56 protein-coding genes (1 of these 56 running past the window's edge) are annotated in these 57671 nt (G+C 68.7%); 34 read left to right on the top strand and 22 right to left on the bottom strand.

Annotated elements, in window-relative coordinates; translation table 11 throughout:
* From A9310_RS11945 to A9310_RS11925, 5 genes are all read right to left on the bottom strand, one after another.
* On the bottom strand, positions 1-999 hold the 5' portion of the coding sequence (locus A9310_RS11945; protein ID WP_065630795.1) for an FAD-dependent oxidoreductase. Its footprint begins 576 nt before the window's first position; only the first 999 of its 1575 coding nucleotides appear in the window; it begins with the start codon at positions 997-999; its stop codon lies beyond the left edge, outside the window.
* A complete protein-coding gene (locus A9310_RS11940) occupies positions 996-1841 on the bottom strand; it encodes an FAD:protein FMN transferase (RefSeq protein ID WP_083207353.1) in 846 nt (281 codons plus the stop codon). Before A9310_RS11940 ends, A9310_RS11945 begins: the two co-directional genes overlap by 4 nt.
* A 38-nt stretch (positions 1842-1879) precedes the next feature.
* Positions 1880-2446 (bottom strand): FMN-binding protein, encoded by a 567-nt coding sequence (locus A9310_RS11935; RefSeq protein WP_065630794.1) that lies wholly within the window; start codon positions 2444-2446, stop codon positions 1880-1882.
* A 65-nt stretch (positions 2447-2511) separates the two neighbouring features.
* Positions 2512-4263 (bottom strand): substrate-binding domain-containing protein, encoded by a 1752-nt coding sequence (locus tag A9310_RS11930; protein ID WP_065630793.1) that lies wholly within the window; start codon positions 4261-4263, stop codon positions 2512-2514.
* A gap of 113 nt (positions 4264-4376) precedes the next feature.
* Positions 4377-4814, bottom strand: coding sequence for an SRPBCC family protein (locus tag A9310_RS11925; RefSeq protein ID WP_065630820.1), 438 nt, complete (start codon positions 4812-4814; stop codon positions 4377-4379).
* On the opposite strand from A9310_RS11925, the gene A9310_RS11920 reads away from it, so the two are divergent.
* Positions 4792-5412 carry a DNA-3-methyladenine glycosylase gene (locus A9310_RS11920; protein ID WP_065630821.1) on the top strand — a complete coding sequence of 207 codons (621 nt, stop codon included), beginning with the start codon at positions 4792-4794 and terminating at the stop codon, positions 5410-5412. The genes A9310_RS11925 and A9310_RS11920 overlap by 23 nt on opposite strands.
* A 12-nt stretch (positions 5413-5424) precedes the next feature.
* Here A9310_RS11920 and A9310_RS11915 read toward each other — a convergent pair whose 3' ends face one another.
* From A9310_RS11915 to A9310_RS11905, 3 genes are read right to left on the bottom strand one after another with little or no spacing between them, the layout of a single operon-like run.
* Entirely contained in the window at positions 5425-5721 is a 297-nt protein-coding gene (locus A9310_RS11915; RefSeq protein WP_065630792.1) for an antitoxin, read from the bottom strand.
* A 53-nt stretch (positions 5722-5774) separates the two neighbouring features.
* Complete coding sequence (locus A9310_RS11910; RefSeq protein ID WP_065630791.1) at positions 5775-8288, bottom strand: HAD-IC family P-type ATPase; 2514 nt, start codon at positions 8286-8288, stop codon at positions 5775-5777.
* Positions 8285-9469 (bottom strand): MBL fold metallo-hydrolase, encoded by a 1185-nt coding sequence (locus tag A9310_RS11905; protein ID WP_065630790.1) that lies wholly within the window; start codon positions 9467-9469, stop codon positions 8285-8287. The genes A9310_RS11910 and A9310_RS11905 overlap by 4 nt, the downstream gene beginning before the upstream one ends.
* 195 nt (positions 9470-9664) lie before the next feature.
* On the opposite strand from A9310_RS11905, the gene A9310_RS11900 reads away from it, so the two are divergent.
* Genes A9310_RS11900 through A9310_RS11890 form a run of 3 tightly spaced genes read left to right on the top strand, consistent with a single transcriptional unit; the run spans position 9665 to position 12877 of the window.
* Positions 9665-10288, top strand: coding sequence for a TetR/AcrR family transcriptional regulator (locus A9310_RS11900; protein ID WP_065630789.1), 624 nt, complete (start codon positions 9665-9667; stop codon positions 10286-10288).
* Complete coding sequence (locus A9310_RS11895) at positions 10272-11558, top strand: alanine racemase (protein ID WP_083207352.1); 1287 nt, start codon at positions 10272-10274, stop codon at positions 11556-11558. The genes A9310_RS11900 and A9310_RS11895 overlap by 17 nt, the downstream gene beginning before the upstream one ends.
* A complete protein-coding gene (locus A9310_RS11890) occupies positions 11546-12877 on the top strand; it encodes a D-arabinono-1,4-lactone oxidase (protein WP_065630788.1) in 1332 nt (443 codons plus the stop codon). Before A9310_RS11895 ends, A9310_RS11890 begins: the two co-directional genes overlap by 13 nt.
* Before the next feature lie 9 nt (positions 12878-12886).
* On the opposite strand, the gene A9310_RS11885 is transcribed toward A9310_RS11890, so the two are convergent.
* Positions 12887-14269, bottom strand: coding sequence for an L-serine ammonia-lyase (locus A9310_RS11885; RefSeq protein ID WP_065630787.1), 1383 nt, complete (start codon positions 14267-14269; stop codon positions 12887-12889).
* A gap of 301 nt (positions 14270-14570) precedes the next feature.
* Between A9310_RS11885 and A9310_RS11880 the strand changes: the two genes are divergently transcribed.
* The 10 genes from A9310_RS11880 to A9310_RS11835 all read left to right on the top strand — a co-directional run bounded on the left by A9310_RS11880 (position 14571) and on the right by A9310_RS11835 (position 27434).
* Positions 14571-15887, top strand: a complete 1317-nt coding sequence (locus tag A9310_RS11880) for an aromatic ring-hydroxylating dioxygenase subunit alpha (protein WP_065630786.1) — start codon at positions 14571-14573, stop codon at positions 15885-15887.
* Positions 15888-15895: 8 nt separating this feature from the next.
* Entirely contained in the window at positions 15896-16969 is a 1074-nt protein-coding gene (locus A9310_RS11875) for a hybrid-cluster NAD(P)-dependent oxidoreductase (protein WP_065630785.1), read from the top strand.
* A 13-nt stretch (positions 16970-16982) separates the two neighbouring features.
* On the top strand, positions 16983-18242 hold the full coding sequence (locus tag A9310_RS11870; protein ID WP_065630784.1) for a sarcosine oxidase subunit beta family protein: 1260 nt from the start codon (positions 16983-16985) through the stop codon (positions 18240-18242).
* A 25-nt stretch (positions 18243-18267) separates the two neighbouring features.
* A complete protein-coding gene (locus A9310_RS11865; protein WP_065630783.1) occupies positions 18268-18576 on the top strand; it encodes a sarcosine oxidase subunit delta in 309 nt (102 codons plus the stop codon).
* A complete protein-coding gene (locus A9310_RS11860) occupies positions 18573-21410 on the top strand; it encodes a 2Fe-2S iron-sulfur cluster-binding protein (RefSeq protein WP_065630782.1) in 2838 nt (945 codons plus the stop codon). Before A9310_RS11865 ends, A9310_RS11860 begins: the two co-directional genes overlap by 4 nt.
* Positions 21403-22002 carry a sarcosine oxidase subunit gamma gene (locus tag A9310_RS11855; RefSeq protein ID WP_065630781.1) on the top strand — a complete coding sequence of 200 codons (600 nt, stop codon included), beginning with the start codon at positions 21403-21405 and terminating at the stop codon, positions 22000-22002. Before A9310_RS11860 ends, A9310_RS11855 begins: the two co-directional genes overlap by 8 nt.
* Before the next feature lie 9 nt (positions 22003-22011).
* Positions 22012-22860: a formyltetrahydrofolate deformylase gene (gene purU / locus A9310_RS11850; RefSeq protein ID WP_065630780.1), complete on the top strand. Its 849-nt coding sequence runs from the start codon at positions 22012-22014 to the stop codon at positions 22858-22860.
* 41 nt (positions 22861-22901) lie between these two features.
* A complete protein-coding gene (locus A9310_RS11845) occupies positions 22902-25358 on the top strand; it encodes an FAD-dependent oxidoreductase (protein ID WP_065630779.1) in 2457 nt (818 codons plus the stop codon).
* Positions 25359-25465: 107 nt separating this feature from the next.
* Positions 25466-26281, top strand: a complete 816-nt coding sequence (locus A9310_RS11840) for an IclR family transcriptional regulator (protein WP_065630818.1) — start codon at positions 25466-25468, stop codon at positions 26279-26281.
* Positions 26282-26339: 58 nt separating this feature from the next.
* Positions 26340-27434: an XdhC family protein gene (locus A9310_RS11835; RefSeq protein ID WP_065630778.1), complete on the top strand. Its 1095-nt coding sequence runs from the start codon at positions 26340-26342 to the stop codon at positions 27432-27434.
* Between the two features lie 18 nt (positions 27435-27452).
* Here the strand turns inward: A9310_RS11835 and A9310_RS11830 are convergent, their stop codons facing one another.
* Positions 27453-28184: an enoyl-CoA hydratase gene (locus A9310_RS11830; protein ID WP_065630777.1), complete on the bottom strand. Its 732-nt coding sequence runs from the start codon at positions 28182-28184 to the stop codon at positions 27453-27455.
* 53 nt (positions 28185-28237) lie between these two features.
* Between A9310_RS11830 and A9310_RS11825 the strand changes: the two genes are divergently transcribed.
* From A9310_RS11825 to A9310_RS11800, 6 genes are all read left to right on the top strand, one after another.
* A complete protein-coding gene (locus A9310_RS11825; protein ID WP_065630776.1) occupies positions 28238-29407 on the top strand; it encodes an NAD(P)-binding domain-containing protein in 1170 nt (389 codons plus the stop codon).
* Positions 29408-29453: 46 nt separating this feature from the next.
* The gene (locus tag A9310_RS11820) at positions 29454-29777 is read left to right on the top strand and encodes a helix-turn-helix transcriptional regulator (protein WP_065630775.1); all 324 of its coding nucleotides are present in this window, start codon (positions 29454-29456) and stop codon (positions 29775-29777) included.
* On the top strand, positions 29774-30388 hold the full coding sequence (locus A9310_RS11815) for a hypothetical protein (RefSeq protein ID WP_065630774.1): 615 nt from the start codon (positions 29774-29776) through the stop codon (positions 30386-30388). The genes A9310_RS11820 and A9310_RS11815 overlap by 4 nt, the downstream gene beginning before the upstream one ends.
* Entirely contained in the window at positions 30385-31281 is an 897-nt protein-coding gene (locus A9310_RS11810) for an ABC transporter ATP-binding protein (RefSeq protein WP_065630773.1), read from the top strand. The genes A9310_RS11815 and A9310_RS11810 overlap by 4 nt, the downstream gene beginning before the upstream one ends.
* Complete coding sequence (locus A9310_RS11805; RefSeq protein ID WP_065630772.1) at positions 31278-32507, top strand: ABC transporter permease; 1230 nt, start codon at positions 31278-31280, stop codon at positions 32505-32507. Before A9310_RS11810 ends, A9310_RS11805 begins: the two co-directional genes overlap by 4 nt.
* A gap of 442 nt (positions 32508-32949) precedes the next feature.
* Positions 32950-34635, top strand: coding sequence for an HNH endonuclease signature motif containing protein (locus A9310_RS11800; RefSeq protein WP_065630817.1), 1686 nt, complete (start codon positions 32950-32952; stop codon positions 34633-34635).
* 22 nt (positions 34636-34657) lie between these two features.
* Here the strand turns inward: A9310_RS11800 and A9310_RS11795 are convergent, their stop codons facing one another.
* The 4 genes from A9310_RS11795 to A9310_RS11780 all read right to left on the bottom strand — a co-directional run bounded on the left by A9310_RS11795 (position 34658) and on the right by A9310_RS11780 (position 38766).
* Positions 34658-35992 carry a deoxyribodipyrimidine photo-lyase gene (locus A9310_RS11795; protein WP_065630816.1) on the bottom strand — a complete coding sequence of 445 codons (1335 nt, stop codon included), beginning with the start codon at positions 35990-35992 and terminating at the stop codon, positions 34658-34660.
* A 14-nt stretch (positions 35993-36006) separates the two neighbouring features.
* Positions 36007-36375, bottom strand: coding sequence for an FKBP-type peptidyl-prolyl cis-trans isomerase (locus A9310_RS11790; RefSeq protein ID WP_058251588.1), 369 nt, complete (start codon positions 36373-36375; stop codon positions 36007-36009).
* A 56-nt stretch (positions 36376-36431) separates the two neighbouring features.
* Entirely contained in the window at positions 36432-37754 is a 1323-nt protein-coding gene (locus A9310_RS11785; RefSeq protein WP_078113443.1) for a citrate synthase, read from the bottom strand.
* Positions 37755-37815: 61 nt separating this feature from the next.
* Positions 37816-38766 carry a carbohydrate kinase gene (locus tag A9310_RS11780; protein WP_065630771.1) on the bottom strand — a complete coding sequence of 317 codons (951 nt, stop codon included), beginning with the start codon at positions 38764-38766 and terminating at the stop codon, positions 37816-37818.
* A gap of 127 nt (positions 38767-38893) precedes the next feature.
* Between A9310_RS11780 and A9310_RS11775 the strand changes: the two genes are divergently transcribed.
* The 6 genes from A9310_RS11775 (at position 38894) to A9310_RS11750 (ending at position 42636) form a co-directional block, all read left to right on the top strand.
* Entirely contained in the window at positions 38894-39559 is a 666-nt protein-coding gene (locus tag A9310_RS11775) for an allophanate hydrolase subunit 1 (protein ID WP_065630770.1), read from the top strand.
* Complete coding sequence (locus A9310_RS11770) at positions 39556-40428, top strand: biotin-dependent carboxyltransferase family protein (protein ID WP_065630769.1); 873 nt, start codon at positions 39556-39558, stop codon at positions 40426-40428. The genes A9310_RS11775 and A9310_RS11770 overlap by 4 nt, the downstream gene beginning before the upstream one ends.
* A gap of 100 nt (positions 40429-40528) precedes the next feature.
* Positions 40529-40924, top strand: coding sequence for a phage holin family protein (locus tag A9310_RS11765; protein WP_035718303.1), 396 nt, complete (start codon positions 40529-40531; stop codon positions 40922-40924).
* Positions 40925-41182, top strand: a complete 258-nt coding sequence (locus A9310_RS11760) for a DUF3618 domain-containing protein (RefSeq protein WP_065630768.1) — start codon at positions 40925-40927, stop codon at positions 41180-41182.
* A gap of 65 nt (positions 41183-41247) precedes the next feature.
* A complete protein-coding gene (locus A9310_RS11755) occupies positions 41248-41517 on the top strand; it encodes a DUF4235 domain-containing protein (RefSeq protein WP_058251595.1) in 270 nt (89 codons plus the stop codon).
* 54 nt (positions 41518-41571) lie between these two features.
* Positions 41572-42636 (top strand): oxygenase MpaB family protein, encoded by a 1065-nt coding sequence (locus A9310_RS11750; RefSeq protein WP_065630767.1) that lies wholly within the window; start codon positions 41572-41574, stop codon positions 42634-42636.
* A 15-nt stretch (positions 42637-42651) separates the two neighbouring features.
* Here A9310_RS11750 and A9310_RS11745 read toward each other — a convergent pair whose 3' ends face one another.
* Both A9310_RS11745 and A9310_RS11740 read right to left on the bottom strand, forming a co-directional pair.
* Positions 42652-43725 carry an isopenicillin N synthase family oxygenase gene (locus A9310_RS11745; protein WP_065630766.1) on the bottom strand — a complete coding sequence of 358 codons (1074 nt, stop codon included), beginning with the start codon at positions 43723-43725 and terminating at the stop codon, positions 42652-42654.
* A 44-nt stretch (positions 43726-43769) separates the two neighbouring features.
* Positions 43770-45038: an MFS transporter gene (locus tag A9310_RS11740; RefSeq protein ID WP_065630765.1), complete on the bottom strand. Its 1269-nt coding sequence runs from the start codon at positions 45036-45038 to the stop codon at positions 43770-43772.
* 158 nt (positions 45039-45196) lie between these two features.
* Here A9310_RS11740 and A9310_RS11735 point away from each other — a divergent pair, with 158 nt between their 5' ends.
* Complete coding sequence (locus A9310_RS11735) at positions 45197-45643, top strand: hypothetical protein (RefSeq protein ID WP_137810790.1); 447 nt, start codon at positions 45197-45199, stop codon at positions 45641-45643.
* A 25-nt stretch (positions 45644-45668) separates the two neighbouring features.
* On the opposite strand, the gene pdxH is transcribed toward A9310_RS11735, so the two are convergent.
* The gene (gene pdxH, locus A9310_RS11730) at positions 45669-46403 is read right to left on the bottom strand and encodes a pyridoxamine 5'-phosphate oxidase (RefSeq protein ID WP_065630763.1); all 735 of its coding nucleotides are present in this window, start codon (positions 46401-46403) and stop codon (positions 45669-45671) included.
* Positions 46404-46531: 128 nt separating this feature from the next.
* Here pdxH and A9310_RS11725 point away from each other — a divergent pair, with 128 nt between their 5' ends.
* The 5 genes from A9310_RS11725 to A9310_RS11705 all read left to right on the top strand — a co-directional run bounded on the left by A9310_RS11725 (position 46532) and on the right by A9310_RS11705 (position 52029).
* Positions 46532-47659 carry a citrate synthase 2 gene (locus A9310_RS11725; RefSeq protein ID WP_065630762.1) on the top strand — a complete coding sequence of 376 codons (1128 nt, stop codon included), beginning with the start codon at positions 46532-46534 and terminating at the stop codon, positions 47657-47659.
* A 175-nt stretch (positions 47660-47834) separates the two neighbouring features.
* Positions 47835-48731 (top strand): hypothetical protein, encoded by an 897-nt coding sequence (locus A9310_RS11720; RefSeq protein ID WP_065630761.1) that lies wholly within the window; start codon positions 47835-47837, stop codon positions 48729-48731.
* 185 nt (positions 48732-48916) lie between these two features.
* Positions 48917-50062, top strand: a complete 1146-nt coding sequence (gene serC, locus A9310_RS11715) for a phosphoserine transaminase (RefSeq protein ID WP_065630760.1) — start codon at positions 48917-48919, stop codon at positions 50060-50062.
* A gap of 233 nt (positions 50063-50295) precedes the next feature.
* Complete coding sequence (gene sepH / locus A9310_RS11710) at positions 50296-51261, top strand: septation protein SepH (protein ID WP_065630815.1); 966 nt, start codon at positions 50296-50298, stop codon at positions 51259-51261.
* Positions 51262-52029 (top strand): hypothetical protein, encoded by a 768-nt coding sequence (locus tag A9310_RS11705; RefSeq protein WP_065630759.1) that lies wholly within the window; start codon positions 51262-51264, stop codon positions 52027-52029. It begins immediately after the preceding gene.
* Here the strand turns inward: A9310_RS11705 and A9310_RS11700 are convergent.
* Complete coding sequence (locus A9310_RS11700; RefSeq protein WP_065630758.1) at positions 52026-52325, bottom strand: DUF2537 domain-containing protein; 300 nt, start codon at positions 52323-52325, stop codon at positions 52026-52028. The two genes, A9310_RS11705 and A9310_RS11700, sit on opposite strands and share 4 nt — an antisense overlap.
* Entirely contained in the window at positions 52322-53176 is an 855-nt protein-coding gene (locus A9310_RS11695; RefSeq protein WP_065630757.1) for an RNA methyltransferase, read from the bottom strand. The genes A9310_RS11700 and A9310_RS11695 overlap by 4 nt, the downstream gene beginning before the upstream one ends.
* 80 nt (positions 53177-53256) lie before the next feature.
* On the opposite strand from A9310_RS11695, the gene A9310_RS11690 reads away from it, so the two are divergent.
* Positions 53257-54480 (top strand): GNAT family N-acetyltransferase, encoded by a 1224-nt coding sequence (locus A9310_RS11690; RefSeq protein WP_065630814.1) that lies wholly within the window; start codon positions 53257-53259, stop codon positions 54478-54480.
* A gap of 49 nt (positions 54481-54529) precedes the next feature.
* Here A9310_RS11690 and A9310_RS11685 read toward each other — a convergent pair whose 3' ends face one another.
* Positions 54530-54994 (bottom strand): MarR family winged helix-turn-helix transcriptional regulator, encoded by a 465-nt coding sequence (locus A9310_RS11685; protein WP_065630756.1) that lies wholly within the window; start codon positions 54992-54994, stop codon positions 54530-54532.
* A 105-nt stretch (positions 54995-55099) separates the two neighbouring features.
* Positions 55100-56668 carry an NCS2 family permease gene (locus A9310_RS11680; protein ID WP_065630755.1) on the bottom strand — a complete coding sequence of 523 codons (1569 nt, stop codon included), beginning with the start codon at positions 56666-56668 and terminating at the stop codon, positions 55100-55102.
* 24 nt (positions 56669-56692) lie between these two features.
* On the opposite strand from A9310_RS11680, the gene A9310_RS11675 reads away from it, so the two are divergent.
* Positions 56693-56941, top strand: a complete 249-nt coding sequence (locus tag A9310_RS11675; protein ID WP_058251612.1) for a DUF2530 domain-containing protein — start codon at positions 56693-56695, stop codon at positions 56939-56941.
* On the opposite strand, the gene A9310_RS11670 is transcribed toward A9310_RS11675, so the two are convergent.
* Positions 56938-57671, bottom strand: a 734-nt coding sequence (locus A9310_RS11670; protein ID WP_139104599.1) for an amino acid permease, incomplete at its 5' end; no start/stop codon positions are given. The genes A9310_RS11675 and A9310_RS11670 overlap by 4 nt on opposite strands.

The following is a 57671-nucleotide window of genomic DNA, read 5'->3' as shown; positions in this document are numbered from 1 at the left end:
CACCGGCGCCGACCACCGCGGCACACTGACACTCGACCACTGCCCCGCCCGGAACACCGCTGCGCCACCGACCGGTTCACCGCGCACCACGTAGGTTCGGTCGGCCACCGGGACGGTGACGACGTCGAGCGGCACCCGGCGCGCAGTGCCCGACACCAGTCGGACGAGGAACGCGTACAGGCATCCGACGAGCAACGCCACCTCGGGCACGAACGCCAACGTGTACGCGTCGGTGATCGCAATCGTGTACTGGCAGTGCATGAGCACACCGACCAACGCCGCATACACCAGTCGGTGCAGCTCGGTGGCCGGCGACGTCAGCGGCTCGGGCAGCATGATCGCCGCCACGAACAGCATCGGACTCGACACCACCCATGTGGACAGATCCTGGCCGCCGCGTACCAGTTCGACGACCCCGATCGTGACAAGGGAGGCGCCGATGAACACCAGGGCCAGTCGCCACTCGCGGATCAACGTCACGACCACCGCACCGATCACGACCATCGGGACGAACAGCGGATCGGCGGCCACCCACCAGAACGGGAAGCTGATGCCCTCGACACCGGCGTATGCCAGCGCGTAACAACCGACCGCACCCGCGACCGCGGGATTGACGATCAGCCGACGACGCCATGCGAGAACATATTTCGACGCCGCGGCGATGGCGGCGCCCACCGCGACGGTGGCGACGGCGGTGTCCTCCGAGCCGCCGGGCAGGACGAAGAACAGGATCAGTCCCGTGATCAGCCACGAATCCGAGTTCGGCGGCACCCGCAGCACGCCGGCGCAGACGTAGCTCACGACCCCGCTGAACCCGACCGCGACGACCAGCCACACCGCCAATTCATCCGGACCGTAACCGAAGTCGGCATCGGTCGCCGAAACGACGAAAGCGACTGCGGACAGCACCACCAGCCCGCAGAGCACCGCCCGATACGGGGTCAGGTGCCGCCGGGCCGCGTCGATCGGCGAGAGCAGCTGCGGCAGAAGCGTTGTCACAGGAACAACTCCAATCCGGGGATGGCGGTGTGTTCGACACTCCCGTTGCGTCGGATGGTCACGTGATGAAAGCCCTCACGGTGATGGTCGAAATCGCCGCGCAGGAACGCCGCGGGCGTGAAGAACAGCGCCGTCGCCAAGCCGTCGGCCTCCATCGCCGACGGCGCGATCACCCAGGTCGCCAGCACCTCCCGCGCGGGCGAGGCGGTACGCGGATCGACGATGTGGTGCCAGTCGGCCCACACCCGCCGATTGCTCGCCGAGGCGCAGATCGCGCCGCCGGCAACGGACACGACGCCGATCGCCTTCGTCGTGTCCAGCGGATGCTCCAGCGCCACCCGCAGTCCGCGGGAACGCGGCGATATCACCATGTCCCCACCTGCGTCGACCACGAAGTCGTCGACGTGGCCGCCGACGATCTCCGCCACCCGGTCGACCGCGAATCCCTTTCCGGCCGCACCCACGTCGAGCAGAGCCGGTTCGCGAATCTCCAGCGCACCGACGTGCTCACCGATCACCGCCTCCCAGGCCGGCGCCGTCGGCACCGGCGCCGACGCGCGGAGCGTGTACGCCGCGTCGTAACCGGCCTCGGCGAGCGTGCGCCCCACCAACGGCGACACCGCGCCGCCGGTGAGGCCGTACAGACGGCGGTACCAGTCGACCAGCGGTTGGTCGGAGTCGGCGATCGGGTATCGCCCCGCCTCTCTGGCCATCTGCGCGACCGTCGAATCGTCCCGGAACCGTGACCAGGCCCGGTCGATCCGGTCGATCTCGGTGTTCACCGCGTCGACGACATCGGCGGGAAGTGGTTCCGTGGTGCTGATCGACCACCGGGTGCCGATCGCATCGAACGCCCAGTGGTGCGCGGTGCCGACGGAGGTCAGGCCTGCGCCTCCTGTTTGATCTGTTCGATCGCCTCGTTGAAACCGCCGGAGGTGAGCGACGAGCCGGACACCTTGTCGACCTCGATCTCGTCGATGTTCTTGCCCACCACGACGTCGGAGATGCCGCCGGCGAACTTGCCCTGGTACTCGAGCGACGGGCCCTTGGTCTGACTGGTGTCCACCGACACGGCGGTGATGACCGAGTTCGACAACGTGACGGTGACCCCGACGCTCTGCGGACCACCCGGCGAGATGTACTCACCGCGGGCCGTGTACTCGCCGTCCTCGTACTCGCCGGAGCCCGCGTCGGCGGCCTCGGTGGCAGCGGAGCTGCCCGTCGCGGCGCCGGTCGTCGTGCCGGTGGCCGAGTCGTTTGACCCGGAGTCCTCGGACGAGCATGCGCCAGCCACGAGTCCGACCACCGCCATCGCCGCGACCACCCCGCCGGTGCGGGCGAGGACGGACGATCCCCGCGGGCTACGGGACGGGCGCGAAGAACGGGGGTCGGGCTCGGCGAACGTGCTCGGGTCGAGGGTCTCGGTTGGCTCTGGGGTGTGCGTCATGCACCAATTGTGCCGATTGCGCGGCCATTGGTCCCGGCGACGGCCGCGGCGCCTTCCCAACGGTCTCAGCGTCCCGCGGCTGCGACCCTCGCCTGGATGGCGTCGACGAAGACGGTGCGGATGTCGGCCGCGTTCTCCGCGACGTAGGTGGTGCCACCCGTGGCCTCGGCGATCTGCTTCAACGCATCGGAGTCGGCGTCGTCGGAGATACCGATCGTCAGCACCAGCACCGGTCGTGCCGGATCCTCCAGGCGCTTCAGTTCGGCGAGCAGATTCTCGAGCGTGATGCTGTCGGGGTCCTCGTTCTGACCGTCGGTCATGATGATGACGCTGTTGGAGTAGTTCGGGTCGTAGGTGTCCTGCACCTTCTTGAATGCCGCGAGGGTCGTGTCGTAGAGACCCGTCCCGCCCCCGAGATCCGACAACCCCTCTTCGACGGCCCGGCCGAGCGCGTCCCGATGCGTACCGCTGCCCGAGCGGGCATCGAGGCGGCGGATCGGGGCGAGCTCCTCCCAGTCCTGTCCGGGCCCGCCCTTGTTCACGCTGAACGCCCAGCCGCCGATCATCGTGTTGTTGGGGAAGAGCTTGAGTCCGGTCTGAGAGGCGTCGATGAGCAGGCCCGCCCGGGTGGTGCCGCCGGCCGGTGTCTCCATCGAGCCGGAGGTGTCCTGGACGATCAGCGAGCGGATCGGCACACCCAGTACCTGCCACTGCCGCAATGCCTTGTCGACGGACGACGGGTCGCGCAGCTCCAGTTCCTTGACCGGCTGACCGACGCCGTTTCCGTCGGCGTCGCGGTATCCCGAGTCGGCCAGCGCTGCGCGCCCGGCATCGGTGTTCAGCGCGGTGACGAGGGCCGCCCCGGCGTCGGCGGCCGCCTGCTGGCGCGCCGCAGGAGCCGTGTTGACCAGCGGATAGTCGAGCATGACCGTGCCCGCCGCGGGGATCGTCGACGTCAACTGCGAACCCTGGTGCGTGCGCATGAACAGATCGAACTGTTGCTCGGTGGTGACCACCGGGACGCCCGAGGTGTTGGCGAGGTTCAGACGTGTGCCCTCGTTGTCGTTGGCCAGGCGCGCATTGTTCTGCTGGATGGCGAGGATGGTCATCGCCTCGGTGAAGTCCTCGTCGGCGAGCTCGCCGGAGTCGACCGCGGCGAGAGCGCCGATGATCGGGGCGTCGCCCGTGCTGGTGTCCACCGGGCTGCCGGTTCGCAGATCAGGCAACTTCATGACCTCGACCCAGGTGCCCAGCTCGGGTACGTCGGTGCCGGCGACGACGGTCGGGGTCGACGCGATCGACGGCGACACCATATCGAGGTCACGACGCACCTGGGTCGTCACCCGGCGGGCCTGCACCTGCGAGTCCGCGACCCAGAGGTCCGGAGCCGCTGCACCCTGGGTGAGCAGGCCGGGCACATCCGCACCCGCGGCCGTCTGCACGTCGTAGTCGAAACACGAGTCCGCGGACGCCTGCCGCGCCACCTCGCGCAGCGGACCGGTCATCGCCGAGTCCGACGCGACGGCGACCCGGGTCCGGTCCCCGCAGCCACCCGCACCCGTCTGCCAGATGATGACGCCGGTGACCAGGGCTACGACGACCAGCAGGACCGCACCCGCCCACAGCCATCCCCCGCGGCGGCCCCCATCGGTGTTGCGGTGCTCGAAGCCGAAGTCGTCATCGCTTCCCGACCGGGCATCGTTCGACCTGCCTCTGTCCGATGAAGTCTGGGCGCGTGGCGGAACCGCCCCACCCGACCGGTCGTTCCCGTTCCACTCGTTTCCGGCGCGATCGGCGCCGGAGCTGTGACGCCCCATTGTTCTTTTCCCGTTCCCCTCGTACGGCGGCGGTCTGCAGACCCGCCTCTCGCGTGGTCGCCGCACGACGCATCGACGCATCGGCGGTCGCGGCCCGCGTGTTCACGCGTGGCTCAGCCGAACACCTCGCGGAATTTCAGCAGCGACTTACGCAGATCCCCCGACACCGCCATGGCCGCGGTCTTACCCACGGGCCCGATCAGCGGCAGCCCACCCAGATCAACAGTGAAGGTTACTTCCGATCCGCTGGAAGTGGGAGCGATGCCCAGATCCAGCTTCGCCTTGACCCCGCCTTTGCCGTTGCCCCTGAGGCGGACGTGCGAGACCGGCTCGAACTTCTCGACCACCCAGTCGAAGCGGACGCGGGTGCCTTTGACCCGCACGATCGAGGAGACCTCGGTGCCCTTGCGAAGGTCGGCGGACGCTGGGATCGGGCTGCGCCACGTCTCGTGGATCACCAGCCATTCGCTGTACCGCGAGAGATCCGATGCCGCGGCCCAGGTATCTTCCGGTGACAGATCAACGCCGATGGAGTCACTCGTCTTCGCCATGACCCAAGAGAGTAGTGCCCCCGCCTCCGCCGCCGAACAGGCACGTTCGCTGCTGGGCTCGCGGGTGACCGGGCACGGGGTGACGATCCGGCTGACCGAGGTCGAGGCGTACGCCGGTCCCGACGACCCGGCGTCGCATGCCTACACCCGAACCGCCCGCTCGGAGATCATGTACGGGCCCCCGGGACGGTTGTACGTCTATCGCATCCACGGCCACCATTGCGCGAACGTCGTCGTCGCCGGGCCGGGACCCGCTGCGGCGGTGTTGCTGCGCGCGGGCGCGGTGGTCGACGGCGTCGACCTCGCACGCGCCCGGCGCGGTGCGACGCGCTCGGGGCCGGTCCCCGACGCCAAGCTCGCCAGCGGGCCGGGCAACCTGTGCCGCGCCCTCGGGATCACGATGGCCGACCTCGACACCGATCTCGCCGACCCGTCGACCCCGGTCACCCTCGACCCCGGTGCACCGCTTCCGGGGGAACGCGTCGTCGCGGGGCCTCGGGTCGGGGTCCGCCGCGCTGCCGACCTGGCGTGGCGGTTCTGGATCGACGCCGATCCCACGGTGTCGGCGTATCGCCGACATCCGCGGGCGCAGCTCTGAGAACTACTCGGACTACCGCTGCGGGTGCTGCGGCTGCTGGGGGTTCTGCGGCCGGGGATTCTGGGGCTGCGGGCTCTGCTGACCCGGTAGCGGCTCCCCGGGGTTGGTGGGATTGGTCGGCGGAGTCTGTCCCGGGTTTCCCTGTCCCGGCGCGCCGACGGCCTTGCGCACGGCATCCTGCGCCTTGTCCACCTGACCCGAGTACTTGTTCTTGGTGACCTTGTCGATGGCGTCGCCGCCCTTCTCGATCAGGCTCGGATTCTTCTGCAGCGTGGCCCTGGCCCTGTTGACGAGTCCCTTGAGATCCATGACGTCTCCTCTGATCGACGTGCCGGACACCTTCCGGCCACTTGCCGCAGATTCTATCGGTCGGACGTGAGCACCCCGCTGACCTGCGCTTCGTCCCCGTGCTGATCGTTGTCATGCATGGCGACCCATCGGGGCGCCACCCGCGAGACGACCTCGACACACGCGATGCCGACCGCCGCCGAGAGCAGGGCCACCGTGTTCATCCCCCAGTTCGACGAGTCGAGCCGGAACAGATCCTGGGTGAACGGCCACGCGAAGATCAGCACGTATGCGGCAGCGGAGACCGCGAGGAGCACCGCCTTCCACCAGTTGTACGGGCGGGCGACCACGGCGAGCACGTAGACCGCGACCGCGATCAGCGTCATCAGCGCCGCGGTGGCGGCCTGGGTCTGCGCCGGCGAGAGGTCGACCGCATCCCCGCCGACCTCGACCCCGGCGCCGCCGGGGTTGACGATCACGTAGGTCACGAAGGTGCACAGGCCGACGATGATGCCGTTGGGCACGGCGCTGAGCAGCACCCGCCGTACGAAACCACGCCGGGCCCGCTCGTTGTTGGGGGCCAGCGACAGCACGAACGCCGGGATGCCGATGGTGAACCACGCCGAGATGGTCACGTGGATCGGCTGGAACGGATAGCTGAGCGGGTCGGACCCGAACAGCGCGCCGAGGAGTCCGCCGACGCCGACGAACAGCGCGAGCAACACCGCATACACGGTCTTGGTGAGGAACAGGTTGGAGACGCGTTCGATGTTGCCGATCACACGCCGACCTTCGCCCACCACATACGGCAGGGTCGCGAACTTGTTGTCCAGCAACACGATCTGGGCCACCGACCGGGCGGCGGAGCTGCCCGAGCCCATCGCCACGCCGATGTCGGCGTCCTTGAGCGCGAGGACGTCGTTGACTCCGTCGCCGGTCATCGCGACGGTGTTGTCCCGCGATTGCAGCGCCTTCACCATGGCCCGCTTCTGATCCGGCCGGACCCGCCCGAACGTGACGCCCCGTTCGACGACGTCGGCGAGTTCGCCCGTCTCCGAGGGCAACTCGCGCGCGTCGACCGAGGACGCGGCCGATCCGAGCCCCAGCGACGCGGCGACCGCCCCCACCGACCGGGCGTTGTCTCCGGAGATGACCTTCACCGCGACATGCTGCTGGTCGAAGTACTCGATCGTGCCGCGCGCATCGGGCCGGACCCGTTGTTCGAGCACCACGAGTGCGACCGGGAAGACGGTCCCCGGTGCGACCTGACCTGACGCGGGCTCGGTGTCGACGGGGACGTCGGTGCACGCCAGCAGCAGGACACGGAGTCCGGCGGCGCCGATGTCGGAAGCAAGACGGGCCGTCTCGCCCTGCGGGTCGAGCAGGACGTCGGGCGCACCGATGAGCCAGTGCCCGTCGTCGATCCCGGCGGTCGGGCCGGCCCCGCTCCCGCGGAACGACATCCCGCTCCACTTGGTGGCCGAGGTGAACGGTTTGATGGCCGTCACCGCCCAGTCGGGCGCGACCGGATGCGCCTCGGCGACCGCGATCATGCTGGCGTTGGGCCGCGGATCGTGTGCGGCGAGCGCGGCCAGCACCTGTCCCGCGGTCTCGGCGGGCACCGTTCCGAGGGAACGCACCTCGGCCAGCCGCATCCCGTTCTCGGTCAGGGTGCCGGTCTTGTCCGCACAGACCACATTGACGCGCGCGAGCCCTTCGATGGCCGGGAGTTCGTTCACCAGACACTGCCGCTGACCCAGCCGCACCACACCCACCGCGAAGGCGATCGAGGTCATCAGGACGAGCCCCTCGGGCACCATCGGCACCAGCGCGGCGACCATGCCGAGCAGGGACCGCCGCAACCCGTTGTCGCTGACGAAGAGTTGGTTGACGATGGTCAGGACGCCGGCGGGGATCAGCAACCAGGTGATCACCCGCAGGATCTGGTCGATGCCGGAGCGCAACTCGGAGGAGACCAGCGTGAACTTCGACGCCTCGGCCGCGAGCTGGGCCGCGTAGGCATCGGCGCCGACCTTGGTGGCGCGGTACGCGCCACCGCCGGCGACCACGAAGCTGCCCGACAGCACCGCGTCTCCCGGGTCCTTGTCGATGGGGTCGGCCTCGCCGGTGAGCAGTGACTCGTCGACGTCGAGGGCGATGGCCTCGACGACCTCGCCGTCGACGACGATCTGATCGCCGGCACCGATCTCGATGATGTCGTCGAGCACCACCTCGTCCGGCGGTACCTCGGTGACCTCGCCGTCGCGCCGGACTCGGGGTCGGGTCTGGCCGACGATCGCGAGCTTGTCGAGCGTCCGCTTGGCCCGGACCTCCTGGATGATGCCGATCCCGGAATTGGCGATGATCAGCAGTCCGAACAGGCCGTTGATGAGTGATCCGGTGAACACCACGATCGCGAACAGCACCCCGAGAATCGCGTTGATCCGGGTGAAGACATTCGCGCGGACGATGTCGGCCACACTGCGGCCGGACCGGTCGGGCAGCGCGTTGACCTGGCCGGCCGCGACCCGCTGCGCCACCTCGGCCGCGGTCAGGCCGGCGTCCGCGATCTCCGTCGGCGAGCTCACGTCGAAGCCTCCCACCAATTGGGTTGTGCCACACCGCTACCGGTCCGCGTTGTCAGGTCGATCGAACCGCCCGGTTGCGGCACCAGGATCGTCGGCTTGTCCGGCCCGGCGTCCGCCTGTAACCGCGCGATGGGCTCCCCCCAGGGATGGCGCGCGAGATTGAACGTGCCCCAGTGGATCGGGATGAACACCGAGTCGGATCCGGTACCGGGCGAGACCATCCGGTGGATCGACAGGGCCTCCTCGGGGTTCACGTGGATGTCCGGCCACATCACGTCGTAGGCGCCGACGGCGATGAGGGTGAGGTCGAACGGGCCGAGTCGGTCGCCGACATCGGCGAAGCGCTCGCTGTGTCCGGTGTCCCCGGAGAAGAAGACCTTGTGATCCCGTCCGGTGATCGCCCAGCTGCCCCACTGGGTGAGGTTCCGCTCCAGCCACCGGCCCGAGAAGTGTCGCGCCGGACCGCAGGTGAACCGCAGCTCGCCCGCGCCGGTCGGCACCACCACCTCATCCCACCAATCCGCCTGCCGGATGCGATCTTCCGCGATCCCCCAGGAGGCCAGATGCGCGCCGACCCCGATCGTCGTGACGAACACCGCGTCGGGCTGGGTGTCGGCGATCGTGACGACGGTGTCCATGTCGAGATGGTCGTAGTGGTCGTGACTGATCAGGACGACGTCGAGTGGCGGCAACTGTGACGGCGCCAGTGGGGCGGAGTGCATGCGTCCGGGCCCGACGAGTTGGCTGGGCGAGCAGCGGCGGCTGAGGACCGGATCGGTGATGACCCGCGCGCCGTCGATGTCGACGACGGCGGTGGCGTGGCCGAGCCAGGTGACGGCGAGGTCGCCGGGGGCCTCGAAGCGTGGGACCGTCACCATGACCGGTCGGCGCGGCCGGCCGGGCCGCCGGGCCATGTCGGTGAGGACCTGCAGGCTCGGATCGGCGATCGACGGGGGTTCCGGGTTGACGAAGGCGCCGTTCCGCAGATGCGGGCTCCGCCGCACGTGCGGCGCTATCTGGTCGCGGGAGGCGCCCAGCGCGCGGGCGGGACCGAGTCCCTCGGCGGCGAGCCGCGCCACGACGGCGTCGGCCACCGCCACTCCCGCCGAACCCGCACGCGCGAGGACGTCGCGGCGCAGGTCGTTGGTGCCTTTTCTACCGGTCGTGGAGGTCACGTTCACACAGTAGTGCGTTCGGTGGCGTCACCCCGGGCAGACGGCGGTCGCGCCGCGCGGTGCACGCCTCCCGAGTGTCCCCGGTGTGATCTGCGATTTCTTCCGGGTGAACGGCATTGTGCGCCTCACCGGCACTGATAGGCTGCGGCGATATTATCCACCCGAGCATGCGCCGGCGCATGTGGTCAGGAAGATACCGCAGTGGCACGGATGTCCGTCGACCAACGTCGAAGCGCGCTTCTCGAATCGGCGTACCGTGTGATCGCCGACCATGGGGTCGAGGGCGCGACCACGCGTCGCATCTGCGCCCACGCCGGCATGCCGCTCGCAAGTTTCCACTATGCCTTCGAGAGTCGCACCGCACTGTTGTGCGCGGTCATGGAGACGGCGGTCCCCACCGACATCGAGCGCATGCTGCACGCGGTGCTGCCCGCCGCCGACTACGGACCCGAGCCGGGCGTGGAGACGATGCGGTCGAGCATGGTGAGCCAGTTCCACGCGTTCTACGACCTGCTCAAAGCCGATCCCGGCCGGATGCAGGCGACCATCGCGCTCGGCATCTATGCGCACAATCACCCGGAGCTGCAGCAGGTCGGCAAGCACATGTACGAGCAGCTCTACCGGGTGGCCTCGGCCGGGCTGCGGTCGATGGCCGACCTGACGCCCATGGAGTGGACCACGCCGGTCGAGGACCTCGGTCCGCTGATCATCGCGGCGACGAACTCGATCACCCTCGTCTACCTCAGCACCGCCGACGACAAGGTCGTCGACGCGATCATCCGCTCGATCACCGATCAGCTCATGACCCATGTCAGCTTCGGGTGAGGCGCCCGACGCGGCACCGGTGACGCCGACGCCCGCGCCGTGGCTGAGTGATCCCGAATCCTATTGGGCGGCAATTGATCAAGCGGTCGCCGATGCGGGACTCGACGCACCGGTCCTCGCGCTCGACCGGGCCGCCCTGGAGCACAACGTCGCCGATCTCACCCGTCGGTCGGCGGGTGTCCCGATCCGCCTGGCCACGAAATCCGTCCGTGTCCGCTCGGTCATCGACGACATCACCGCGCGCGCCGGTTTCGCGGGGGTGCTCGCCTACGACGTGGCCGAGGCACACTGGCTCGCCACGACCTCGGGGATCGACGACGTGCTGATGGGATACCCCAGTGTGCGGCGGGATGCGCTGGCGGCCTTGGCCGCCGACGAGGTCGCGATCCGTCGGGTGAGCGTGCTCGTCGATTCCGTCGACCAACTCGACCTCATCGACGCCGTCGTGCCTCCGTCCGCCCGGCCGCCGATCCGCGTCGCGATCGACCTCGACGCGTCGTACCGTCTACTGGGCGGGCGGGTGCACATCGGGGTTCGCCGCTCGCCGGTGCACTCCCGTCGTGACGCACTCGAGCTGGCACGGATCATCGTGGCACGGCCCGGCTTCGATCTCGTCGGGGTCATGTCCTACGAGGCACAGGTGGCCGGGGTGGCCGATGCGGCGCCCGGTAAGGCGTTGGCCAACCGGGCCATTCGCGCGATGCAACGACGTTCGATGGCCGAGTTGCGCCGTCGCCGCGGCAAGGTGATCGATGACGTGCGCCGGATCGCCGACCTGGAGTTCGTCAACGGAGGCGGCACCGGTTCCCTCGAGGAGACCGCGCGCGACCGCTCGGTCACCGACATCGCCGCGGGCAGCGGCCTGTTCGGCGGCCACCTGTTCGACGGGTACGCGCGGTTCCGTCCCGCCCCCGCGCTGTCCTTCGGTCTCGACGTCGTCCGCCGCCCGGCGCCCGGCGTCGTGACCTGCGCGGGCGGCGGTTGGATCGCGTCCGGCCCGCCCGCTGCCGACCGGTTGCCCACACCCGTGTGGCCGCACGGACTCACCTACGTCGGTACCGAGGCCGCCGGCGAGGTGCAGACCCCGCTGCGAGGTGCGGTCGCGGACGAGATCGACGTCGGGAGTCGGGTGTGGTTCCGGCACACCAAGTCCGGCGAGGTGTGCGAACGAGCGCGCGAGGTCGCGATCATCGGCCGCGACGACGCCGGGCACGCGGTGGTCGATGAGGTCGTACCGACCTACCGAGGAGAGGGCAGGTGCTTCCTGTGAGCAGGACCGCTGAGCGTTCGGCGCCCGGCTGGCGCAACTGGGGCGGCACCGCGGCCTGCACGCCGAACCGGGTGCGGCACCCGGCGAGTGCCGCCGAGATCGCCGACATCGTCCGGGAGACGGCCGCGCGCGGCGGCACGGTGAAGACCGTCGGCGCGGGACACAGCTTCTCCCCCATCGCCGTGGCCGACGACGTGCAACTCGACCTGTCGCGCCTGCGTGGTCTGGTCGCGGTCGACGGCCATCGAGTGACCGTGCGCGCCGGCACGCACCTGCACGAGATCCCGGGGATCCTGGCACCTTTCGGACTCGCGATGACCAATCTCGGCGACGTCGATCGTCAGACGATCGCCGGCGCCACCTCGACCGGAACCCACGGCACCGGGCTCGCCTTCGGCGGCATCAGCACCCAGATCGTCGGCGCGACCATCGTCACCGGCTCCGGCGAGATCGTCACCGTGACCGCCGACGACGCCGACATGCAGGCCGTCGCACTCGGCCTCGGCGCGCTCGGGGTCGTTGTGGAACTGACCATCGACTGTGTCGACGAGTTCCGGCTGCACGCGGTCGAGGGTCCCGAGACGGCCGATGCGGCGATCGCCGCCTTCCACGAGCGCGTCGCGACCACCGACCACCACGAGTTCTACCTGTTCCCGCACACCAATTGCGCTCTGGTGAAGACGAACACGCGGGTCGGTCCCGACGCCCCGGTCACCGGGCCGTCGCGCGTCAAGCGCTACATCGACGACGAACTGTTGAGCAACAAGGCCCTTCGTCTGCTGTGCGAGATCGGTGCGCGCGCGCCGCGATTGGTGCCGACGATCAACGGGGTCACCGGTCGCGCGCTCTCCGCACGAGAGTTCACCGACTCCTCCACCGGGGTCTTCGTCTCCGACCGCGACGTCCGGTTCCGCGAGATGGAGTACGCCGTCGACCTCGAGGCCGTGCCGGAGGCGCTGCGCGAGATCCGCGCCCTCCTCGACCGGCGCGACCACCTCGTCAGCTTCCCCATCGAGGTCCGCGCCGCCGCGGCCGACGACCTCATGCTCTCCACCGCCTCCGGACGCACCAGCGGTTACATCGCCGTACACCGTTATCACCGCGACGATCCCGCCGACTCCGATGCCTACTTCGCCGACGTCGAAGCCATCCTCACCGGTCTCGGCGGCCGGCCCCACTGGGGCAAGATGCACACCCGAGACGCCGAGTATCTACGCGGCGTCTATCCACGGTTCGACGAATTCCGTTCCGTCCGGGACCGATACGACCCGTCCCGCGTGTTCGCCAACGACTACGTGCGGCGGGTGCTGGGCGACTAGCGCCCGGCTTCAGCACTCCACCACGCTGAGCGGCACGTGGACGGCCAGCCCACCCGTCGCCGTCTCCTTGTACTTGGCGTTCATGTCGCGGCCGGTCGATTTCATCGTGGCGATCACCTGGTCGAGACTCACGTAGTGAGTGCCGTTGCCGCGCAGAGCCATCCGTGCGGCGTTGATCGCCTTACCGGCCGAGATGGCGTTGCGTTCGATACACGGGATCTGCACGAGACCGCCGATCGGGTCGCAGGTCAGCCCGAGACTGTGTTCCATCGCGATCTCGGCGGCGTTCTCCACCTGCGCGGGCGCTCCGCCCAGGATCTCGGCCAGTGCACCGGCGGCCATCGCCGCCGCGGAACCCACCTCGCCCTGGCAACCCACGTCGGCACCCGAGATCGACGCCCCCGATTTGATGAGCCCGCCGATCGCACCCGCGGCCAACAGGAACCGGACGGTCACGTCGTCGGGATTCGCCCGCCCGGCAGGCGTGTACCGGCGGGCATAGTGCAGAACGGCGGGGACGATCCCGGCGGCCCCGTTGGTGGGTGCGGTCACCACTCGTCCACCGGCGGCGTTCTCCTCGTTCACCGCAAGGGCGACCAGGTTGACCCAGTCCTCGGCGTGGGCCATCGACCGCAACGGGTCCTCGGCCATCAGGTCGTCGCGCCACTGCTTGGCCCTACGACGGACGCGCAGGCCGCCGGGCAGCTCACCGTCGGTGGTGCCACCGTGCCGGACGCAGGACTCCATCACCGACCAGATGCGCAACAACCCGGCGCGCACATCTTCGGTCGTCCGGGTGGCTGATTCATTCATCAGCACGACGTCGGAGATCGAGGCGTCGACGTCCGCACATACTGCCAGCAACTCCGCCGCCGAGCCGTAGCCGAATGGTACGTCCGTACCGACCGACGGATTGTCGGACTCGTCGTCGGTCACGACGAAACCGCCGCCGACCGAGTAATACCATTCAGCAGGCAGTCGCGCACCGCCCCGGGTGGATGCCCGCAGTTCCATCGCGTTCGGGTGCCGCGGACGGATGACCCGCGGATGGCAACCGATGTCGTTCGCGCTGAACGGCAACTCGACCAGCCCGCCGAGTCGAATTCGCCCGGTGCGTTCCATGTCGGCGATCCGCGCCGCCTTCGTCTCGGAGCTGATGCTCTCGGGCTCGTGGCCCTCCAGACCCAGCAGCACCGCGGTCAGCGTGCCGTGTCCCGCTCCGGTGGCGGCCAGTGATCCGTAGAGGTCGACCTCGAGACGCGTCACCTCGAGGAGGTCTCCCGTCCGCGCAAGGCCGGCCACGAATCGATGGGCGGCACGCATCGGCCCGACGGTGTGCGAACTCGACGGTCCGACGCCGACGGAGAACAGTTCGAAGACGCTGACGGTCATGATGCGACCCCTGTCGGGTAGAGCGGCCGAGCCTGGCTCGCGACGGTCCCTCGACGCCTGTGTGGCTCGTGGAGAAACGGTCGCACGTCCCGCTTGACACCGCAAGACCCGAGACGCACACTTGTTGCATAGCATGCGCGTCGTTGCGTATGACGCAACACATCAACACTCCCCCAGCTTGGCCCGGCCGAATCCACGTGCCGTCCGACTGTCTCGAGATCGACTGCAATGCAGTTGATCTCGATGTAACCGCCATCCCGACAGATCCGTCACCGACCGTGCAGAGAGGCCCGCACTGCTGATGACTGCACCATTCGTCGCGCATGCCGCCACCAGGGCACCGGAAACCGGCACCCGCGCTCTGATCGCCGACCGCCGCGCAGGCGAGAGCCTGCCGGCGGAGTTCTATGTGAGCCGGGAGTTCTTCGACCTCGATGTCGACGAGATCTTCTCTCGGTCATGGATTTTCGTGGCCACCGAAGCCGAGATCACCGATCCCGGTGACTATGTCACCATCACCTTCTCGACCCGGTCGGTCATCGTCGTCCGAGACGACGACGGCCGGGTCCGGGCCCACCACAACGTGTGTCGGCATCGAGGGGCCCGCCTGCTCACCGAGCCCAGCGGATCGACCGGGACCCTGGTGTGCACCTACCACTCGTGGACCTACGGGATGGACGGGCGCCTCGAGTTCGCCGATGACCRGGCGCCCGGCTTCGACAAGTCCTGCTACTCGCTGCGCTCGGTACATGTCCGCACGATCGGCGGCCTGGTGTTCATCTGCCTGGCCGACGACCCGCCGGCCGACATCGACGAGGTCGCCGCCGTCGTCGAGCCCTATCTGACGCCGCACCGTCTCGCCGAGGCCAAGGTGGCCAAACAGGTCGACATCGTCGAAGACGGCAACTGGAAACTGACGATGGAGAACAACCGCGAGTGCTACCACTGCGGTGGCCATCCGGAACTCCTCAACGTGTTCTTCCCGACCTGGGGATACAGCGACACCGACGCCATCCCCAGCCGGTTGGCGCCGGCGTTCGACCGGTTCCACCGCGCCACCGCGGAACAGACCGAGATCTGGGACCGGCATGGCCTACCCCACACCCGGGTCGTAGAACTCGACACGCGCGCAACAGGGTTCCACATCGAGCGCGACGCACTCGACCTCGCCGGCGAGTCGTTCACCCTCGACGGCTCCGCGGCCTGCGGCCGCCTCCTCACCGACATCCCCGACGCGCGACTCGGCCGGCTGTCGATGCACCTGCAGCCCAACATGTGGCTGCACGTGACGAGCGACCACGCCGTGCTCTTCGCGGTCATCCCGGTCTCCGCCGATCAGACCCTRGTGCGCACCACCTGGCTCGTCCATCGTGACGCCGTGGAGGGCGTCGACTATGACCTCGACCAGCTCACCGGGGTCTGGGAGAAGACGAATCAGCAGGACGCCGACCTCGTTGCGCTCGCGCACAGCGGCATCAGCGATCCCGCTTACGTTCCCGGCCCTTACAGTACGTCGGAGATCCAGGTCGAGGCCTTCGTCAACTGGTATGTCACGATGCTGCGCCGCCGACTCGACATCCCGGCCGCCGACGGCCCTTTCGACGCGGCGGGAGCCTGAGAGCGACCATGGCCGACAACATCTTCCTCCAGTGCGTGTCCCGCACCGACACCACCCGGGACATGGCGACGTTCACCTTCCGGGTCGCGGGCGGGTCGCCGTCGCGCTCCGCTGCCGGGGATCCGGCCGGCGACCCGGACGACCACCGGACCTTCGTCTTCGCCCCCGGTCAGTTCCTGGCGATGACCGTGGAGATCGACGGCCGGCCCGTCCAGCGCTGCTACAGCATCTCCTCACCCCCGACCCGGCCGGGGGGCCTGTCGATCTCGGTGAAGCGCGTGACCGGGGGCCATGTCTCGAACTGGTTGCACGACAACATGGTCGAAGGCATGATGATCACCGCCTCCGGACCGCTGGGTCGATTCACCTACACCGCTCGTCCGGCCGAGAAGTACCTGTTCGTCTCGGCCGGGAGTGGCATCACGCCGGTGATGTCCATGCTCCGATCGGTCACCGACAGCGAGTCCCCGCTCGACATCGCCTTCGTGCACAGTGCGCGCAATGTCGACGACATCCCATTCCGGGACGAACTCGAGGAACTCGCCCGTCGGCATCCGAACGTGACACTGGCGTTCGCGGCGACGCGCATGGCCGCCGGCGACTTCCCCGACTGGACCGGACACCGCGGGCGCATCGACCGCGCGATGCTCGAACGGGTCTGCCCCGACCTCGGTGACCGCGAGGTGTTTCTCTGCGGCCCCGGGCGTTTTCGCAGCGAGGTGCGCGGCGCACTGGTGTCGGCCGGCTCGGCTCTCGCTCGGATCCACGAGGAGAGCTTCGGGTTCAGCCTGCCCACCGATGACGAGTCGGAGTCCGACACCGGCGTGGTCGTCGCTTTCTCCCGACGCGCCCGGCGGGTCACCGTGGGTCCCGGCACCACGATCCTCGCCGCCGCCGCCAAAGCGGGCGTCACCCTGCCATCGACGTGTGGTGTGGGCCTGTGCGGTTCCTGCAAGGTCCGCAAGGTCTCCGGCGACGTGGTCATGAACCACCAGGGCGGTATCCGCCCACGAGAGATCGCGCAGGGCAAGATCCTGCTCTGCTGCGCCGAACCCCTGTCCCCGGTCGTGATCGATTTCTGAGGGAGACTCGACGATGACAAGCCAGAAGACACCGCGTCCCGCGGGCCTGGCGCCCCCGGGCGCCCACCTCCCCCACCACCCCGAGTTCCTCTGGCGCGCACCCGAACCCAAGTCCTCCTACGATGTCGTCATCGTCGGCGGCGGCGGCCACGGTCTCGCCACGGCACACTACCTCGCCCGGGTCCACGGCATCACCGATGTCGCCGTCCTGGAACGGGGTTGGCTGGCCGGCGGCAACATGGCGCGCAACACCACCCTGATCCGATCCAACTATCTCTGGGACGAGAGCGCCGGGATCTACGAGCACTCGCTGAAGCTGTGGGAGGGTCTCGAGGACGAGCTCGGATACCCCATCCTCTTCAGTCAGCGCGGCGTACTCAACCTCGCCCACACCGAACAGGATGTGCGCGACAGCATCCGGCGGGTGGAGGCCAATCGGCTGAACGGCATCGATGCCGAATGGCTGGATCCCAAGCAGGTCGCGGAGGTGTGCCCGATCGTCAACACCTCCTCCGACATCCGTTATCCGGTGCTGGGCGCGACCTTTCAACCCCGTGGCGGCATCGCCAAACACGACTACGTCGCCTGGGGTTTCGCTCGCAGCGCCAGCGATGCGGGCGTCGACATCATCCAGAACTGCGAGGTCACCGGGTTCGTCACCGACGGCGACCGGGTGGTCGGCGTCGAGACCACCCGCGGCCGCATCGCTGCGGGCACCGTCGCGCTGTGCGCCGCCGGACACACCTCGACGCTCACCGACCAGCTCGGTTTCCGGGTTCCGATCCAGAGTCATCCGCTGCAGGCCCTGGTGTCCGAACTCCTCGAGCCCATCCACCCGACCGTGGTGATGTCGAACGCGGTGCATGTCTACGTGTCCCAGGCCCACAAGGGTGAGCTGGTGATGGGCGCCGGGGTCGACTCCTACAACGGATACGGGCAGCGCGGCGCCTTCCACATCATCGAGCGTCAGATGGCTGCCGCGGTGGAGCTGTTCCCGGTGTTCGGGCGGGCCCGCCTCCTGCGGACATGGGGCGGGATCGTCGACGTCACCCCCGACGCCTCACCCATCGTCGGTGCCACCCCGTACGAGAACCTCTACCTCAACTGTGGTTGGGGCACCGGCGGATTCAAGGCGACCCCGGGCGTCGGTTGGGCGCTGGCGCACACGATCGCCACCGGCAGCCCGCACGCCGTCAACGCACCGTTCACCCTCGACCGGTTCGTCACCGGCCGCCTCATCGACGAGCACGGCGCGGCCGCCGTCGCCCACTGAACCAGCCACCGCCGAGGACACCACGATGCAGATGATCCGCTGCCCGCACTGCGGGCCCCGTGAGGAAACCGAGTTCCACTACGGTGCCGCGGCCGGTGTCGCCTATCCCGAGCGACCCGCCGACCTCGACGACACCGCGTGGGCACACTACTTGTTCTTCCGGCCCAATCCCAAGGGGGCGATGACCGAACGGTGGTGCCACACCACCGGGTGCCGCCAGTGGTTCACCGTCGAGCGCGACACACGCACGCACGCCTTCACCGGCGAGACGGTGCCCTCGCGGTCGCCCGCCACCGCATCCCCCACCGAACCCGCATCCGGAGCAGCCCGATGAGCACCACCGACCCGAAATCCACTCCCGCTCAGCCGTTCCGGACCGGAGCCGGTGGACGCATCGACCGGAGCACGCCGATCGACTTCGTGTTCGACGGGGTCACCTACCGCGGCTACGCGGGCGACACCCTCGCGTCGGCCCTGCTCGCCAACGGGGTGCGGGTGGTCACCACCAGCGTCAACCTCGGGCGCCCGCGCGGCGTCACCGGAGCCTGGGCCGAGGACGCCACCGCGCAGGTCGGCATCGACGCCCCGTTCGTGGAACCGATGGTGCCGGCCACCACCGTCGCCCTGTGTCCCGGCCTCGTCGCCCACGGGGTACCGGGCTGGGGAAAGCTGAGCAGCACCGTCGACGACGCCCGATACGACTCGCTGCACCACCATCCGGACGTGCTCGTCGTCGGTGCGGGCGCCGCGGGCCTGATGGCGGCCCTCAATTGCGCCCGTGGCGGAGCCCACGTTCTCCTGGTCGACGAGCGCAGCGAACCCGGTGGCCGTACTCCCGGCGTCGCCTGGGTGGCCGAAGCCGTCGCCGAACTCGATTCGCACCCGCACGTCACGCACCTGACCCGTACGACTGCGTTCGGTGCCTACGACGACGGTTTCGTCCTGGCCGTCCAGCACCGCACCGACCACCTCGGCAGCGACGCCCCCGCACACCTCTCCCGGCAACGGGTGCACCGTATCCGGGCTCGTCGTCTCGTTCTCGCCACCGGCGCCCACGAGCGACCGATCGTCTTCGCCGGCAACGACGTGCCCGGGGTCATGCTGGCCGGCGCCGGCGGTGACTACCTCAGCCGCTACGGCGTCCGGGTCGGCCGGACGGCCGTGGTCTTCACCGCATGCGATTCCGCCTACACCGCGGCCTTCGCGCTCGTCGACGCCGGGGTCTCGGTTCCCGCCGTCGTCGACGTCCGCCCGGCCGTCAGCGCGGACCTGGGCGAGAAGGCCCGCCGGCGCGGCATCCCGATCCTCGCGGGTACGACCGTGATCCGAGCGCACGGCACCGATGCGGTCACCGGGATCGACCTCAGCGACGGCTCGTCCCTGGTCTGCGACACCGTCCTGGTCAGTGGCGGTTGGAATCCGGCGGTACACCTCTGGAGTCAACTGCGCGGAACCATCGCCTTCGACGACCGAGCCGCGACCTTCCTGCCCACGGGAACCGTGTCAGAGACCGAGATCGTCGGTGCCGCAGCGGGTTCGACCACACTGGGTGACTGCCTGGCCGACGGTCGACGCGGTGCGGTGGCGACCCTCGCCGGACTCGGTATGGCGCCACCGGAGTTGCGCGCCATCCCGCGCGTCACCGAGCGGATTCCGGCCGCGCCGGCCGTCTGCTGGTACGTGCCCGGCAGTCCCGACGACGACACCCGCTCGTTCGTCGACCTCCAGCGCGACGCGACCGTCGCCGACATCGCCCGGGCGCTGGGTGCCGGGATGCGATCGGTGGAACACGTCAAGCGCTACACCACCATCGGCACCGGGCACGACCAGGGCAAGACCTCGGGCATCGTCACCTCCGGCATCGTCGCGGAGATGCTCGGCATCGCCGTGAACGACGCCGGCACCACCACCTTCCGTCCTCCCTACACCCCGGTGACCTTCGCCGCGCTCGCCGGACGTGATCGCGGCCAACGGTACGACCCGGTGCGGCGGACCCCGATCCACGACTGGCACGTCGAGCGCGGCGCCGTCTTCGAAGACGTCGGCCAGTGGAAACGGCCGCGGTACTACCCTCGTGGCGGCGAGGACATGCACGACGCGGTCCTCCGCGAATGTGCCTCCGTACGAACGGGAGTGGGCATCCTCGACGGCTCGACCCTCGGCGTGATCGATGTCGCCGGGCCCGACGCCCCGGCCTTCCTCGACCTGCTCTACACCAACATGATGAGCACCCTCGCAGTCGGCAAGGTCCGCTACGGCGTCATGTGCGGCGCGGACGGCATGGTGTTCGACGACGGCACCGTGATGCGGATCGCCGACGACCGCTACACCCTGTACACCACGACCGGCAACGCCGCGGCCGTCCTCGACTGGATGGAGGAATGGCATCAGACCGAATGGCCGGACCTCCGGGTGTGGATGACCTCGCTGACCGACCAGGTGGCCACGTTCCCGGTGGTCGGCCCACGCTCGCGCGACGTGGTGGGCACCGTGTTCCCCGATCTGGACGTCTCGAACGATGCGTTCGGGTTCATGACGTGGCGGGACACCACCTTTCGCGGCGTGCCCGTGCGGATCGGGCGGATCAGCTTCTCCGGGGAACTCGCCTACGAGGTGAACGTCGGGGCCGGTTATGCCCAGGCGGTGTGGCAGACACTCATCGACGCCGGTGAACCGCACGCCATCACCCCCTACGGGACCGAGACGATGCACGTCCTGCGCGCCGAGAAGGGCTATCCCATCATCGGCCAGGACACCGACGGCACCGTCACGCCCCACGACCTCGGGATGAGCTGGGCGGTCTCGAAGAAGAAGCCGGACTTCATCGGCAAGCGATCATTCGCGCGTGAATCCGCGACGGCACCCGACCGCAAGCACCTCGTCGGACTGCTGCCGGTCGACGGCAGCACCCGGCTCCCCGAGGGTTCGCAGATCATCTCCCACCGCGTCGACCGCACCCTGCCACCGCCGCCGGTGCCGATGCTGGGGCACGTGACGTCGAGCTATCGCAGCGCCGAGCTGGACCGCCCGTTCGCCCTTGCGCTGGTGAAGGGCGGTCGCGACCTCATCGGCAGCCGGCTCGATGTCCCCATCGGGGACACGCTGTGCGAAGTCGAGATCACCACAACCGTTTTCGTCGACGCGGAAGGAGCCCGACGCGATGGCTGACACCACCGTGCACTCTCTGCCGGACACCGGCGCGCTCGAACCGGTCCCACCGTTGCAGAACTGGTCGGCGCGATTCGCCGAACTGGCCCCGGCCGTACTACTGCGCCCGACCCCGGTGGCGCAGACGGTGATCCGACCGACTGAACCCGCCGCGGCGGAGCGGCTCGACCTGCCCGGCGCCTGCCGGATGACGCGCGACGGGGACACCACGGTCGTCTGGCTGGGTCCTGACGAGTATCTCGCCTACGCGGCCAGCATCGCACCGCACGAGTTCGCCGCGGCGATGGCCGACCGTGCGCAGGGCGGCGCGTATGTCGCCGATGCCTCCGGCCAGCGCACCCGCCTGGTCCTCGGCGGCCCGCACGCCGAGACGATCCTCGCCCATGGTTGCGCGATCGATCTGTCGCCGAGGAGCTTCGGGCCCGACGACGTGGCCCAGACACTGCTGGCCCAGGCCGCGGTGATCGTGCATCGCGTTCCGGACGGATTCGCCGTCCTCGTCCGCAGCTCCTACGCCGACTACCTCGCCGCGTGGCTCGTCGACGCCGCCACCGAGTACGCCATCGTGCCCGCTCCTTCCCCGCTGCCGTAGAGGAACCCCATGTCTCATCGATTCACCCTCACCCTGCGATGCCCGTCGCGCAGCGGCGTCACGCACGCGATCAGCTCGTTCCTCTACAGCCACGGTTGCGAGGTGCTCGACCATCAGCAGTACGACGACCCGATGACCCACACCCTCTCCGTACGTACCGAATTCGCGTCCGCCCACGAGTCCGGCTCACAGCAGCTGTCGGCGGCTTTCGATCATCTCGCCACCGGTCTGGGCGCCGAATACTCGATCAACGACCAGACACCGCAGCGGATCCTGGTGATGGTCTCTCGACTGGGGCACTGCCTCAACGACCTGATCTTCCGCTGGCGTTCGGGCACCCTCGGCGGTGAGCTGGTCGCCGTCGCCTCCAACCACACCGATCTGGCCCCGATGACCGAATCGGCCGGCCTTCCGTTTCACCATCTACCGGTCTCCCCGGAGACCAAGCCGGCGGCCGAGAACGCGATGCTCGACCTGGTGTCGTCCTACGACGTCGATCTGGTCGTCCTCGCCCGGTACATGCAGATCATCTCCGACGAGACCTGTTCGGCACTGCGCGGCCGGGCCATCAACATCCACCACTCGTTCCTGCCGGGCTTCAAGGGCGCCAAGCCGTATCACCAGGCACATCAGCGCGGAGTCAAGTACGTCGGCGCGACCGCGCACTACGTGACCCCCGACCTCGACGAGGGCCCGATCATCGAGCAGGAGGTCATCCGCATCGACCACACCCACGATCCGCGCCGACTCGCCACTGTCGGCAGCGACGCCGAGGCGCTGGCCCTGTCGCGCGCCGTGCGGTGGCACAGCGAGCACCGGGTGCTGATGAACGGGACCAGCACCGTGGTCTTCACCTGACCAAGCCCTGACCCACACCTGCCCGAAAAGGATTGTTCCCCATGGCTGCACCGAAAGTCGTGATCGTCGGCGCCGGCATCGTCGGTACCTCACTCGCCGACGAGCTCACCCAGCGCGGTTGGACCGACGTCACCGTCCTCGACCGCGGCCCGCTCTTCGCCACCGGCGGGTCGACCTCGCACGCGCCGGGCCTCGTCTTCGCGACGAATCCGTCCAAGACGATGACCGCGCTCGCCTCCTACACGATCGAGAAGTTCTCCGCGCTCGCTCATCCCGACGGCTGGTGCTTCAACCCGGTGGGCGGACTGGAACTGGCCACCACCCCGGAACGGTGGGAGGACCTGCATCGCAAGGCCGGGTGGGCGGCCGCTCGTGGCGTCGAACACCGACTCGTCGACCCCGCGGAATGCGCTGCGATGCATCCGCTCCTCGAACGCGATGCTGTCCTCGGCGGGCTGCACACGCCGAACGACGGCCTCGCGAAAGCGTTGCGCGCGGTCGAGGCCCAGGCCCGCCGCGCGATGGCGCGCGGCGCCGAGTTCCGTGGCGGACAGGAGGTGGTCGACGTGGTCGAGGCCAACGGTGAGGTGCGTGGGGTCCGCACCACGACCGGAGTCGTCGACGCCGACATCGTGGTGTGCTGCACCGGTTTCTGGGGCCGCGAGTTCGGCCGCCGGGTGGGACTGACCATCCCCCTGGTCCCGATGGCACATCAGTACGCGATCACCACGCCGGTCGACTCCCGCCGCGGCGTCAATTCCGCCCTGGCCGAGGCGACGCTCCCGATCCTGCGCCACCAGGACCGCGACCTGTACTACCGCGAACACGGCGACCGGATCGGCATCGGCTATTACGGTCACCGGCCGATGCCCTCGGACGTGGGCGACCTGGACCACGACACTGCGATCACACTGGCGGACATGCCCTCCAAGCTCATGTTCACCCCGGAGGACTTCGACGACGCGTGGCAGCACTCGGTGGCCCTGCTACCCGAACTCGGCAACGGCAAGGTCGAGGAGGGCTTCAACGGGATCTTCTCGTTCACCGCCGACGGCCATTCGGTCATGGGCGAACATCGCGACCTGGCCGGTTTCTGGGTCGCCGAGGCCGTGTGGGTCACCCACTCGGCGGGTGTCGCGAAGACGATGGCGGAGTGGATGATCGACGGCACCCCCGGTATCGACGTCCACGAGACCGACCTGTACCGCTTCGAAGACGACGCACTCACCGACGACTTCATCCTCACCACGAGTTCGCAGGCCTTCGTGGAAGTCTACGACATCATCCACCCGCACGATCAGCGCAAGGCCCCGCGCAACGTGCGTCTCAGCCCCTTCCACGATCGCGAGGCCGAACTCGGAGCGGAATTCTGGGAGAGCGGACTCTGGGAGCGGCCCGCCTGGTACGAGGCCAACCGTCCGCTGCTCGATCAGAAGCTCGCCGACGGGCTCGTCGTACCGGAGCGCGACAGCTGGTCGGCCCGGCACTGGTCGCCTGTCTCCGTCGCCGAGGCGGCGCATACCCGCAGCCACGTCGCGATGTACGACATGACCCCGCTGACCCGGTTCGAGCTGTCGGGTCCGGGTGCGCTCGCCCTTCTTCAACACCTCACCACCAACAAGATGGACAAGTCCGTCGGTTCGGTGACCTACACGCTGATGCTCGACGAGAAGGGCGGCATCCGTTCGGATCTGACCGTCGCCCGGCTCGCCGACGACGTGTTCCAGGTGGGCGCCAACGGTCCGCTGGACTTCGACTGGATCAACCGGCACCTCCCGGCGGACGGCTCGGTCGTCCTGCGCGACATCACTACGGCCACCTGCTGTCTCGGTCTCTGGGGCCCGCTGGCGCGCGACGTGCTGGCACCGCTCACGCCGGCCGACCTCACCAACGACGGCCTCCGCTACTTCCGTGCGCTCACCACCACCGTGGCCGGAATCCCGGTGACATTGATGCGGGTCTCGTACGTGGGCGAACTCGGTTGGGAGATCTACACTTCCGCGGCCGACGGACCGGCGCTGTGGGACGCGGTGGCAGCGGCGGGCGATCTCCACGGCATCATCGCGGCCGGCCGGATCGCCTTCAACAGCCTGCGGATCGAGAAGGGTTATCGGGCGGCCGGTTCCGACATGACCACCGAGCACACGCCCGCTGCTGCCGGGCTCGGTTTCGCCATCCGCAAGACCGCGGACGACTTCCTCGGCCGCGCCGCCCTGGCCGAGCGTGATGCGCCGAACACGCTGCGCACCCTGCGTTTCACCGATCCGGCGGCGGTCGTCCTGGGCAAGGAGCCGGTATCGGTGGGCGGCCGGGTCGTCGGCTACGTCACCAGCGCCGGGTGGTCGGCGACGGTCGGCGCGTGCCTGGCCTACGCCTGGTTGCCCGCCGAACTCCCCGACGACACCTCGGTCGACGTCGCCTACCAGACCACCCATCACACGGCCGTCGTCATCGCCGACCCGGTGGTCGATCCCCAGATGACCCGGATCCGGAGATGAGCGGTTCCGGGTACCCACCGACGCCCGTGACCCGCCCGGGACGGCTTGCCGCGGTTCGCGACGCGGTTCCGGTCCCACCCGCCCCGACCGGTACCCTGGGCGCTGCGATGACTGAGCAGAGAGCGGAGACCGAACGTCCGGGGGGCGCGGTCGATCGGGCACTGCAGGTGTTGGAGCTCATCGGGTCCGCCGGGTCGGCCGGCATCACCGAACTCGCCGTCGAGCTCGGCGTCCACAAATCCACCGTCTCCCGAATCGTCTCGTCACTCGAGGCACGCGGTTTCGTCGAGCAGGTACCGGACGGTCGCAAGTACCGGATCGGCCTCACGGTGGTCCGCCTCGCCGGGTCGACGATGGCAACCCTCGACATGACCAGATGTGGGCAGGACACCTGTGACGCGCTGGCCGCGCAGACCGGTGAGACCACCAATCTCGCCGTCCTCGCCGAGTCGCAGGCGATCAACGTCGTCGAGGCCAAAGGACCGTCCGCGGTCGCCCTCCGCACCTGGGTGGGCCAGGCCTCCCCCGCTCACGCGACGTCCTCGGGGAAGGTCCTGCTCGCAGGTCTGTCCGAAGATGAGGTGCGCGAGACCTTCGCGGGCGGGTTGACCAGGTTCACCGACCACACGGTCGTCGACATCGACGACCTCGTCGCCGACCTGCGCGAGGTCGAGCGCCGGGGTTGGGCGATGGCGGTGGAGGAACTCGAGGTCGGCCTGGTGGCGATTGCCGCACCGGTACGCGATCACACGGGCACCATCGTGTGGGCCCTGAGCGTCTCCGGCCCGCGCTATCGGCTCGACCCGGACGACACGGAGGAGCTGACCGCGACCGTCGTCTCCGCGGCCGCCGATCTCAGCCGCATGTTCGGCTACCGTGCGGCGGGTTCGGCCAGCGCCCCCGGGATCATCGAGAAGTCGTGACGTCGGCCGGCCGCCGCCCACGTGGCCGCAGTCGGGGAGATCTGGTCCACTGGAGTACATGCGCGACGTCCTGCGGTCCCTGACCGAACTCCTCGACGGCGACGACGCGCGTCCGGTCGCACTCTGCCGGGTCGTCGGCGCGTCGGGATCGGCACCCCGCGAGCTCGGCGCGGCCATGATCGTGACCGAGGACGACACCGTGATCGGTTCGGTCTCCGGTGGCTGCGTCGAATCCGCTCTCGTGCACACCGCCCGCGACGTCCTCGCCGACGGGGTCGCGATCGTCGAACAGTACGGCGTCGACGATCCCGACAGTCCCGCGCCGGGTCTGACCTGCGGCGGGCACATCGAAGTTCTCGTCGAACGTGTCGCACCGAGCAGCGGTCGGCGCGGCCAGCTCGACCGACTCGCGGCGGCGATCGACGCCGGCGAACCCGTCTCGTGGGCCACGACCCTCACCGACGAGACCGACTGGTACTTCGCCACCGCCGCCTCACAGCAGCCGTGGCGCCGCCTCGACCGCGACGTCGCCGACCTCCTCGCCACCGGCCGGACCGGCCTCATCGGCGTCGACGACTGCGATGCCCCGTCCGACGAACGTCCCCGGACCTTCGTGCAGACCTTCGGGCCGCCGGCCCGGTTGATCCTGGTCGGCGCCAACGACTTCGTGCGTGCACTCAGTTCGATCGGGGCCGGTCTCGGCATGCGGGTGACGGTCGTCGACGCACGACCGGTGTTCGCCACCCCCGAACGCTTCCCCGACGCCCACGAGGTCGTCGTCTCCTGGCCGGATCGCTATCTGGCAGAACAGATCCGGGACGGCCTGGTCGGTCCGTCGACCGCGGTCTGCGTGATGACGCACGACCCGAAGTTCGACGTGCCGACCCTGCAGGTGGCACTCGGCTGTCGGCAACTCGGCTTCGTCGGTGCACTCGGGTCGCGGCGGACGGTTGCCGATCGCGACCAACGACTCCGCGAGGCGGGCGTCGACGACGTCCGACTCGACCGGCTGCGCTCACCCCTGGGCCTCGATCTCGGCGGGCACACCCCGGGCGAGGTCGCAGTCGCCATCGCGGCGCAACTCATCGCCGAGCGGCACGGCGCCACCGGCGCACCGCTGCACGTCGGCGACGGACCGATCCACCGCCGGTAGCGTCGCCCCCCCCCCGGGTCAGGACCCGGTGAACCGCGGCGGACGCTTCTCGGCCCGGGCCGCGCGGCCCTCCCGCAGGTCGTCGCTCTCCCATGCACGCATCATCGCCGCCGCCCGATCCTCGGGCGCGGCGTCGCGCGCACCGTCGCCGTTCAGGACGAGCTTGTAGTGCTGCAGCGTCAACGGGGCGAGGCCGGCGATCGTGTCCGCCCAGTGCTGCGCGTCGGCGAGGTCGCCGATGCGGTTGGCGAACCCGAGTGCGTGCGCTCGATCGGCGGTCAGCGGATCGCACCCGATCAGCATCCCCCGGGCCTGCCCCGCCCCCACCAGCGACACCAGGCGTCGGATGGTCCATTCATCAACGGCGACACCGAGTTTCGCCGCCGGAATGCCCGCGATCGCATCCGGCGCCATCACCCGGAGGTCGGCGGCCATCGCGAGCTGCAGCCCCGCGCCGATCGCGGAGCCGTTGAGCGCCGCGAGCACGGGCACCGGGGATGACTCGATCTTCTTCAGGGTCCCGACGAGGGTGTCGAGAAAGCCCTTCTCGTACACGGGACCGGACAGGTCGGCGCCGGCACTGAACACCGGCCCCCGCCCGGTCACCACGATGGCGCGCGCGCCGGATCCGAGTGCGGCGTCGAACGCATCGGACAGGCCGGCGAGCATCTCGTCGTTCAGGGCGTTGCGCTTGTCGGCCCGATCCAGCTCGATCGTGACGACCGCTCCGTCGGTGGTGGAGTGAATCATGGGCCCCAACCTACCCACCGCACCCATTCGACACGTCGTGACAAGGTGGGGACGTGCAGATCTCCCCGGCCGGCGCAGCGCCCGCACCGCACTCGGATGTGTTGATCATCGGCGGCGGACAGGCCGCACTATCGGCGGCCTACTTTCTCGAGCGGTTCGGCCTCGGCGATCGCTACCAGATGCTCGACCATGCCCCCGGGCCCGGCGGCGCCTGGCAGTTCCGGTGGCCGACGCTCACCCTCGCCACCGCCAACCGCGTCCACGACCTGCCGGGGTGGGGCCTCGTCGAGGCTCTCGGCCTGGACTGTGACGAGCTCCCGGCGGCCACCGCCGTCCCGGAGTACTTCGGGCGGTACGAGGAGAAGTTCGGCCTGACCGTGCATCGACCCGTGCACGTGCGCGCCGTGCGCCGCGAGGACGACGGCTTCGGCGCCGAGCTGGGCGACGGCGGGTCGGTCACCTCGAAACTCATCGTCAACGCCACCGGCACCTGGGACCGTCCGTTCATCCCTCATATCCCCGGGGCCGCCGATTTCCGCGGCCGGCAGCTGCACACGCACGACTACACCTCCCCCGCGGAGTTCGAGGGCAAGCGGGTCCTGGTCGTCGGTGCGGGCATCTCCGCCATCCAATTGCTGATCGAGATCGCCCGGGTGGCGCCCGGCAGCGAGACGTTCTGGTGTTCCCGGCGCGAGCCCGTCTTCAACCCCGAACCGTTCACCCCCGAGCAAGGGCGCGAGGCCGTCGCCCGCGTCGAACGGCGGGTGCGCGCCGGGCTCCCTCCCACCTCGGTGGTGTCGGTGACCGGGCTGGCACTCACCCCCGCGATCGCGGCCGCGCAGCGCGACGGAATCCTCGCGTGGCGTCCGATGTTCACGCGCATCACCGAGACCGGGGTGTGCTGGGACTGCGACGGACCATCCGGCGACTCCCCCGATCACCCGGACGTCCCGGAGCATCTGGATGTCGACGTCATCTTCTGGAACACCGGCTTTCGCAGCGCCATCGACCATCTCGCCCCGTTACGCCTGCGCGCGCCGGGTGGCGGCATCACGATGTCCGGCCGCCTCGCGACGGTCGTCGACGCCGATCCCCGGATCCAGTTGCTCGGCTACGGCCCGTCGGCCTCGACGATCGGGGCCAACCGCGCCGGACGGGAGGCGGCACGGGTCGCGGCCGAGCTGCTCGGGGTGCCCTCACGTTCCCGCGGGGGCGCGAAGTAGTTGCCACCACTTGACAAGGTGTTGTGTTTTCACAACACTGAGTCAGGTGAGTCCAATACGCCGTGGGGAAAAGCTCCCCATCTACAACCGCATCGGCGTGCTGCGGGCGGAGCGTCGGATGTCGCGGGCCGAACTCGCCGCAGTCGTCGGCATCAACGTCCAATCGGTGGGCGCACTCGAGCGCGGCGACAACTACCCCAGCCTCGACCTGGCGTTCCGCATCTGCGACGTCTTCGATTTACCGGTGGAGGCGGTGTTCAGCCGGCACGAGTTCGGGGCGATGTCGTCGGCACTGTACCGGCGCGAATCGTCGCCACGTCAAGACCTGCATCCAGCCACCCACACCGACGAGTCCGGAGGTGAACGATGAACGACCCCAATTCGGCCATCCCCGAGGAGGCCACACCCGCCCTCTGGCGCCGCTACGAGGAGTGGCGGGGCCGCCGGCACCAGGAGTTCAACGACAAGAACGCCCACCGCCTCACCTCGTGGCGCACCCGGCGAACCTATCGACGGCTCGTGCTCGTGCAGGCGTTCTTCGCCATCCTGCTGATCCTCAGCTCGATTCTCGCGTTCTTCGACACCGGCATCTTTCTGGTGCCCTTCCTGATCGGACTCGCCGGCATCATCACGACCCTGTACCTGACACGGATCGTCACCGGGTCGATCGCCGACACGCCGGTCACCGCCCTCGACGAGATCCAGGTGGCGCAACGCAATTCGGCGCGTTCCATCGGTTTCACCGTTCTGTACAGCCTGATGTTCATCCCGTACGCGGTGCTGGTCGTCCTCAGCTTCGACGACCAGGTGTCCGGCCAGGCGGTCTACGGATCGGCCATCCTGCTCATCACGCTCGTCCTGGCCGCGATCTGCGTACCGACCATGCTCACCGCCTGGTGGATGGCCGATCCCGATCCCGAGGACTTCGCGTCATCGACATCCGACCCGACCACCATCCCCAGTGAGGAGAGTGCGCAATGACCGCACCACTGATCGTCGACGGGCTCCACAAACGCTATGGAGACCTCATCGCGCTGCGCGACATGACCTTCTCCGTCGACCCCGGCGAGATCTTCGGGTTCGTCGGCAGCAACGGCGCCGGCAAGTCCACCACCATGCGCATCATCCTCGGCGTACTGGCCGCCGACGCCGGAGAGGTTCGCCTCGGCACCCAGACGATCGACCTCGACCTGCGTCGGCGGATCGGGTACATGCCCGAGGAGCGGGGCCTGTACCCCAAGATGAAGGTCGGCGAACAGCTGACCTTTCTCGCACGGCTGCATGGGATGTCGGCGGCCGAGGCGCAGGACTCCGTACAACGCTGGACCGACCGCCTCGGCGTGGGCGGGCGCTACGACGACAACGTCGCCGACCTGAGCCTCGGCAACCAGCAGCGGGTCCAGCTCGCCGCCGCCCTGGTCCACGATCCCAGCGTCCTGGTGCTCGACGAGCCGTTCTCGGGCCTGGACCCCGTCGCCGTCGACGTGATGAGCGACGTGCTCAAAGAGAAGGCTGCCGAGGGTATCCCGGTGATCTTCTCCTCGCACCAACTCGACCTCGTGCAGCGACTCTGCAACCGGGTGGGCATCATCGCGCGCGGTGAGATGCGCGCCCTCGGCACGGTCGACGACCTGCGTGCACGCGAGGGCATCACGCTCGAGATCACCGGGCCGCGTGCCGATGTCGCGTGGGCCGACTCCCTGCCCGGTGTCCGCGGCGTCGACTACGGCGAGATGACCCGCCTGCTGATCGACCCTGAGATCGCCGACGATCAGCTGATCCTGGCGACCGCCCTCCAGAACGGGCCGGTGCACCGGTTCGCGACCTCGACCCCGTCCCTGACCGACCTGTTCCGAGAGGTGGTTTCCGCATGACCACGCTACCCGACACCCCGGTGTCCACCACCGGTTCCGATCCGAGAGCATCTGCCGCACAGGCGATCCGACTCGTCGCCGGCCGCGAGATCACCACGCGCGCCAAGACCAAGTCCTTCGTCGTCAGTACCGCGCTGCTGATGATCGTGATCGTCGCCGGGTCCATCATCATCAACCTGTTCTCCGGCGGCGACGACGTCGAGAAGGTCGCCGTCGTGGGTCAGCCGGCCGCCGTCACCGAATCCATCGTCTCCGTCGGTGAGGCCTCCGGCACGACGATCGCCACCGAGCCGGCCGACACCGTCGAACAGGCACGCGATCGGGTCAACAGCGGCGACGTGAAGGCCGCGCTGGTGCCCGGAGAGACGCCGGGATCGTATGTGATCATCACCAAGGACAGCCTCGAACCGGCTGTGGAGGGCCCGATCCGCACCGCGGTGTCGCAGGCGAATCTCTCTGCGGCACTGGCCGAACGCGGTGTCGACGCCGCCGCCCTGCCGACCGTGGACATCTCGGTCTCGCAGACCGAACCGGACAACCCAGACGAGGGACAGCGCCTGCTCATCGCGATGGTCGGCGTGGTGCTGCTCGTCACCGCGATCATGATGGGCGGCACGATGGTCGCCGTCGGCGTCGTCGAGGAGAAGACGTCGCGCGTCGTAGAACTGCTCCTGGCGACCATCAAGCCGCTGCATCTGTTGTGGGGCAAGATCATCGGCATCGGTGTGGTCGCCCTCGGGCAGGTGGTACTGCTCGGTGCCACCGCGCTGATCGCGGGAACCGCGACCGGAATCCTCACCCTTCCGGGCGCCGCCATCGGGATGTTCGCGGCGGTGATCGCCTGGTTCATCCTCGGCTTCCTGTTCTTCTCCTCGCTCTACGCGGCAACCGGGGCCATCGTCTCCCGGCAGGAGGAGCTGAACTCGTCGTCCGCGCCGCTGACATTCCTCGCGGTCGCGGTGCTGTACTCCGGCATCTTCGGTGTGCAGGCGATGGATTCGACGCTGATCGAGGTGCTCAGCTGGATACCGCCGTTCAGCGCGGCACTCATGCCGATGCGCATCGCGACCGGCGACACCGATGCCGTCCAGATCATCGTCACCTTCGGCCTGATGGGCGCCGCCTGTGCTGCGGCCACCTGGATCGCCGCGCGGATCTACCAGCGGTCCATCCTGCGCACCGGCTCGCGGATCGGCTGGGGCGAGGTACTCAAGCTCGCCCGCTGAGCCTGAGGAGCGAGCTTGCGAGCGTCACCCTCCGACCCCTGAGGAGCGAGCTTGTGAGCGTCACCCTCCGATCCCTGAGGAGCGAGCTTGCGAGCGTCACGAAGGGTCCTGTTGCGATGCGTGGCAGGACCCTTCGCCGCGCCCTCCGCTGGTTGAGCCGGCAACGAGCCGCYAGGCGAGTCGCCCACCCCCGCTGGTTGAGCCGGCAACGAGCCGCTAGGCGAGTCGCCGTGTCGAAACCACCTGGCGACCCGACGATCTCATCCGCCGCCAACCCGGACGGCACCATACCGCAACGCCCAGAACCTATTTCGTCTACGACGACGTCATCTGCTGTGGAGACTCTTCCGGAATTGTCGGTGGTCGGGTTTACATTGGTTGGTAACAGATCACCCAGCTCGGGGCGGGTGACAAGTACAGGCGTCGGGGGGGCGTTGTGCGGGTGTGGACCGATCTACCGGGCGAGTACATCGCCGGGGTCGATCCTGCCCACGCCGCCGAGACCGACATGGTGATGTTGATGGCCGGCCTCGACGCCACCCGGCGCGGCGAGTCCTACCTCGCCTGGCACCGCTATCAGACGATCGCGGCGATGACCGACCGCCTGATCACCACCAGCGCGTCCGGGTTCGTCATGGACGGCCACGCCGACTGCGCCGCCCGCATCGCCCGCCAAGCCGGGGTGTCCCGCCGCCACGCCGAAACCCTCATCGATGAGGCCCTCGCGCTACGTGACCGGCTCCCCGAGGTAGCGGACACGCTGCGTGACGGGGTCCTGGCGCAGTGGCAGATCCGGTTGGTCATCTCCCGCACCGAACTGATCCCCACCGATGACCCGATCACCCCCGCGTTGGATGCCGAGATCGCCGACACTGTGCGCCGCCGAACAGGTGTGTGGGATCGGGCCCGGTTGCGCGACATGGTCGACCGCCTCGTCTTCCGCCACGACCCCGACGCGGTACGCCAACGCCGCAAAGACGCCATGGACCAGCGTGGGGTGTGGACCCACGAACTGCCCGACGGCACCGCCGAACTCACCGCCGTGATGTCGGCGGAAAACGTGCGGATCTCGGCCAAAGCCGTCGCCATCCTCGCCGACTCCGTCTGCAAGCGAGACGCCCGCACCCAGGGGATACGACGATCCGATGCGATGTTCGCGCTGTTGACCCGCACGTCATTCGACTGCCAGTGCAACGATGAACAGCCGTGCACCGCCGACATCCCCGACCCGCAAAGTGTCCTCAACGCGGTCCGCGCCGAGATCGTGATCCATGTCGTCACCGACGCCACCACCCTGGCCGGGGCACCCGGGGTGGGGTTCCTCGACGAACACGGCATCATCAGCGACGAACACGTCCGTGACCTCGCCGCCCGCCCCGACGCCACCCTGGCCCCGGTCACCCCCGCCCGCACCCAACCCACCTACGCCGCCCCCAGCACCAACGACGATGACCAGCGGCGGACCGCCCAGCACCCGGCACCAGACAAGGACACTCGAGCCGACGGTGAGAATGAGCCCACCGCAGCGCACTTCGGCGACTCGGCCGATGCCACCGCGCTATCGGTCGCAGTGGTCTACCCGGCAACCCATCCCGGCAACGGGTACCGGCCCACCACGTCGTGCGCTGACTTCGTACGCGTACGCGACGGCTACTGCACCGAACCCGGCTGCACCCGTTCAGCGTTCGCGTGCGATCTCGACCACGTCACCGAGTACGACCACACCGACCCCGCCCGCGGTGGAGCGACGTCGAGTGAGAACCTCAACGCCAAATGCCGACCTAGTCACCTGTTCAAAACCCACGGGGACTGGGTCGATGTGCAGTACCGCGACGACGACGGACGCCTGGTCACCGAATACGAGACCCCCGAAGGGGTCACCCTGCCCGGCGATGCCGAAACCCTCGAAGACACCTTCCCCAACCTGCGGCGGATCCGGTTCGAACAAGCCGCCCAAGCCCCACCCACCCCACGGGTGATCACCACCGACAACCCAGAGCGCACAACCAGCCGACTGGACGCCAAACTGGCCCGCCGGCGACAAGAACGCGCCCGCAACAAGAAACGACGCGAGGCCGAACTCGAAGCCGACCGTCGCGACTTCCTCGAGAACCCGCCACCATTCTGACGGACTCGTCCTCTGAGATCAGCTAGATCTGGCCGAAACGGCGGAGCGCTTCCTCACGCTCGGCCTTGTGATCGACCATCGGCTCGGGATAGTCGTCGGCTTCGACGTCACCGACCCAGCGTCGGACGTACTCGCCGTCGGGATCGAACTTCTTGGCCTGCGCCTCGGGGTTGAACACCCGGAAGTACGGCGCCGCATCGGTTCCCGTACCGGCGGCCCACTGCCAGCCGTGGTTGTTCGACGCCATGTCACCGTCGATGAGCTGCTCGAGGAACCATTCCGCTCCCCACCACCACGGCAGGTGCAGGTCCTTGACGAGGAAGGACGCGGTCACCATGCGCACCCGATTGTGCATGTACCCGGTCTCCGCGAGCTGACGCATCCCGGCGTCGACGAGCGGAAAACCGGTACGCCCTGCCTTCCATGCGTCGAAACGCTCGTAGGCCTTCTTGTCGGTGTCGAGGTCGATGCCGTCGAACTGTCGATTCCAGTTGTGCCACAAGCTATGTGGCCAGTGGAACAGCACGTCGGCGTAGAAGTCGCGGAAGGCGAGTTCGCGTAGATACGCTTGCGGCCCCCTCGAGGCTCCGTCGCTGCGCTCCTTCGCACCTCGGGGAGCAGAACCAGACTTGCCGAGATCGGCGGCCATCGTGCGGGGATGGATGTTGCCGTACTTGAGATACGCCGACATCCGGCTGGTGCTGTCACCCGCGGGATCGTTGCGGCCGGAGTCGTAGTCGGCGAGACCGTCGTCGACGTACTCGGCCCACCGCTCGAGCGCCGCGTCCTCACCGGCGGGCAACGACAACCCGGTCGGCGACTTCGGTATCTTGATGCGCCCGGTCTTCGTCAGCTCGGACGGATCGACGATCTTCTTCGCAGGCACCGACGAGTCGGCGGGCGCACGCCAGCCGTGGTCACGCCACCGCTTGAAGTACGGGGTGAAGACCTTGTACGGCTCGCCGTCGTCTTTGGTGACACGACCGGGTGAGACGAGGTACGGCGACCCGGTGGCCACGAGCTCGATGTCGCCGAGCGCGTCGGCGACGGCCTCGTCGCGTCGGCGGCCGAACGGGGCGAAGTCCTCGGAGATGTGCACCCGTTCGGCGTCGACCGCCCGGGCCAGCTTCGGGATCTCGACCTCGGGTCGGCCCCGCACGACGAGCAGCTTGCCGTCGAGCTTGTCGTCCAGTTCCCGCAGGGAGTCGAACAGGAACGCGAGCCGCCGCTCGCCCGCGGACTTCTCCAGCCGCGGGTCCACCACGAAGCACACGAGGACCGACGAATCGGTCCTCGAGGCGGCCGCGGCGAGCGGCGGGAGGTCACTCAGGCGTAGATCGCGCCTGAGCCAGACCAGTTCGGTGGCGGACGTCAGCCCACTCCGAGCAGGTCGATGACGAACACGAGGGTCCGTCCCGAGAGACGGTGTCCGGCACCGGCGGAGCCGTAGGCCAGCTCGGGCGGAACCGTCAGCTGGCGGCGTCCGCCGACCTTCATCCCGGGGATGCCTTCCTGCCAGCCCGGGATCAACCGGTCCAGCGGGAAGTTGGCCGACTGGCCGCGATCCCACGACGAATCGAACTCTTCGCCCGTCTCGTAGTCGACCCCGACGTAGTGGACGTCGACGATGCCGCCGCGAGCGGCTTCCTCGCCCTCGCCGACGATGAGGTCGGAGATGGTGAGGTCGGCCGGCGGGGGTCCCGCCTGGAACTCGACCACTGGCTTCTCGGTGCTGGTCACTGGACTCTCCTTTGAGTCGGGTGTTCGGCGGTCAGGCGGTGCGTCGGAACGGTCGCTCAGCGATCGCCCATCTGCACGTAGTCGCGTTCGGTGTAGCCGGTGTAGAGCTGACGCGGACGGCCGATCTTGGTGGTCGGGTCCTCGTGCATCTCGCGCCAGTGCGCGATCCACCCCGGCAGGCGTCCCAGCGCGAACAGCACGGTGAACATGCGCGTCGGGAAGCCCATCGCACGGTAGATGACACCGGTGTAGAAATCCACGTTCGGGTACAGCTTGCGCTCGATGAAGTAGTCGTCGTTGAGGGCGACCTCTTCGAGACCCTTGGCGATGTCGAGCAGGTCGTCCTGCACGCCAAGCGATTCCAGGATCGTGTCGGCGGTCTTCTTCACGATGGCGGCGCGCGGGTCGTAGTTCTTGTAGACGCGGTGACCGAAGCCCATCAGCTTGACGCCGGCCTCCTTGTTCTTCACCCGCTTCATGAAGTCCTTGGTGTCGCCACCGTCGGCGCGGATGTCGTCGAGCATCTCGAGCACGGCCTGGTTGGCGCCGCCGTGCAGCGGGCCCCAGAGTGCGTTGATGCCGCCGGAGATCGAGGTGAACAGGTTGGCCTGCGACGAACCCACGAGGCGGACGGTCGAGGTGGAACAGTTCTGCTCGTGATCGGCATGCAGGATGAACAGCATGTCGAGGGCCTTGGCGACCTCGGGGTTGACCTCGTAGGGCTCCGCGGGGAAGCCGAAGGTCATCCGCAGGAAGTTCTCGACGAGGCTCAGCGAGTTGTCGGGATACAGGAACGGCTGTCCCGCCGACTTCTTGTACGCGTACGCCGCGATGGTCGGCAGCTTCGCGAGGAGGCGGATCGTCGACAGCTCGACCTGCTCGTCGTCCTTGGGATCGAGCGAGTCCTGGTAGTAGGCCGACAGAGCGTTGACCGCGCTCGAGAGCACCGGCATCGGGTGAGCGTTGCGGGGGAATCCGTCGAAGAAGCGCTTGAGGTCCTCGTGCAGGAGGGTGTGGCGCTGGATCTTGGTGGTGAAGTCCTCGAGCTGCGACGGAGTCGGGAGCTCCCCGTAGATGAGCAGGTAGCTCACCTCGATGAAGGTCGACTTCTCGGCCAGCTGGTCGATCGGGATTCCGCGGTAGCGCAGGATGCCGGCGTCACCGTCGATGTAGGTGATGGCCGACTTGGTCGACGCGGTGTTCACGAAGCCACCGTCGAAGGTGGTCAGATTGGTCTCGGCCAGGAATTTGCCGAGCGCGACCGAGTCGGTGCCCTCGGTGGCCTTCAGGATCGGGAGCTCCAGCTGTCCACCGGGGTAGGTGAAGGTCGCTGAGGCCGTGTCGGACGCCTGGTCGGCTGGGACTGTTTCAGCAGACACACGAACCCCTTATTCAGATCAGAGATTTTTACAGTGACCGGGTAGGACACACAGGTACAACCTAGTCGCTTCTCAGCTCGCCCGCCCACGGAGGGTCGGCGCCGGGCCTCGAGACCGTCACCGCAGCCACGTGAGCTGCGAATTCAGCCGCTTCCCGCCACTGCTGGAGGGTCAGGGAACGCACTGCTCCGGGCGTGAGTCGACCACGCCGGTCCAGGTGATTGACGAGGCCCCCGAGCACGCTGTCCCCGGCGCCGATCGTGTCGACGACATCGACGGCCGGAGCCGGTGCGGTCACCTCACCGGCCGCGGTGCGAACGGTGATGCCCGCGGCTCCCGCCGTGGTGACCACCGCGGCGACGCCGTCGGCCAGCCAGTCTGTCGTCGAACTCCCCGCGGACCCCTTGTTGAGCCAGGCCGCGTCCTCGTCGGACAGTTTGACCACGTCCACCGACGACATCCAGCTCCGGAAGCGCCGTCGATAGGCCTCGGGGTCGGCGATGACCGCGGGCCGGATGTTCGGGTCCAACACCACGACTCGGCCCTCGGCCCGGCATCTGCGCATCAGGTTCTCGTACACCGTGGCACCGGGTTCCAGGACCAGCGAGAGGGTTCCGAAGGTCACCGCCGCGACCGTCGGCGGCAGTGCGCCGGGATCGCCGATCGCGCGATCCGCGGTGCCCTCCACATAGAAGGAGTAGTGCGCCGAACCGTCGTCGGCGATGGTCGCCAGGGCCAACGAGGTGGGCTCGTCACGACGCTGGACCAACGCGGTTCCCACGCCGGCGGCCCGGAGTGCGTCGAGGACCGCATCGCCGTAGGTGTCGGTGGACACCGCGGACAGCAGTGAGACCGCACTCCCCAACCGTCCCAGCGTGATTGCCACATTGAACGGGCCACCACCGAGGGCGGGCTGCAACGGCGCCAGACCGCCGGCGGTCGTGTCGTGCCGGCCACCGCCCTGCTGTACGACATCGACGAGCGCCTCACCGCAGACGACGATCTCTCTCACTCTGCCTCCTCACGGCCCGCGCCGGGCACCCGCATCCGGCGTCTCGTCTCGAGTCTGCCATCGGGGCGTGGACACCTCGACGAGTTCGCGCGCCGGAACCTTGTGTCGCGCGGGGTAAGTTCGTTGGATGCACGAGCTGCCGGCGGGCCCCGACGCGGTGGTCCTCGACTTCTCGGCCGACGACTCACCGTCGGCCGCGGTACTCAGCGCGGTCGCGGCGCTCCGCGAAGCGATCCGGGGTGGTGAACTCCCCGAGGTCACCGACCTCGTGCCCAGCGCGCACACCGTCCTGGTCCAGGCCCGTCCCGGCCGCGGGCTGGATGAACTCGGTGTCCGCCGGGCGCTCCGGCGTCGGAAGAGCGCGGCCGATCCCGACACCCACAGCACCGACGAGATCGTCATCCCGGTCGCGTACGACGGCGCCGACCTCCCGGATGTCGCTGCGGCACTGGAGATGACGACCGACGAGGTGATCGGGCTGCACTGTCGCACCCGATGGCGCGTCCAGTTCATGGGCTTCGCACCGGGTTTCGGGTATCTCGTCGCCGACGACGAGGCAGCGCATCCGTTCGACGCCGTCGGCCGACGCCGGGAGGCCCGCACGAATGTTCCGGAGGGGTCGGTCGCGATTGCCGCCGGGTACAGCGCGGTGTACCCGAGGTCGAGTCCCGGCGGGTGGCAGTTGCTGGACCGCACCCATGTTCGGCTGTGGGATGCCGGTGCCGATCCCCCCGCCCGGCTCGCTGCGGGCCGGGTGGTCCGCTTCGTCGACGCCGGACGCGACGACACATGACCTCGCTGACCGTTCTCGCGACGGGACCCCTCGCGACTGTTCAGGACCACGGCCGACCCGGCTACGCCGATCTCGGTGTCCCCGGTTCCGGCGGTGCTGATCGTGGGGCCCTCGCGCTGGCCAATCGCCTTGTGGGCAACGCGGAGTGGGCGGCAGTCGTCGAGACGACGATGGGCGGGTTCCGGGCACGCGTCGACGCCGACGTCCTGGTCGCGGTCACCGGGGCGGATACCGTGGTGCGCCACAACGGGGTCCCCGCGGGGCTCGCCGCGGCACTGGTGCTGCGCGCCGGTGACGAGCTGGCCCTCGACACCCCCGGTTGGGGGTTGCGCAACTACATCGCCGTGCGGGGTGGGATCGACGTCGAGCCCGTACTGGGTTCCCGGGCGACCGATACGCTGTCCGGGCTCGGACCGCCACCTCTCGGCACGGACGACCGTCTGCCCGTGGGCCATGCGGCGGGCGATTGGCCCACCGCGTTGTCCGCCCCCGCAGACCGCGACCACCCTCGTGTCGTCGTGCTGGAGTGCCACGAGGGTCCGCGGGCCGGGCATCTCGAGTCGCCGTCCGATCTGTTCGTCGGAACGTGGCTGGTCGGGTCCGACAGCAACCGGGTCGGGGTGCGGATCGACCGCGCGGAGGGGTCGGCGCAGCCGCTCCTCGCCCATCGCGCCGGCGCCGCCGAGCTCCGCTCGGAGGGGATCGCCCACGGGTCGGTCCAGGTCCCGCCCAGCGGCCGTCCGGTGATCTTCCTCGCCGATCACCCGGTCACCGGCGGCTACCCCGTGGTGGCGGTCCTCGCCGCGGGCGCGGTGGACCTGGCCGCGCAGCTTGTACCCGGATCGGAGATCCGATTTCGTCGGTGCTGATCGGAGATCCGATTCCGTCGATGCTGATCGCGCTGAATCCGACGTTTCGGATTCGACGGCCGCGGGAACGCATACGAGCGTCCCGATAGGAGGTACGAGCGTGAGTGATCCGTCTGTGAACGACTTGTCGACCGTGCAACTCGTCGAACGTCTGCAACAGCAGACGACGACCCTGGTGAAGACCGAACTGCAGCACGCCGTCGCGGAGATGAAGGGTAAGGGCACCCGCATCGGGGTGGGTGCGGGGATTTCCGGCGCGGGCACACTGCTGGTGTTGTTCGGCCTCGGCACGCTGGTCGCGGCGGCCGTGCTCGGACTGGCGAACGCCGTGCCGGCGTGGCTGGCAGCGGTGATCGTCGGCGTCGTGCTGCTGGTCATCGGCGGGGCCGCCGCGGCGATCGGCGCCAAGCGCGCCAAATCCGCTGTGCCCCCGGCACCGGAGCGAACCGTCGAGAGTGTCCAGCGTGACGTGGCGACTGTGAAGGAGCACCTGTAGATGAGTGAGACACATCCCGACCAGAATCCGACCGACGATCCGCCGCCGATCGAACAACAGCGGGAGGAGCTGGCCGAGACGGTCGACGCTCTCGCGGCCAAGCTGGATGTCCCGGCACGGGTGAACGAGGCGGCGTCGAAAACCGCGCATACCGCGCAGGTGAAGGCCCAGGAGAACCAGACCGTGTTGATCGGTGCGGCCGTCGCCGCGGTGGTGGCGCTGGGCGCGTTCATCGTGATCCGCCGCCGTCGTCGCTGACCGGCCGTCGTCGCTGAGAGGCCGCCGTCGGGCGGTTGTAGTCGAGCCAAGAGCAAGGAGCTGTCATGAGTGCCGTATCGAAGGCGATGTACAAACCGATGTCCCTCGCGACCAGCGTGCTCGGCGGTATCGCCGCGGGCGCGGTGTTCGGGCAGATCTGGAAGCGGATCTCCGACGACGAGTCGGCGCCCGATCCCAAGGATCTCGAGCGCAGCAACACAGAGGTTCTCGTGGCCGCCGCGCTGCAAGGACTCGTGTTCGGTCTCGTTCGCGCCGCCGTCGACCGCGCCGGAGCGCGCGGGTACCGGGCGGTGACCCACGAGAATCCGGAGTGACTCTCGGTAGACCTCGGTTGACACCCGAGTGAGACGAACCTATCGTTTCGTCTCATGGCCGAGGTTCTGCACGCTTCCCAGGACACCTGTCCCGTCGACGCCGCGTCGGCCGAGGCCACCTGCCCGGCCGGCGCGGCGTCGTCGGCGACACACGGGTACGAACCCCTTGGCCCGGATTCGCTGACCTGGCAGATCTGGGGGACCTGGACGGGGATGTTCCAGGGCTTGTGGGCCGGGTCGATCCAGAACATGCATCCCAAGCTGGGTGCGGCGGTGTGGGACCATTCGGACTTCTTCGGCGAACGGTGGCAGCGCCTGATGCGCTCCCTGTATCCGATCAGCGGCGTCGTCTTCGATTCCGTCATCCCGGGTGCCCGGACGGGGGAAGAGGTGCGCGACTACCACCTCGCCGTCAAGGGCACCATGGAGGACGGGTCCCGCTATCACGCATTGGATCCCGACGTCTTCTACTGGGCCCACGCCACGTTCTGGTACGGCAACGTCCGACTGTGCGAACGCTTCGGACCCTTCCTCACCGAGGACCAGAAGCGGCAGCTCTTCGAGGAGTCCAAAGCCTGGTACGCCCAGTACGGCGTCTCGATGCGTCCCGTCCCGGAGACCTACGAGGACTTCCTGGAGTATTGGGACCAGATGTGCCGCAACGTGCTTCGTGATCACGTATCGGTCCGCACGGTCCTCGACATCACCCAACTGCCGCCCCCGCCGTTCCTGAGCTTCATCCCGACGTGGCTGTGGGACCGGTACCTGGTGCCGCAGAACCAGAAACTGTTCATGTGGCTGACCACCGGGTTCTACGACGAGCCGATCCGCGAGATCCTCGGGCTCGAGTGGACCGACAAGGACGAACGTCTATTCCGTCTGGTGGGTAAGGGCATCAACCTCGTGATGCACAAGCTCCTACCCAAGCGGGCGCTGCGCCACCCCCGACCGCGCGATGCGTGGGATCGCGTGCACGGCAAGGTCGCCGTGGATGCACCGATCGTGCACACGCCGACGCGCAATCTCCCGCCGCAGAGCGAGCGCGGCAACCCGATGCACTATTGCCCGGTGACCGCGGCACGGCGGGCGTCGTACCCGGGTGTGCTCACCGCGGACTGACATACGCCCGAACGACTACTGCTGCCCCTGGCTTCGGCGCATCGCCTGCCGGACACGTCCGGCCTCCCGAGGGGCGTGCGGGTTCGGACGGCCCGCTCGGGAGCCGGCGAGCTTCGCACCGATGTGTTCGCCCACGGTGATCGGCGAATAGCGGCTGCCCGCCCCCACGCACGACGGCAGTGTCGAGATCATCGCGTCGAGGTTGCCGTCGTGGAAATAGGCAGCCGAACGACGCCGCTCCACCGTTCCGTCGACGACCGGCGGCTTCACCCGGTGCAGGGTGGACATCCACCGCTCGTTGGTCCAGCGCGCCATCAGATCGCCCAGGTTGATCAGCAACGCACCGTCGGCGGGACTCACGTCGTGCCAGTCACCGTGCTGGTCGAGAACTTGCAGACCCTTGACCTGGTCGGCCCACAACACGGTCACGATGCCGTAGTCGGTGTGCTCCCCCATGCCGGTGAGGTCGCCGTCCAGCTCGATCTCACCGGGCGGCAGCGCATAGTTGTTCATCCGGAGCACGTCGAGCGAATGGTCGGTGAATCCCTCGAAGAAGTCGGCGGGTAGGTCGAGGGCATCGGCGAAGATCCTGGTGAGCGTGTGGGCGACGCGTCGTGCCTCGTTGAAGTACGCCGACACCGCCGCCTGGAAATGCTCGACGGCCGGCCACGTGTTCGTCGCGTAGTGGTCGGCGGGCAGATCGAGTTCCGGGTACTGCGTCGCCTCCACGCCGACGTTGAAGGCCTCGAAGAAGTCGTTCATGCGTGCCGCGGACTCGACGCCCAGCGACAACGACAGGGATTCCGACTTCGGGGGCGCGTATCCCCGATTGATCTCCGGCGGCGTGCGGTAGGTCTTCTTCAGCTCCAGTGGCAGCGCGAAGAAGACGTCCATGGCGGCTTTGAACTCGTCGATGACGGCGGCGGGGATCTCGTGCCCGACGACCTGGATGAAGCCGACCGAACTCGCCGCGTCGTCGAACCTGGCCGCCACCACGGCCCGATCGGCCGGGTCACCGTTCCGCGTGTACGGCGAGATGTCGATGAGCGGTACGTCGAATCCGGTGGCGGCGGCGGTCATGGCGTCCATGGTGGCACCGATCGCGAGACCGCGCTGGTCGGCGGAACCCGTTCTCAGGTGCGCTGACCGGCGCGGTAGTGCACGAAGGCGGGGATCAGCAACGCCGCGATGATGGTCGCGACGACGACCGCGATACCGCCGAACGCGGTCGCGGCGGCGACCCCGATCGAGGCGGCCGCGGCGCCGTGGGCGACGTCGGCGATCCGGGGCCCGCCGGCGACCACGACGATGAACACGCCCTGGAGTCGGCCGCGGACCTCGTCGGTCGCGGCGGTGAGCAGGATCGACTGCCGGAACGCCGCCGACGCCATGTCGGCCGCACCGCCGATCATCAGCAACACCACCGCGACGAGGAGCATCGGCATGGCTGTGCCGTCGGCGAACGACACCGCGATCCCGGTTCCGGTGATCGCCAGACCCCAGATGATGATGCACACGATGACCGCCAGGCCCTGGCGCTGCACGCGGGCGACCCAGCCCGAGAAGATCCCACCGACGACGGCTCCCGCGGAGATCGCCGTGAACAGCAGGGCGAAGGCGATGCCGCCGCCCTCGGGGCCGCCGAAGTTCTCGTGGGCCATCTGCGGGAAGAGCGCCCGCGGCATGCCGAAGATCATGGCGATCAGGTCGACCAGGAACGACGCCAGGAGGATCTTGTGCCCGGCGAGATACCGCAGCCCTTCGAGGACCGAACGCAGGCCGGCCACCTTGGGCGCGGCATCGCTCTCCGGCCGCAGCGACGGCAGCATCGCGACGGCGATGAGCGTCGGCAGCAGGAAGATCGTGTCCACGAAATACAACAGCGAATAGCCGAGGACGGGGATCAGGGCGCCGCCGACGAGTGGCCCGGCGATGGCGCCGGCCTGCATGACCGTCATGTTCAGCGACAGCGCGGCGGGCAGGTCCTTGGCGTCGAGCAGCCGCGGTAGCACCGCCGTCCGCGTCGGCTGGTTCACGGCGAAGAACGCCTGCTGAACGGCGAAGAGCACCAACACGATCCACACGTTCTGCCCACCCGCCGCGGCCTGCGCCCAGAACAGGGCGCTGCAGACGATGAGGCCGACGGTCGTGATGATGAGCAGGGTCCGGCGGTCGACGACGTCGGCCAGCGCCCCACCCCAGAGCCCGAACACGACGAGCGGCACCAGGCCGAAGACACCGGTCAGTCCGACGTAGGCAGAGCTACCGGTGACCTCGTAGATCTGGGCCGGCACCGCGACCACACTCAACTGCGCGCCGATGACGGTGACGATGTTCGCCAGCCACAGTCGCCGGAAGTACTGGTTGCGCAGCGGCGCGGTGTCGGCGAGGAGGCGGGGCATTTCCATGATGCTAGGACCGCCCGCCGACGTCCGGCCACGCAGGCACTCCGCAAGGCCGCCTGTGGACAGTGCCGTCGCGTGGTCGCTGCCCTCCGCTATGGTCATTCCGCCCGAGGCGCACCTTGCACCTTGGTCGGGGCTCGGAGAAGGGGATGCACATGGGTGTTCGACGCTGGATGACGGTGGTGACGGTCGCGGTGGCCGTCGTACTCGGCCTCGCGGTTCCGGGGACGGCACAGGCCGGTCCGCGGTATCCGACGGCCGGCGATCGCATCACGGTGCAGGTCGCGTCGGATCAGCAGAGCGCGTACGGCTTCTGGTGGGTCGACGGTCACAACCGGATGTCACCTCGCGGGGGCCGCGTGGGCATGAGCCTGCGCGACTACGATCCGAAGACCCGGTTGTGGTCGACCACAACCACTTTCACCTCGCACAAGCAGCGACAACAGACAGCCGCGAACATCACGTCGTGGGGCGGTTATGCCCGCTGCACGATCTGGGTGAACGGCGTACGCGTCGCGCACCATGTGTACCGGGCACCGATCTTCGCCCAGGCGCAGTGCGGTATCGCCAGACTCGACCCGAACCGCCTCGACTACCGCTGACGGCCCGCAGAACGGGTGTCGACGCTCAGGGCTGCAGCCGTTCGGCCCGCCAGGAGTGATCGACGTGGGTCAGCCGAACCCGGTTGTGCAGGCGGTTCGCTCGCCCCTGCCAGAACTCGACCTCGACCGGGACGATGCGGTACCCACCCCAATCGGACGGGACCGGGACCTCGGCACCCTCGTCGAACCCGCCGTAGGCCTCGGCGAGTTCGGCGGCCTTCTGCTCGAGTTCGACGCGGCTGCCGATGGGCCGTGATTGCTCGGACGCGGCCGCCGAGAGCTGCGACCCGCGGGGTCGAAGCTCCCAGTACGCCTGGATCTCCAGGGCGCTGACGTGTTCGACCGGTCCGCGGAAGTGCACCTGCCGTTCCAGCGCGATCCAGGGAAACGTCACCGAGGCATACGGATTCGCGGCCAGGTGTCGGCCTTTGTCGGAGTCGTACCCGGTGAAGAAGACAACGCCGTTCGCGTCGACCCCCTTGCACAGGACGGTGCGGGTCGACGGCCTGCCCTCGGCGTCGGCGGTGCCGAGGACCATCGCGTTGGGCTCGGCGATCCGAGCGTCGACGGCTTCGCGGAGCCAGACGTGGAAGAGATCGAGCCACGGCGGGTCGCCGCGCAGCCAGCTCGGGTCGAGGTTCTCGCGGATGCCGTCGGCACCGGCGGCGCGGTCGCCCTCGCCGATGTTCGGTGGGATGCCGCCGCCGTATCCGACGCGCATGTTCGGCAGGTCGATGGGGTCGCGCGACTCGTCCAGCACTTTCCTGACGCTACTCCGACCGTGCTCGTTACTCCGGGGTACACGCGGGGCGTCGTGCTGATCTACAGTTCGTCGTGGATTGCATCCTYGTGGATGCACGACACGGACGTCGAGTGAGGTGGGTTGCCATGGCCAACACTGTTCCCGAGGATTTCGTCGCCGGACTCGAGGGCGTGGTGGCCTTCACGACCGACATCGCCGAACCGGACAAGAACGGCGGCAACCTCCGTTACCGCGGCGTCGACATCGAGGACCTGGTCGAGAACAAGGTGACCTTCGCCGACGTGTGGGCCCTCCTGGTCGACGGCAAGTTCGGCGACGGCCTACCGCCGGCCGAACCGTTCCCGCTGCCGATCCACACCGGTGACGTGCGCGTCGACGTCCAGGCCGCGCTCGCCATGCTCGCCCCGATCTGGGGTTACCAGCCGCTGCTCGACATCGACGACGAAACCGCCCGCGACAACCTCGCCCGCGCGTCGGTGATGGCGTTGTCGTACGTGGCGCAGTCCGCGCGCGGCATCCACCAGCCCGCGGTCCCCCAGCACGTCATCGACGAATGCGACACCGTCACCGCACGTTTCATGACCCGCTGGAAGGGCGACCCCGATCCCCGGCACATCGCCGCGATCGACGCCTACTGGGTCAGCGCCGCCGAGCACGGCATGAACGCGTCGACGTTCACCGCACGGGTGATCGCCTCCACCGGAGCCGATGTCGCGGCCTCGCTGTCCGGCGCGATCGGCGCCATGTCCGGCCCCCTCCACGGCGGCGCCCCCGCACGCGTGCTGCCGATGATCGAGGAGGTCGAGAACACCGGTGACGCACGGGGACTCGTAAAGGGGATCCTCGACCGCAAGGAGAAGCTCATGGGCTTCGGGCATCGCGTCTACCGCGCGGAGGACCCGCGTGCCCGCGTGCTCCGCCGCACCGCCCAGGAATTGGGCGTCCCCCGCTTCGAGATCGCCGCCGCACTCGAGCAGGCCGCGCTCACCGAACTCCGGGAACGACGCCCCGACCGCGCCATCGAGACCAACGTCGAGTTCTGGGCGGCGGTCATCCTCGACTTCGCCGAGGTGCCGACGCACATGATGCCGGCGATGTTCACCTGCGGCCGGACCGCCGGCTGGTGTGCGCACATCCTCGAGCAGAAGCGCCTCGGCAAGCTGGTCCGCCCGGCCGCGATCTACACCGGCCCGAGCCCCCGTCGCCCCGAGGACGTCGAGGGCTGGGGTGACGTCGTGAAGCCGGGCCTGTAGGTCCGTTCCACCAGAATCGCTACTTCCCCCACAGATTCGCTATTCACAGATAGCGAATCTGTGGTCGAGGTAGCGACCCTGTGGAGGCCAATCGGCTGTGGACAACGTCTGAGTGAATTCCACAGGGACGCCGAGGCACCCGCAATCGGACCGGGGCGGCCTCACCATCGAGCGCATGCCCGACAATCACGTGATCCGACGGTCCGCTCTCGCAGCCCGTCTCGGCGAGGACGAGATCCGGTTGCGTCAGGAGACTGGCGCGCTGCGGAGCGTATGGCGAGGTGCGGTGCACCTCGGACCCGCGCCCGACGACGAGCTCGAACGCTATCGCCTGAAGATCCGCGGCGCCGTGGCCGTCGGCGGGAACGGACGCGTGGTCAGCCACGAGTCCGCCGCCGCGCTCCACGGCATCCCCCTCCTCCGACCGGACATGACCACAGTCCACTTCACCTCGTCCAAGACCGGTCGTACCGGGGACAAGATCCACATACACCGCGACAACCTGCCGGACGAGCAGGTGATGTCCGTCGACAACGTCCGGGTGACGACGCCGGCCCGCACGGTCGCCGACGTGGCCCGCCTGGGGACGTTCGAACAGGCAGTCTGCTGCCTCGACAGTGGTCTCCGCTCCGGCATCACACACGCCGAGATCCAGGCCGTCGTGGCGTCGAGCATCAAGATGAAGGGCATCCGACAACTGCGTCAGGCGCTCTCGATGGCCGACGCACGATCCGAAAGCGTAGGCGAATCCTTCAGCCGCGCAACGATGATCGCCGTCGGACTCCCGCTCCCCAACCTCCAGGTGACCATCCTCGACGGCGACGGCAGGTTCGTTGCCCGCGGCGACTTCGGCTGGGACGACAAGGTCATCGGCGAGTTCGACGGCAAGGTCAAGTACTCGGGACAGTTCGGCACGCCCGCGTCGGAAACGGTGGTCGACGAGAAACGACGTGAGGACGCCATCCGGCGAACGGGGCGGCTCGTCGTGCGGTGGACGTGGCAGGACCTCCTGGACCCGCATCACTTCCGTGGCCTCATCACAGGTGCCCTCCGCGATGCGGGACTCGTCTGACGTGCCCGCCCCAGAAGCCCTACTCGACCCAGAGGTGCGCTACTTCCAGGTAGCGCACCTTTCGATGAAACAGCGATTCTGCATGGGGCCACCGGCGCAGAGATCGCCGCTGCACCACCCGGCTGCCGACACCTAACCCGAGGCGCCCCCACAGGTGGCGAGGGCCACTCCCTAGAATTGCCGTCATGAGCGAAGCCGCCACCGCATCCATCACCCTGCCCGCCGACCTGCTGCCGTCGGACGGCCGCTTCGGTTGCGGGCCGTCGAAGGTTCGCCCCGAGCAGTTGCAGTCCCTCGTCGACACCGGCGCTTCGGTGTTCGGCACCAGCCACCGCCAGGCACCGGTGAAGAACGTCGTCGGCTCCATCCGCGAGGGTCTGTCGAACCTGTTCTCGCTGCCCGACGGCTACGAGGTCGTGATCTCCAACGGCGGCACCACGGCGTTCTGGGACGCCGCGGCGTTCGGCCTGATCAAGCAGCGTTCACTGCACCTCACCTACGGCGAGTTCTCGTCGAAGTTCGCGACGGTCTCGAAGAAAGCCCCCTTCCTCGACTCGCCCGCGGTCATCTCGACCGACCCCGGCACCGCGCCCGACCCGGCCGCGCTGACCGTCGACGACTTCGGCGGCGTCGACCTCATCGGCTGGGCACACAACGAGACCTCGACGGGCGTCGCGGTGCCCGTCGTCCGTCCCGCCGGTTCGGATGACGCGCTCATCGCCATCGACGCCACCTCGGGTGCGGGCGGTCTGCCCGTCAACATCACCGACGCCGACGTCTACTACTTCGCGCCGCAGAAGTGCTTCGCCGCCGACGGCGGGCTCTGGGTCGCGCTGATGAGCCCGCGGGCGCTCGCACGCATCGCCGAGATCGCCGAGACCGACCGCTGGTGCCCGGAGTTCCTGTCGCTGCCGACCGCCGTCGACAACAGCAGCAAGAACCAGACCTACAACACCCCGGCCGTCGGATCGCTGCTGCTGTTCGCCAACCAGATCGAGTGGATGAACAACAACGGCGGCCTCGACTGGTGCGTCTCGCGCACCGCCGATTCCAGCTCGCGTCTCTACCAGTGGGCCGAGGCGAGCGAGTTCGCCACGCCGTTCGTCACCGAGGCGGCCAACCGCAGCCAGGTCGTCGGCACGATCGACTTCAACGACGATGTCGACGCCGCGGCCGTCGCGAAGATCCTTCGCGCGCACGGGGTCGTCGACACCGAGCCGTACCGCAAGCTCGGCCGGAACCAGCTGCGCATCGGCATGTTCCCGGCCATCGAGCCGGAAGACGTCAGCAAGCTCACCCAGTGCATCGACTACATCGTCGAGCGCCTCTGATCCCCAGCTCGACACCTCGCCGCCGGCGCGCCGCACAGATCGTTGCGGCGCGCCGGTGGTGCTTCACCGAACCGGTAGCCTGGTTCCCACAGACCACATACGACGCATCGATCGCTGGCGTCGCTTGCGCCCCACGCGTGCTGAACTGCGGTTTTGCCGCGTGTCCCACAGTGAACCGGCAGATCGGTGAGTTAATGTGACCCCAATGCGTGCACCGACCGGAGGAGGAGCAGATGCGTGAGCTCCGCGTCGTCGGGGTGGAAACCGACGGCTCCCATGTCATCTGCCAGGACCCGCAATCGGGCGAGAAATTCCGCATCGCCTCCGACGAACGCCTCCGCGCCGCCGCCCGCGGCGACATCTCACGACTGGGACAGATCGAGATCGAGATGGAGAGTGCATTGCGGCCACGCGAAATCCAGGCACGAATCCGAGCGGGTGCAACCGTCGCCGAGGTGGCGGCCGCAGCCGGGGTGGGTGTGGACAAGATCGAACGTTTCGCCCACCCGGTCCTCCTCGAGCGCAGCCGCGCCACCGAACTCGCCGGCGCCGCGCATCCCATCCGCCATGACGGCCCGGCAGTGGCGACCCTGGTCGAGTCGGTCGCCGAGGGACTCCTCGCCTACGGCCAGAATCCCAACGACGCCGACTGGGACGCATGGAAGGGCGACGACGGGTACTGGGTGGTCCAGGTCGCGTGGAGCGTCGGACGCACCGACAACCTGGCGCACTGGCGCTACCAGCCGGGATCGCACGGTGGCAGCGTCGACCCGCTCGACGACCTGGCCGACGAGCTCACCCATCCCGAGACCATCGCGCCCCGTCGTCGGCTGACCCCGGTCGCCACCCCCGAAGTCGCTGTCGAGACGACCCCGGACGGACGCGAAGAGGTCACCATCGACGCAGCCTCGATCATCGGTGCGCAGCGCGCCCGGCACGACCGCCGCACCGCGGCCGAGGACGACGGCGCCGTGCCGTTCGACTTCGGATTCGACGACGAGCCGTCCGCCGCCACCGCCGAAGCCTCGGACACGGACGACGCGGCGGCCACTTCCAACGCCGACGACGCCGACGCCGACGAATCGGTGCCCGCACCGTCGTCCGGCCCCGAACGTCCGCGCCGCAAGAAGGCACGTAAACCGGCGGTCCCGGCGTGGGAGGATGTCCTGCTCGGCGTGCGCAGCAACGGGAACAGCTGAGTGTCCTCCGCGCGCGCGGCGACGGTCTGGTTCATCGACACCGACGACCCGGCCGCGATTCTCCGCTCGCGTCCGGCCAACGACTCCCAGCACGCCCAGCAGGTCGCGACGACCGTCTTCGGTGACAGCGTCCTGGTCCCGCTCGTCGACACCGATCTCGCGTCCGCTGCCGCGGTCCGCGACACCCACGTCTACGCCGGGTTCTACGGCCCGCTCGCCGTCGTGTCGTGTTCGCTGTTCGAGACGACCACGCCGTCGACGCTGACCCGCGCGCTCGCGCGGATCCGTCCCAGCGCGACCACGACCCTCCTCTACACCGAGCCCGACTCCTCACTCGGAGTGTTCGCCCGGTGGGAGTCGGGGACGCTCCGACGCTCCTTCGCCGCCGACCCGGTCACCATCCACGAGGACCACGGCCTGCCGTTCACGTTCGAGAAGCCGTTCTGGGGTGGCGAACACCCGCTCAGCCACGCCGAGGGCGTGCCCACCGCACCCATGTCGCTCCCCTTCCATCCCGCGCACCTCGCCGAGGAATCGAACCGTGCGTGGCTCGGGTTCCGCTACACCCACCCGCTCGCGGAGTCCGATCTCGACCCGGCCCAGATCACCGTCACCTGCTTCGCGTTACACCCGGCCGAATACGAACCGACCGCGGCCGACTACGAGAACTACCGCGCCGCAACGGCTTCGCGCGCCCGGGAGCGGACGGGATCGCCGGGTCAGGACGCTCGCAAGCGCGGGCGTATCCGCGAGTACTTCGGGTTCTAGGGTGCGGGGCGTCCCATCGCCAGCAGCGCGATCGACGACGCGACCCCGGCGAGGAAGCCGAGCAGCAGTCCCCACACGACCCACCGCCACACGGGCCGCGCCCGGAACTCCCAGAGGGTCCATCCGAGTCCGCCTGCGACGACCAATACGGCGGCGATTCCGAGGAACCGCAGGATCTCGCCGATGAGCAGGTAGACGCCGACCAAGACGAATGCGGCGAACAGCGCGCACGAGGCACCGACGATCAGCCCCAGGGCCCACGGCGTCGGTTCGACACCCTCCCGCTTGACGGTCACGATCCCATGGTGCCCGACCGGGCGCGCTCGTAGAACGCAACGGCCGCAGCGGTCGCCACGTTCAGCGAGTCGGTGCCCCGGCTCATCGGGATGCGCGCCTTCACGTCGGTGGCCGCCATCGCCGACGCGGTGAGACCGGGGCCCTCCGCACCGACCAGGAAGCCGACCTTCTCGGCGGTGACGGCTTCGGCCAGGGTCACGGCGGCGGGATCGGGCGTCAACGAGACCAGCCGGAAGTCACGTTCCCGCACCAGGTCCAGGCCGCGCGGCCAGTCGTCGAATCTCGCGAACGGCACGAGCAGTGCATGGCCCATCGATACCCGAACGCATCGGCGGTACAGCGGGTCGGCGCAACCCTGACCGAAAAGCACTGCGTCGACGCCCAATCCGGCGGCGTTGCGGAAGATCGAGCCGATGTTCTCGTGGTCGTTCACACCTTCGAGGATCGCAACGGTCCGCGCGCTCTCGAGGACCTCCGGCACCGTGAGCACGGGCGGTCGGCGCGACACGGCGAGCACGCCGCGGTTGAGGTGGAAGCCGACGATCTCGGCCATGACCTCCGCGGTGGCGCGGAAGAACGGGACACCGGCCAGCCCGGGATCACAGAGATCGGCGTCGAGCTCGTCGAGGCGTTTCGCGACACCGAGGAAGGCGTGGGTCGCGAACCGTGACGCGATCATCCGCTGGGCGACGAGAACACCTTCGGCGATGACCAGACCGCGACCCGGGCGCCCGCCGGGCAGAACCGGGAGATCGGGCCGGCGGTCGACGGAGTTGAGGTCGCGGAAGTCGTCGACGCGCGGGTCCTCCGTGTCGTCGATGTCGATCACGTTCACTGCGAGCCCGGGCACCGCAACAGTCTGCCACCCGGACGAAACCGGCAGCGCACGGGTGTGAAACTGTGGAGGGCGTGACCAGCGATTCGACTCCGATGTCACGTCTGTCCCTCGCCCGCGCCACCGACGCGGACTGGGCCGACATCATCACCACCGATGCCCGCGCGTTCGCCATGCGCAACCCGCTGCCCGACGACGAGGTCGCCGATCTGCGCGGCAAGGTCGCCGACGACGACGTCGTGCTGGTGCGCGACACCGGGTTGGACACGCGGCCCCTCGTCGGGGTGGCGATGTTCTACCGGATGTCGATGTCGCTGCCCGGCGGTGGCGTGTCCGACGCGGCGGGACTGTCGTGGGTCTCGGTGGCGTCGACCCACCGGCGGCGTGGCATCCTCCGCCGCATGCTCACCGAACTCGTCGAGCAGTGGGAATCGGAGAAGTACACCTTCGGAATACTCACCGCGAGTGAGGGCACCATCTACGAACGCTTCGGCTTCGGACCGGCGTGCTTCGCGAACTCGGTGTCGCTGAGCCCGGGCGCCCAGATGCGCGCGGCCCAGCCCGACGATGCCACCGTCCGGTATGCCGACGCCGACGCGGTCGCCGCCGCGATCCCCGACCTCCACGCGCGGTGGACGCTGACCACCCCGGGCGCGCTCACCCGCACCCCCGCCTGGTGGAATCCCATCCTGGCCGACCGGGCGTCGGAGCGGCCGCTGTCGGCGAGCGGTCTGCACTACCTGCTCCACGCCGACGGCTATGCGAGCTATCGCATCTACAAGGACGAGACCGGCGCGGTGCGCGGCGAGGTCAACGAGGTCTCCGCGGTCACCGACGACGCACACACCGATCTGTGGCGCGTCCTGATCAGCCTCGACCTCATCCCCTCGCTCACCGCGACCATCCCGGTCGACGACCCGCTGTCGCAGAAACTCGTGAATCCGCGGTCGGTGTCGGTCACCGGGACCGCCGACACGATGTGGCTGCGCATCCTCGACGTCCCGGCCGCACTCGGCGCCCGTCACTATGCCGCCGACCTGAACGCCGTGATCGAGGTGACCGACGAATTCCGCGGCCACGGAGGAGTTTTCGACATCTCGGTACGCGAGGGCGGGGCGATCGTCGCGCCGGCGAAGTCGGGAGCGACGCCCACCGTCTCGCTCGACATCTCGGTGCTGTCAAGCATCTACCTCGGCGGGATCCGACCCTCGGCCTTCGCGGCGGCGGGACGGCTGCGCGTCGACTCCCCGGCGACGCTGCGCGCGCTGGACCACGCGTTCATGACCGACCGCGCCCCGTTCTCGGGCACGTTCTTCTGACCCTTCGAGACGTCCCTCCGCAAGCTCCGGGACTCCTCAGGGAGCGGGATCAGATCGCGCGTGAGCGCGGGACGTCGGTGTCGGCCTGCCCGAGGATCTTGTTGGCGATGCGCACGGCCTCCCGCAGGATGTCCCGCTCCTCGGCGGACAGTTCCGCGAGGCGGTCGCTCAACCATGCCTTGCGGGCGGCGAGTTCGTCGGTCACGACTTCGACGCCTTCCGGGGACAACGTCACGATGGCCTGACGGCCGTCGGTGGGATGGGGTTCGCGCTTGATCATCCCGAGATCCGACAGCGAGGCGATGACCCTGGTCATCGACGGCGGGCGAACCCGCTCGGCGGCCGCGAGCGCACCTGGTGTCATCGGGCCCTCGTGGTGCAGCGTGTTGAGGGCGGACAGCTGAGTGAGCGAGACCAGCTTGTTCTCCCGCCGACCTCGGAGTCGGCGCGCCAGGCGCACCACGGCGAGGGACAGGTCGCCGGACAGACTTCCGTCACCACAAGGTGCATGCATTGCCAAATCGTAGGCCAGGAAATCGGCCTCGCTGCCCGTCCGCGACGAAATTGAACCGGGTGGACGACACCGAAACGGGCAAACCCGGACAGACGACCAAGTTCGTCAGCCGATGAGGTCGGAGATCGGTCCGCGCGCGAAGTAGGCGACGAAGATCGCGGCGACGAACCAGAGCAACGGATGCACAGTGCGGGCCTTGCCCGCCGCGGTCGCCATCACGACCCAGCTGATGAAGCCGATGCCGATACCGTTGGCGATCGAGTACGTGAACGGCATCGAGACGACCGTCAGGAAGGCCGGCAGCGCGTAGTCGAGCCGTTTGAAATCGATGGACGTGAGCTGGCCGATCATCATGGCGCCGACGACCACCAGCGCGGGGGCGACCGCCTCGAGCGGGATCACCTCGTAGAGCGGTGTCAGGAACATCGCCACCAGGAACAGGATTCCGGTCACCACGTTGGCGAGGCCGGTGCGCGCACCTTCGGCGATACCGGACGCGGACTCCACGAACACCGTGTTCGACGACGCCGAGGCGGCACCGCCGGCGATGGCGCCGGTCCCCTCGACGACGAGCGCTCGGCCGATACCGGGCAGGTTGCCCTTCTCGTCGGCCAGCCCGGCCTCCTTGCCGAGGCCGGTCATCGTGCCCATGGCGTCGAAGAAGTTGGAGAGCACCAGCGCGAAGACCAGCACCGATGCCGCGAGCACACCGATCCGGGTGAACGCGCCGAACAGGTCGACGTCACCGACCAGGCTGAGATCGGGCAGACCGCCGAGGGCGCTGGGGATGTCGGGCACGCTGAGACCCCAGCCGGAGGGGTTGTCGACGCTGGACCCGTAATCGAAGATCCGCTCCAGCACGATCGACAGCACCGTCGTGATGGCGATACCGATCAACAGGCCGCCGGGGACCCGACGCACCACCAGGACGCCCATCAGCAGCACCCCGACCGCGAAGATCAGTGTGGGGATCGTGGAGATCGAGTTGTCGCTGCCCAGCTGCACCGGGACGGTGGTGCCGGCGGCATCGGGGATGCGCTTGACGAATCCCGCGTCGACGAAACCGATGAAGGCGATGAACAGACCGATCCCCGCCGCGATCGCGGCTTTCAGTTCAGGGGGCACCGCGTTGAACACCGCGGTGCGGAATCCGGTGACGGCCAGCAGGACGATGATGATGCCGTCGACGACCACCAGACCCATTGCCTCGGGCCAGGTCACCTGCGGCGCGATGGACACCGCCAGCAGGCTGTTGATGCCGAGACCCGCCGCGATCGCGAACGGATAGTTGGCGACCAGGCCGAACAGGATCGACATCACGCCCGCGACGAGCGCGGTGACCGCGGCGACCTGCGCCAGCGGCAGGACGTTGCCCAGGACATCGGTGTTCTTGTCCCCGCCCGGGATACCACCGATGATGATCGGGTTGAGCACCACGATGTAGGCCATCGTGAAGAACGTGACAAGGCCACCGCGGAACTCGCGGTTGATCGTCGAACCGCGTTCGGAGATCTTGAAGAACCGGTCGAGCGGGCCGCGCGGGACCGCAGAATCCGGCCCCGGGGTGGTCGCGGGGAAGTCGGGCTCCGTGGGGAGGTTCCCTTTCGACATGTCCGCACCCGGGGTGTCGGAGGACCTCAGATCGCGAGACTCACTCGGCTCATCGTGTGGCACGTTCCGAAAGCTACCCTGTTGTCCATGTCCACGACACTCGAGATCCCCGAACTCCCCCGCGCGTTGCGCGCCCCGGAGCCGGTGATCGTGGTCGGGATGATCGGGTGGGTGGTGGCGACCGTGATCGTCGCCCTCACCGATCTCGGTGGCGACCGCGCGCTGCCGGTGTGCCTGGTGGGCCTGGCCGTCGGTCTGCTCGGGACGACGATCGTCCTCGTCCAGCGCGCCGGTGTCCGACGCGGTGATCGGGGCGCGCAGGAAGGTCTCGACTAGCTTCTGTCCGGTTCAGCCCCGTCCGGTTCTGCGGCCGCGGCGAATTCGTCGACACCGGGTTCGTGTTCGAGGACGCGACCGGGTCCGAACAGCAGGGCGACGAAGTAGATGCCGCCCGCCGCGATCAGCCCGAGCACGATCAGGGTCGGCACCCGCGCGTCGTCGGGCGTGACGAGTACGAGCAGGGCGACCCCCACCCAGAGCAGCGCGGCGACGGCGACCGGCRCCTCGAGACGTCCGAGACTGAACCCACCGGACTTGCGCTCCAGACGCTTTCGGACGACCAGGTACAGCACGACGGTCCCGCCGTAGATGAGCGCGGGCAGGATCGTCGACGCGATGATCAGCTCGATCAGCGCCGCCCCGGGCAGGGCCAGCATCAGCACCACCCCGACGCCGAGGATGAGCAGCGTCGCCGGCACCGGGGTCTGGGTCCGGGGGTTCACCCTGGCCATTAGCCGGTGCGCCGGGAAGCGCCGGTCGCGGGACATCGCGAAGACCTGCCGGGCGCAGGCCGCCATCACCACCATGCCGGCGCCGAACATCGCGAAGACGATGCAGGCGAGCAGGATTCGCTCGGCGACCGGCCCGAGTTGTTCCCGGATGATCGCGGCGACCGGCGACCCGTCGGCCGTGACCGCCCGGACGTCCTCGATCGCCGTGGTCAGGACGATGAGGAAGACCAGTCCCAGGGCTGCGGCGGCGACCACCGATCCGACGATCGCCCGGG

It is taken from the genome of Gordonia sp. UCD-TK1, assembly GCF_001691435.1.
In the GTDB taxonomy this organism is placed as follows: domain Bacteria; phylum Actinomycetota; class Actinomycetes; order Mycobacteriales; family Mycobacteriaceae; genus Gordonia; species Gordonia hongkongensis.
This window is presented reverse-complemented; position numbering and strand designations above follow the sequence as displayed.

Coding starts and splice junctions, on each gene's coding strand:
- A9310_RS11805 (WP_065630772.1), top strand. CDS start 31,278: ATGACCACGCTACCCGACACCCCGGTGTCCACCACCGGTTCCGATCCG.
- A9310_RS11925 (WP_065630820.1), bottom strand. CDS start 4,814: ATGGCGAAGACGAGTGACTCCATCGGCGTTGATCTGTCACCGGAAGAT.
- A9310_RS11685 (WP_065630756.1), bottom strand. CDS start 54,994: ATGCATGCACCTTGTGGTGACGGAAGTCTGTCCGGCGACCTGTCCCTC.
- A9310_RS11775 (WP_065630770.1), top strand. CDS start 38,894: ATGCACGAGCTGCCGGCGGGCCCCGACGCGGTGGTCCTCGACTTCTCG.
- A9310_RS11845 (WP_065630779.1), top strand. CDS start 22,902: ATGGCTGCACCGAAAGTCGTGATCGTCGGCGCCGGCATCGTCGGTACC.
- A9310_RS11750 (WP_065630767.1), top strand. CDS start 41,572: ATGGCCGAGGTTCTGCACGCTTCCCAGGACACCTGTCCCGTCGACGCC.
- serC (WP_065630760.1), top strand. CDS start 48,917: ATGAGCGAAGCCGCCACCGCATCCATCACCCTGCCCGCCGACCTGCTG.
- A9310_RS11885 (WP_065630787.1), bottom strand. CDS start 14,269: ATGACCGTCAGCGTCTTCGAACTGTTCTCCGTCGGCGTCGGACCGTCG.
- A9310_RS11815 (WP_065630774.1), top strand. CDS start 29,774: ATGAACGACCCCAATTCGGCCATCCCCGAGGAGGCCACACCCGCCCTC.
- A9310_RS11770 (WP_065630769.1), top strand. CDS start 39,556: ATGACCTCGCTGACCGTTCTCGCGACGGGACCCCTCGCGACTGTTCAG.
- A9310_RS11760 (WP_065630768.1), top strand. CDS start 40,925: ATGAGTGAGACACATCCCGACCAGAATCCGACCGACGATCCGCCGCCG.
- A9310_RS11810 (WP_065630773.1), top strand. CDS start 30,385: ATGACCGCACCACTGATCGTCGACGGGCTCCACAAACGCTATGGAGAC.
- A9310_RS11720 (WP_065630761.1), top strand. CDS start 47,835: ATGCCCGACAATCACGTGATCCGACGGTCCGCTCTCGCAGCCCGTCTC.
- A9310_RS11690 (WP_065630814.1), top strand. CDS start 53,257: ATGTCACGTCTGTCCCTCGCCCGCGCCACCGACGCGGACTGGGCCGAC.
- A9310_RS11895 (WP_083207352.1), top strand. CDS start 10,272: ATGTCAGCTTCGGGTGAGGCGCCCGACGCGGCACCGGTGACGCCGACG.
- A9310_RS11920 (WP_065630821.1), top strand. CDS start 4,792: ATGGAGTCACTCGTCTTCGCCATGACCCAAGAGAGTAGTGCCCCCGCC.
- A9310_RS11915 (WP_065630792.1), bottom strand. CDS start 5,721: ATGGATCTCAAGGGACTCGTCAACAGGGCCAGGGCCACGCTGCAGAAG.
- A9310_RS11930 (WP_065630793.1), bottom strand. CDS start 4,263: ATGGGGCGTCACAGCTCCGGCGCCGATCGCGCCGGAAACGAGTGGAAC.
- A9310_RS11855 (WP_065630781.1), top strand. CDS start 21,403: ATGGCTGACACCACCGTGCACTCTCTGCCGGACACCGGCGCGCTCGAA.
- A9310_RS11675 (WP_058251612.1), top strand. CDS start 56,693: ATGTCCACGACACTCGAGATCCCCGAACTCCCCCGCGCGTTGCGCGCC.
- A9310_RS11725 (WP_065630762.1), top strand. CDS start 46,532: ATGGCCAACACTGTTCCCGAGGATTTCGTCGCCGGACTCGAGGGCGTG.
- A9310_RS11935 (WP_065630794.1), bottom strand. CDS start 2,446: ATGACGCACACCCCAGAGCCAACCGAGACCCTCGACCCGAGCACGTTC.
- A9310_RS11865 (WP_065630783.1), top strand. CDS start 18,268: ATGCAGATGATCCGCTGCCCGCACTGCGGGCCCCGTGAGGAAACCGAG.
- A9310_RS11830 (WP_065630777.1), bottom strand. CDS start 28,184: ATGATTCACTCCACCACCGACGGAGCGGTCGTCACGATCGAGCTGGAT.
- A9310_RS11860 (WP_065630782.1), top strand. CDS start 18,573: ATGAGCACCACCGACCCGAAATCCACTCCCGCTCAGCCGTTCCGGACC.
- A9310_RS11745 (WP_065630766.1), bottom strand. CDS start 43,725: ATGGACGCCATGACCGCCGCCGCCACCGGATTCGACGTACCGCTCATC.
- sepH (WP_065630815.1), top strand. CDS start 50,296: ATGCGTGAGCTCCGCGTCGTCGGGGTGGAAACCGACGGCTCCCATGTC.
- A9310_RS11875 (WP_065630785.1), top strand. CDS start 15,896: ATGGCCGACAACATCTTCCTCCAGTGCGTGTCCCGCACCGACACCACC.
- A9310_RS11870 (WP_065630784.1), top strand. CDS start 16,983: ATGACAAGCCAGAAGACACCGCGTCCCGCGGGCCTGGCGCCCCCGGGC.
- A9310_RS11755 (WP_058251595.1), top strand. CDS start 41,248: ATGAGTGCCGTATCGAAGGCGATGTACAAACCGATGTCCCTCGCGACC.
- A9310_RS11840 (WP_065630818.1), top strand. CDS start 25,466: ATGACTGAGCAGAGAGCGGAGACCGAACGTCCGGGGGGCGCGGTCGAT.
- A9310_RS11740 (WP_065630765.1), bottom strand. CDS start 45,038: ATGCCCCGCCTCCTCGCCGACACCGCGCCGCTGCGCAACCAGTACTTC.
- A9310_RS11735 (WP_137810790.1), top strand. CDS start 45,197: ATGGGTGTTCGACGCTGGATGACGGTGGTGACGGTCGCGGTGGCCGTC.
- A9310_RS11835 (WP_065630778.1), top strand. CDS start 26,340: ATGCGCGACGTCCTGCGGTCCCTGACCGAACTCCTCGACGGCGACGAC.
- purU (WP_065630780.1), top strand. CDS start 22,012: ATGTCTCATCGATTCACCCTCACCCTGCGATGCCCGTCGCGCAGCGGC.